The sequence below is a fragment of the Lentzea sp. NPDC036949 genome, assembly GCF_055608075.1.
Genome location: NZ_JBVJRA010000005.1, coordinates 448,309 through 504,384, shown reverse-complemented (window position 1 = coordinate 504,384; position 56,076 = coordinate 448,309). Strand labels below are relative to the sequence as shown.

The following is a 56,076-nucleotide window of genomic DNA, read 5'->3' as shown; positions in this document are numbered from 1 at the left end:
CCAAGAGGGACAACCGATCGGCCGACTCCTCGTCGGTGCGCGGCTTCGGGGTGTCCCAGTAGGTCGCCAGCGCGACGAGGTCCTGTTCGAACATCCGGACGAGGTCGAAGTCGTCGGCGATCGCACCGATCGCGACGCAGATCGGCCGCAGCGCCCGCCAGGGCAGCACCAGCTGCCGGCGTGCCAGCTCGTAGCCCATCCGGAGCTGCGCACCGGACGGTCTCCTGTGCAGCTCCTTCATCATCTCCCGCAGGATCAGCCCGCGGCGCAACGCCAGCTCGGCCAGCGACCGTGCCTCCTGGCGCTCCGGCTCGTAGTAGGCGTCCCTGGTCTCGCCGATCGACAGGCGGGCGCGCCGGGCCTGCCCGGCGGCCAGGGTCGCGAAAACGCCGACACCGGCCCAGTCCCGCCCGCTCAAGGCCAGCCGCAGGTGCTTGACGAACGCCTCCTCGGCCGCCACGTGGTCCTCCTGGCCGGCGTCGGCGGGAACCCCGAGCAGGTGGGCCGGTGACCGGAAACCGAGGCGTGCGTTGACGTAGTGGAGGTCCCACTGGTGCAGCCATTCGGTCAGCGCGTCCGGATCGGCCATCCACGCCGTGATCTCCTCGGCACTCGGTGTGTCCCTGAGTCCGGTGCGCTCGCAGTGCCGCTGGTGGGCCTGCTGGGTCAGGGCGGAGTGCAACGACCGGCGCTCCTCCAGCAGCAGCTGGACGTCGCCGGCGCCGGCCGCGTGCAGGTAGAGCAGCTCGCTCGCCCGGTCCCAGGCCGGGCCGTAGTCCTGTTCCGACTTCGTCTTGGCGGCCAGCAACGCGAGGTTGAGCGCCACCGGGACGCGGAACCTGTCGATCGAGCCTGCCTCCTGCCACAACAACCTGGCCTCGTCGAACCGTTCGGCCGCCCACGCCTTGCGCGCGTGCCCGTCCAGCACGGCCAGCCTCAGCTCGTCGAAGCCGTCGGAGTCCCGAAGCGCCCGCGGGTAGGTGTCCAGCAGTGCGAGCGCCTCGACGGCAGAGCTGTGGTGGTCCGGTCCGTACCGGTCCAGATGCAGGCAGCACACCAGTTCCAGTGGCAGCGTGCCGTTCTCGACGTGCTCGGCCGCCGTCGTGACGAACGCCGCCGGACCGCCCGCCTCGGCGAGGTCCAGTGCCGCGGCGAGCATCCTGACCGCCGGGTGGTCCGAGTGCCCGGCCATGACGGGCTTGGCGAACTCCCGGACCGAACGCGGTTTCTGGCCGTTCGCCAGCAGCAACGCGCACGCGGTGGCGTACTCGCCGACCTCACCGGCTTCGCCCACGCGCAGCAGTCCCGCCTGCAGGAGGGCGGAAAGCTGGCTCGCCTGCGTCTTGCCACGGGTGATCTGCTCGTGCAGCGCGACCCGCCAGGCGGCCGGCGCGCCCTGCACGCCGCGGTTGGGGGTGGGACGGCGGGACTTCCGGTCACCGCCGGGGGTGCCCTGGTCCTCCAGCCACGAGTCCACCTCGGCGACGGCGGCCTTCAGGTCCTGCGGGCTGCCGCTGTTCAGGCCCGCGAGCACCCGGTCGCCGAGCTCACGGGTGTGCTTCCCGATGTCCAGCAGTGCCAGCGCGAGCAGCAGGTGCGCCCGGCGGCTGTTCGGTGCCAGGCGGATGGCGTGGCGGTACTCGGGCACTGCGGCCACCGCGCCGCCGGACCTGTGCAACAACCGACCGAGGTGCAGGAACAGCTTGGGGCAGAACGGGTCCTGCTCGATGGCGGCGCGCAGCCGGTCGATCGCCTCCGCCGGTTCGGTGTCCTCCGCGACGGCCAGTCGGAACTCGGCCTCTGCCAGCGCGATCCGCACGGCCGGTGTGGCGTCGCGGGCGCGCAGCGCCTCGATCGCCGCCAGCAGCGATGTCCTCGTGTTGCCGCCGGTGGCCGTGACCGTCACGTGAAGTCCTCGTACAGCTCGACGACACCGGGCCGGCAGACGGCGAGCAACCGGCCGTTCGCCGAGATGGTGGCGGTGGTCGCGTTGGGCCACAGTGCCTGCGGCTCCCCGTCGCGCCAGTAGGCGTACCCACCGTCCGGATCGGACACGATGAACCGGCCGGGCACCCCGCAGGTGCCGATCAGCGCGTGGCCCGCGGGGAAGACGTGGTCGCGCACCTGCCGGTCCGCCGCGTCGACCAGCCACGTCTCGGTTCCGGCCGCCGTCTCGACCAGCAGCGTGCACTGGCCGGCAGCCGAACCGGGCAACAGCCCGCGCGCACCGGGGCGCGGTTCGCCCACGCCGATCGAGCCGTCCAGCCGCAGACTCGTCAGCGCCTCACCGGTGAGCAGGACCAGCCGGGTGCCCGCGTAGGCGAGATCGGTCACGAAGCCGACCGCCGGCATGTTGGCGACGCGGCGGTTGTCGGAGTAGATGGCGAGCCCGCCGGACAGGTCGGCGACGGCGAACCGGTCACGGGCGTCGGCCGCCGCGATGCGGTGCACCCCGGCCTTGACCTCGAGCAGCTCGTGGCGCCGGCCGTCCGGCGCGAACAGCCACAGGTGCTGCTTCCACGACCCCGCGACCAGGTTGTCACCGACGAAGCACAGGTCGCCGACCGCGCCGTCCATCCGCGCGGTGACCACGGGAGCCCCGTCGGCGAAGCAGCGCACCGCTCCGTCCCAGCCGCCGACGGCCAGCCGCCCGTCCGGTCCGCGGGCCACCCGGCGCACCACGACCGCACAGCTGTCCCGCCAGACCGTGTGCTCGCCCTCCCGGACGACCAGGGTGTCGGTGCCGCGTTCCCACACCACCAGCCGGCCGTCGCCGAGGGGCCAGGCCGCCCGGCTCTCGATCCGGCACGTCTCCACCAGCTGCGTGGCCCGGCCGTCCCGCCGCGGGGCCGTTCGCGTCGAGCCGCGGAAACGCCGGTACACCGAACCGAGGCTGTCCTCGGACGGCAGGTCGCGGCACGCGTCGCGGAGGATCCGGCAGGCCCGCACCGCGGTCGTGCAGGACGCCAGCCGCTCGGCGAGCGGACCGTCCACCAGTGCGGCGAGCGCGCTCAGGTCCTCGGCCCTGGTCGTGGTCCTCGGCCGGCCCGGACACAGCGCCACGGTGCCCAGCGCACCGACGACCACGTTGGCGAGCACGACATCACCGTGCACGACCGGCGGATCCGCCTCGTGCAGTCCGCGCAGCACCTCCGCGACGCCCAGCGCCAGCTCGCAGGCGGCGCGGGGTGGCAGCTCCCGCACGTGCTCGACCAGGTTCGCGGCCCAGACACCGTCGATCGCGGGCATCGCGAGGTAGTGCAGCCGGCGACCGGCGATCACGAGGTCGCCGCCGTCGTCGGGCGCCAGGACGCCGCCCCGCCGCCCGTTCGCGAACCGGGCGACGTGCTGGCGGAAGGCGCGTTCGTCGGCCGGTGGCGGTTCGACGAGGACGACCGTCATCGGCTTGTCGCGGCTCGTGTCGTGCGCGCCGTAGAGCGGTCCGAGCGTGGTGCGCCCCAGCGCGGGGCCGCGCAGCAGGTAGTCGGTGCCGGGCAACCGCCGGGTTCCGTCCTCACCGGCGGGCAGGACGTCCCAGGCCGCCACCTGTTCGTCCGGCCGGTGCCAGTCGGGGAACACCCACTGCGTCAGCATCGCCAGTGTCTTGAGCGGGGACTCGATCGTCTCCGCCGTCACGGCCGGCCCGTCGACGTAGCCGGGTACGACCTGCCGTCCGTAGCCCTCCATGGTCGCCAGCGCGTCCCGGATCTCGGCCGGCAGGCTCCGCCGCATCATCAGCCGGTCGGTGATCCAGCCGAACTCCGCGTGCCCTGGAATTTCGCCGACTTCCTGGCGGTACAAATACTGGCACAGTTCACGATAGGCCCGGTACGCCTCGAACAACGCTCGTTCCGGTTGGTCGACGTGACCGAACGGGGTGGCACATATTTGGCCGAGCGCGTCTTTCCCCGGACTCGTCGGCTCCACCCTCCGGCGAATTCGTCTGGTGACGAGCAGGTACTGCTGGTCGTAGTCGTGGCGCCGGTTGGTCAGGTCGCAGATGGTCAGCTGGCTCAGGTACGACGGCACCTTCATCGTCAACGGCCGGAAGATCGCCGGAATCGTTCGCACCTCCCGCGCGCCGGGATCTCGCGCGAGGCTGATGTGCAGCTCAGCCTTGGTCCAGTCGCGTCCGAGGTAGGCGTCGGACAGGCAGACGATCATGTGTGCCGACTGCGCGATCCCGTCCGCCAGCTGTTCCATGACGGGAACGCCGCCCGCCATCTGCTCGTAGTCGATCCAGACCTGGAACCCATCCCTTTTGAGAGCCGTGACAAAAGGTTTGACCAAGTCCTCGTCGGCGATCGCGTAACTGATGAACACGTCGAAAACGGGGGACAGGTCGTCCCGGTCAGCCAACTCGAAATCCTCCGTCCGCGACCTTGTCGGTCACCCCCCAGATTCCGGCAGGTTATCAGCGCGGGGCGCGGCGTCAGTGGCCAAAAAGAGGACAAATAGAGGCCAGAACGCGCAGTCGAAACCCGTGTTCGGCCTTGCCGGACAACCGGGACACCGACGCGTGTGCACGCTCTCGGCAGTTTCGGTGCGGCGAGAAGCGTTCGCGATCTTCGCCGCGGCCCGCTGGCTCACTCGAACGGCGCATCTCCACCGGCAAAGGCTCACTGCGGGCGTCGAGACCGCGCAGATCATGCACCGAAAGGGTGAGGGGAACGGCTCCAGCTGATCTCTTTAGTGTGAAGCAGCGCCCCTATATAGAGTACAAGAAACCCAGGTCACGGTACTGTCCCGCCATGTTCTGGCGACGGCGGCGTCACGCCGGTCGCGTGCTGCGGGCCCTGACAGCACGACCCGACCTCGAGCTCGACACGGCAGCACTTGCGGAGGCGGCTGCCCTCAGTCCGGCGCGGTTGTACCCCGTCCTGGTGCGCCTGCGCCGGCTGAACCAGGTCGCCACCCGCTGGGCCGCGACCCCCGGGCGCTCGGGGCGCCAGCTGCACCGGGCAACGGTCTACGGGCGGTGGGTCTCCGCCGAACACCGTCCGCGGTTCGTCCCCTCGTGGCCCGCCGATGGGAAGACCGCCGAGTGAACACCGTCTGGCTGCCGATCGCTGATGGCGGCTATGACAGAGCGGCTGCGCTCTACGCGGTGCTGATCGAAGGCGGCGACCACACGTCGCAGGTTCCCGCCGGCGCCGGCGCTGTGGCCGGCGTGGTCGCCGTGCTCTACGCGGTGCGCTACTGCCTTGTCGTCCGGTCGCTGTCGGTGCAGCCGCGTGAGGTGGCCTGGCTCCTCCTGATCGCACCGCTGCTGCCGCTCGGCGAGGCCCGCGCGTGGATCGCGGACTTCGAAGGACAGCTCGCTGATCTCCCGCCGCGGCAACGTGATGCGGTGCGTTCGCACATCGGGATGTCGTTCCTGGTGTTGCTGCGCGCGACATGGGCGGCATGGGTGGCGAAGAAGCTCGACGTCCTGCGCGAGCTGTCCAGCTGGCTCACCGCCGTGTGGATGTTGCCCCGCATCGGCCGGGTGAACGCGCTGCTGCGCTCCAGGATGCCGGTCTGGCCGAAGCACGAGGAGCAGCTCCACCAGCTCCAGAGGCAGCTGAGGAAGCTCCGGCTGTGGGGGTGGTTGCTGGCGCGCGGCGTGAGCGAGCGGCACCACCCGAAGATCGTCACCAACGCCGCGTGGCTGGCGAGGAGCTGCACCGGTCTGCTCGCGGAGCAGGAGCGGCCTGACCGGGCTCGCCCGCAGGACCGCCTGCCGTCCCCGCTGGAGGTCGCCTACCTGCTGGAGATCAACCACACGACGCTGGTGATCACGCAGCTCGTCGAGCGGCTGGCAACGTCACGGCGTGGCTGGAAGCGTGAGGTGGGCGGGGCGGCCTAGGGCCTGTGTCGAGGTCCCGTTCGATGAGAGTCGCGCCTGAGGTGGTTCCTGGCGGTGCGGGCGGACAGCCCGCATACCGGTGTTCTATGTGGGCTGTCCGCCCGTGCCCCCGGGGGCCGCCTCAGGCCCGGCTGTCGCGAACACGGACTTCGACACAGGCCCTAGCTCAGGCCGTTCGCGAGGCGTCCCTGCTGGAAGGACTGCGCGAAACCCTTCGTGGCCGCGGTGCGGAGCGCTTCACGGGCTTTCTCGGCGCCGTCCTCGGTGAGCTTGAAGTAGCGCCGCCGCGGCCGTTCTTCTTCGTGCGGGTCGACGTCCTCCCAGCGATCGGTGATCCAGCCTGCCGTGAGCAGGCGAACCAGGATCGGGTAGGTCGTGCCGGGCATCAGGTGGGTGCGGTCGGCGATCTCCAGGCCGTACAGCTCGGCGGTCGGATCAGCCAGAAGAGCGTGCAAAACGGCCTGCGTCTGGACGGTCATCCGCAGTGCTCCCACAACGAGGCACCCTATATCGAGTTGTGGAGCCGCCGCAGGGCCATGTGCGTGGAAACACCCTTACGTGCACTCGGACGGCGCGATCGGGCCATCAGACGTAGACGTCCATTCCCAGCGCGTCGTTGAGTGGTCACGCCGACCAGTACACGATCGGGTGGTTGAGGCGCCGACCCTATATAGAGATCATTATAGGGGTGTAGGTTCTGCCCATGACGCAGCTGCGGCGAGTCCGCACCGCCATCGCCGACCTGGCCGACAGGTCCATGCCCGCGTGCCCCCGTTCGTCCCGCGCGTTGTCCCGCTCAAGGCTTACCGCACACCCCTGACAATTGTGAGCGCCTTGCTGCGGCGGGCGCGCTGCGCATGCCCTGATCTGTTCTCCCCGGTCGGCTTTCACGTGAGGTACTTCGTTCAATGTCCCCGCAGCACCGTCCTCGGCGCACGCCTGTCCAGCGGGCCGGCCGCCGCAGGCGCGTCACCCCTGTGGCTGCAGTACTGGGTGGCGGAGGCTCTCTCGCGAGCGTCTTCCTCGCCTCCTGGATGTCCTGGTTAGTGGCCGGGCTCCTGTTCATCGCGCTGGTCGCGGTCAGCGGGGTGTTCCTGGCCGTGTTCTCCAAGAGGCACGAGCCCTTCGCCCGCGTGACCGAGCTGGCACGCCTGGCCAAAGGCGACGAGGAGCCGGGAGGCCTGCCGTCGGCGGTGCGGCGCTGTGAGGGGAAGCCCTGATGGAGTGGTGTCGCCTGATAACGAGAGCATCACGGGATGATCTCGGTGAGAATACCGGGGTGAGCTGGAGGGTGCGCCGCACTCCCGACAAACGGAGGAGTGCTTGAAAGAGCCGGGCGAGCGCTGCTTCTGGCTGGCGCTTCTCGCAGCGCTTCCACTCGGGACCACCCTGAGCCAGGTTCTCGAACTCTCGCTCCTGACCTCGCTGGTCGTGGGGTTGGGCGCCATGGTGATGTGGGGCGGCGCCGCGCTGGCCCTGTGGTCATGGCTCTACGTGCGCGACCTCCACGCCGAGACGCGTCACTGGGTGCTGACCTTCGTCGCGATCGGCATGCCGGAGCACTACGTGCCCGTGTGGCTCGAACAGATGCAGGCGCAGCTCAACGAGCTGAGCGGGCAGCGTCGCAAGACGTTCCTCACCGACCTGTTCCTCACGGCGCCGAAGAACTGGGTCGAGCTGAGCTGGACGCGCTTCCGGTACCTCCGCGCCAGTCGCTTCAGGGGCAACGAGCTGCGGTTGGCGCAGCACCTGGTCATGGTGCTGGCGCCCGACGGGAGGCGCAGCACGACCTTCGACCTCCTCCACGCCGTGGGGATCTCACGCCTGCAGAACCGCCGTGCCGCGCACAACGTGCCCGCCCTGGTGATGGCGCAGCGGCTGCTCGCGACGGAGAGCAAGCACTTCAGGGCCGCTCGTGAGCTCGCTGCCGAACTGCTCGACACCAGGGAACGGGTGTACCTGCTGAACCGTGACGTGCTTCGGATGCACCGCCGGGTGTGGCCGCGGCACGAACAGCCTCCGCACTCGCTCAGGTTCGAGGAGCTCGACCGGCTCCGGTCCCACGCGCTCGACCTGAGCCGGCGCCTGCGTGCCGCGCTCATGACGGGCATGGCCCGGGAGCTGGACGGCTAGCGCATGAAGATCACCCGGCAGCCGTAGGAGGTCAGCCGCCGGTGCACCTCGTCGGCCTCGGCCTCGTCCTGGGAGAGGTGCCAGGTGCTCGGCGTGATCACGGTGGTGATGTGCAGCTCCCACACGACGTCGAGCAGGACCCTGAACGCGTTGCGTTCCAGCGGGCTTCCGGGGCGCAGGTCGACGAAGATCGGGTGGTAGAGCGCGAAGCCGAGCTCCCTGGCGTGCGTCATGATCCGTTCTTGCAGCTGCGGCACGGAGACCCGCTTGCCTTCTCCCCTCCGCAGGTAGCCGCAGGCGATCGGGAGGTCGCCGACGGCCAACGGGTGGGGAGGACGTTCGGGCGACTCCGCGCGTTCGGTCATCTTCGTCCCACCGTGCTCTTGCTCCTGCGCAACGTGCTCACCGCTCGCTCTACGTCCTCTGTGTGGTTGTACGGCGTCGCCGGGGTGTGCGGTTCGATGTCCGCCATTCGGCCGGACGCGGAGCCACTCCTTCGGCTGAGTTGATCAACAGGATTTCAGTGCGGACGCAACGGCGTCATCCCGCTGGCGTGAGGACGTCACTCGTTCGGCCGCCTGCCGTTCGGTGCACGTCGGCTGCGCCGTTGAGCGGTGGCGCGTGGAGGGTCGACGAGTGGTGGCCGCTTCAGCCGAGCGGCCGCGAAGACCCCGCCTTGGCCAGCGCCGGCCGCGCGGCGAGCACACCGGTCTCGGTGAGCCGGTAGAACCGGCGCCTGGGTCGCCCCGCCGCGCGGGGATCGACGTTCTCCCAGCGGGTCTCGAGCCAGCCCAGCCGCACCAGGCGAGCCAGGATCGGATAAGCGGTGCCGGGCATCATGCCGGCCGACTTGGCGATCTCCAGCCCGAAGTGCTCCGCGGCCGGGTCGGACAGCAGCAGTCGCAACACGGCCTGGACGTGGACGGTCATCCTCGGCCGGGCGGTCATGAGGTTGCTCGGCAGCGTGCGGTGCGCCTGCCATTCGGGACTGCGAGACATGTTCGATCGCTTTCGCAGATGGGAACGCGAGTGGCATATCTTGGTGGTGATCCGCGGTGATCGAAGATCAGGCTATTGCGGGTGCGGAAATCCGTCGCCGATCTGGCGTGAACCTATCATCCAGGCGTTCCACCTGCGTCAACGTTCGGCGAATCGAATGGGTGAACTGGAGGTTCTTCACCTCATGTGGTTGTATTGCGGCCATTCCAATCAAGGGTGGCTCTGACCGTCTCCGGGGTTTGGCAGGGGAGGCGTGGCGATTCCGAAATTCGGTTCACGGCCTGGCGGCAGGCTCTGGACGGTGAGCGCTGCGGCGGCATCAATGCGCACGGCCATGGGGGCGTGCGGCTCAAGCACGAGCCGGTCGCGGTCATCGCCACAAAGGCTTCGAGGTCGTCGAAGTTGCCCGCGAGCCCGTTGCCGACACCCGCGCGGTCTCTGTGGGAGGTGGAGGTCTCTCACCTGCACCGGCGAGGTCGAGGGCGAGACGTGCTCCCATGCGCACTGTGATGGGGAACGTGCCCGGCCATTGAGATGTCTGATGCCGCAGGCGGTTTCAGGGGATGGGGTTCGGTATTGCGCGACTGCTCCAGACGGGCTATGCGGTTGCGGAGCGCGCAGAACGCTCATCGCTCGGTTCCCGAGCAATTCGGCCCAATGCTGAAGAAACTCGCCCTTTGGGCTGTTCGGGTGTATTCCACGGGACCACTATTTTTGTGAAGAAAACGCTCCCACGCCTGGGGTAGCCTCGGCGAAGATCCAACGTCGCCCGCGGCGTGCGGCGTCGTGCACGTCGGCGTGCCGTGGCGATCGAGCCACCGTGACGGGGGAACGGGAGCTTGACATGGGGCTTGGGCTGCTCGGGCCGGTCGAGTTGGTCCTGGACGGCCGGTCGGTGGAGCTGGGGGGTCCGCGGCAGCGGGTCGTGCTGGCGGTCCTCGGCCTCAACGCCAACCGGGTGGTGCCGGTCGAGCAGCTGATCGACGCCGTGTGGGGCACGGCTCCGCCGTCGACGGCGCGGGGACAGGTCCAGATCTCCATCTCGTTGCTGCGCAAGCTGTTCGCCGACGCCGGCCGGTCGGACGTGATCGTGACCCGCCCACCGGGGTACGTGCTGCGGCTCGGTGCCGGGGAGGTGGACAGCCTCCGGTTCGGTGAGCTCGTGGCGGCGTCGCGGGAGCTGGCCGAGAGCGGGAAACCCGTGGACGCGGCGGCGACGTTGCGCGAGGCACTGGGGTTGTGGCGGGGGCCCGCGCTGGCGGACCTGCCCAGCGACCTGGTGCAGCGCAGCGCCACCGTGCTGGAGGAGCAGCGGCTGGCCGCGATCGAGGCCCGCATCCGGCTCGACCTGGGGCTCGGGCGGCACCGCGAGGTGGTCGTCGAGCTGCGGGCGCTGGTGGACGGGCACCCGCTGCGGGAGGGGCTGTACGGGCTGCTGATGCTCGCGTTGTACCGGACCGGGCGCCAGGCCGAGGCGCTGGAGGTGGGACGGCGCGCCCGCGCGCTCCTCATCGAGGAGGTGGGGCTGGAACCCGGTCAGGAGCTGCGGGACCTGGAGCAGGCGATCCTGCGCGGGGACGCGGCACTCGGTGTGCCGGAGTCACCGCTGCCGCTCGGTCCGCCGGCCCCGCCCGCGCCCGCCGCCGGTGAACGGCCGGCCCTGGGCGTGGTGCCGCGGCAGCTGCCGGCCAGCATCGCGGACTTCACCGGCCGCGAGGAGCAGCTGGACGAGATCATGCGGTTGCTGGACGTGGACGAGGACAAGCGCTGGAGCATGCCGATCATCGCCATCTCCGGCAAGGGGGGCGTCGGGAAGTCCACGCTCGCGGCCCGCGCGGCCCACCAGCTGAGCAGCCGCTACCCGGACGGCCAGCTGTACGCCGACATGGGGGCGGCCGGCGACAACGACCACACGGCCAAGCTGCTCGCGCGGTTCCTGCGGGCGCTGGGCGTGGCCGGCTCGGCGGTGCCGGAGGACGTGGAGGAACGGACCGAGCTGTACCGCAGCAAGCTGTCCGGCAAGCGGGTGCTGCTCGTGCTGGACGGTGTGTCCGACGAGTCGCAGGTGCGGCCGCTGCTGCCGGGCAGCCCGTCGTGTGCGGTGATCGTGACGAGCCGGGTCCGCCTGAGCGGGCTGCCGGGGGTCCGGCAGCTCGACGTCGGCGTGTTCGGCGTGGCGAAGTCGCTGGAACTGCTGAACCGGATCATCGGCCCGGCGCGGGCCGGGGCCGAGCCGGACGCCGCGGTGGAGCTGGTCCGGTTGTGCGGCGGACTGCCGCTCGCCCTGCGCATCGCGGGCGCGCGGCTGGTGTCCCGGCCGCACTGGCGGTTGAGCGGGCTGGTCCGGCGGCTGCACGACGAGGCGCGGCGGTTGGACGAGTTCGCCCACCACGGGTTGGAGCTGCGGTCGACGTTCGAGATCACCCACCGGGTGCTGGGCGAGCAGGCCCGGCGGCTGTTCCGGCTGTGCTCGCTGGTCACGGCGCCCGACTTCCCGGGGTGGACGGCCGCCGCACTGCTGGACACCACCGCGGCGGAGGCCGAGGAGGTGCTGGAGAGCCTGGTCGACGCCCAGCTGGTGGACATCGTCCAGTACGGGGAGGCGTCACCGCGCTACCGGCTGCACGACCTGATCCGGGTCTACGCCGCCGAACGGTTGCAGCAGGACACCACGGAGGAGGAGCGGACCGACGCGCTCGGGCGGGTGCTGGGCGGCTGGCTGGCGCTGGCCGAGGAGGCGCACCGGCGCGAGTACGGCGGCGACTACACCGTCCTGCACGGCACCGCGCGCCGGTGGCACCCCGGCGCCGCCGAGCTCGACGACCACCTCGGCGAACCCGCGCACTGGTGGGAGGCGGAGCGCAGGGCCCTGGTGGCGGCGGTCCGGCAGGCCGCAGAGGCCGGGTTGGACGAGCTGTGCTGGGACCTCGCCCTGACCTCCGTCACGCTGTTCGAGGCCAAGGGGTACTTCGACGACTGGCTGGAGTGCTCCGGGCTCGCCCACGAGGCGGCTCGGCAGGCGGGCAACCGGCTCGGGATGGCCGCGACGCAGTACTCCCTCGGAACGCTCCACGTGTTCCAGGCCCGGCTCGACGACGCGGAGAGGTGCTTCACGGTCGCGCTGGAGCTGTTCGACGCGGTGGGGAACGAGCACGGCAGGGCGCTGGTGCTGCGGAACTACGCGCACGTCCACGGACTCCGCGGCGACACCGCCGCGATGATGGCCAAGTACCTCGAAGCGCTGGCGGTGCTGCGGGCGGTGGGCGACCGGATCGGCGAGGCGCACGTCCTGCGCAGCATCGCCAAGCACCGGGTCGACGAGGGGGACACCGAGAGCGCGGCCCGCCTGCTGGACCAGGCGCTGACGATCACCAGGGAGACCGGCTGCCTGCGGGTCGAGGCGCAGGTGGAGCACAGGTTCGCCGAGCTCCACCTGGCCACCGGTCAGCTCGACGCCGCCAGGGACGCGTTGCACCGCGTGCTGCGCATCGTGCGCGACAACGGTGACCGGATCGGCGAGGTCTACGCCGTGCACGGCCTGGGACTGCTCCGGCAGCGCGAGGGGCGGCTGGACAACGCCGACACGACGCTGGTGAACGCGCTGCAGCTGGCCCGGCGGGTGGGGGAGCGGTTGATCGAAGCCAGGTCCCGGTACTCGCTCGGTGAGATCGCGCTCGCCCGTGGCGACGTGGACGGGGGCGCGGCGCACCTGGAGGAGGCCCTGCGGCTCTTCGACGAGCTCGGATCGGCGCTGTGGCAGGCCAAGGCGCTCGCGTTGCTGGCGGAGCACTTCGACGGCGCGGAGTCGCGGGAGCGGGTCGAGCAGGCCCTCGTGCTCCTGTACGGCATCGAGTCCGCCGAGGCGGTCGAGCTCGTGGCGCGGTTGCGCGAGCGGCTGGCGTGCGGGTCCGTCGTGGGGTGAGCGGGCTTTCCGCGTGACGGCCCGGCGGCGGGTGCTGCCGGCCGGGCCGTTGCGTCGGTCGATCCGCTCACCAGTGCGTGTCGTCCACGCACATCTGCAGCTTGTCACTCCAGTGGGTGTCCGGCGGGCACTGCACGGCCGCCGTGGCCGTCGAGTCCGCGAGGACGGCCGCCGCAGGGCCCGCGATGACGGACACACCGACCACGACCGCGGTGAGCAGGGACTTCAGCACCGGATTCTCCTTCCGTCCGTGCCGTTCTGGCTCGGTGCGACCAGCAGACCCGCTCCCGCCTTCGACGCGCCTTCCCCGCGCTCACAGCACCTGGCCCGCAACCGATAGCGGGCGGAAAGCGCATCGACAGCGCCGCCCCGCACCGTTGTCCCCGTACCTGCTGCGGCGACCACGGAGGGCAGCGCACGTGAACTGTTCCCAGGTGGGCTCCAGGCGACACCTGGCGCCCGATCTCGTGGACGCCGTGGTCGAGCGGCTCATGACCGGTGCGGCCGTGACGGGTGCGCTGCGGTCGGCGGTAGCGCAGGAGCACCACACCGCGGTGCTCACCGCGCTGGCCGCCCGGTACCTGCTCGCACCCGGCGTGGTCACCGCGTCGGTGGTGGGCATGGGCCAGGCGGTGCGGGCTCAGCTGGAGTCGCTGACCCGCTCCGTGCCGGACCTGACCCACGTCGCGGTCCGCGTGCTCGACGGCGCGCCGCTGGACCGCGACCTGGTGGACGGGCTCCACCGGACCGGCATCGGGCTGCACGTGGCCGCCACGGCGGCTGAGGCGGTGTTCGGGGCGAACCTCGTGGTCGTCACCTCCGGCGCCGGCCTCGACACGTGGCCCACGCACCTGCCCCGCGGGGCGTTGCTGGTCAACGCCAGCGGCGGCGAGCTGCCCGCGGCGCTGACCGGCGCGGTGGACGGCCGGTTCGTCGACGACCTGGCGCTGCTGAGCGCGGCGTGCCCGCAGGGCCGTCCCGTCGAGGCGGACCTGCGGCAGGTCGTCACCGGCGAGCGCGCCGGCCGCACCGGTGCGGACCACGTGCTGCTCGTCGACCTGCTGACCGAACAACGGCAGCACGGACAAACCCAGGAGGAGGACCACGAGTGTCGATCGAGAACGAGGTCAAGCGGTTCATCGTGACCACCTTCGCCCCGGACGTCACACCCGACCAGCTCCCGTCCGACTACGACCTGCTGGACAACGGGGTGGTGGACAGCCTGGGCCTGCTCCGCCTCATCGCCTGGGTGGGCGAGCGCTACGAGATCCCGGTCGAGGAGCGCGACGTCTCCCCGGCCCAGTTCAGCTCGGTGGAGGCCATCACGGCCTTCATCGCGGACGCACACACCTACGTCTGAAAGACCGAGGAGAGGGAGGGCTCACGCACATGATCGTGCGCGACAAGGCCGGCATCGACGGCATCGACTGGGGGAACGGGCTCAGCTACCGGCTCTTGGTCCAGAAGGACAACATGGGCTTCACGATCGCTCACACCATCGTGAAGGCGGGGTCGAAGTCCCCGCTGGAGTACCGCAACCACCTGGAGGCGTGCTACTGCATCGCGGGGCGCGGACAGGTGATCGACGAGGACGGCACGACGCACGAGATCGAGCCGGGCGTGATGTACGCGCTGGACCGGCACGACCGGCACTTCCTGATCGCCTCCCCCGAACAGGACCTGGAGCTGATCAGCGTCTTCAACCCGCCGCTGCGCGGAGACGAGCGGCACAACTTCGACACGGACGAGTTCTCCCAGTACTGACCGGCGACCGGTGGCGTGGGAGCGCTCCCGCTTCCACGCCACCGGCCGACCCCAAGACACGACGCGAAGGAGTTCACGGTGTCCGCACGCGACGAGTTCTTCTCGGTGTCCGAGGAGGTCGCCGACGCGCTGGCCGAGGGCCGGCCGGTGGTGGCGCTGGAGTCTTCCGGTGTGGTGCAGGGCCTGCCGCACCCGCTGAACCTCCAGACCGCGCTCGACATGGACAAGGCCATCCGCGCCGAAGGCGCTGTGCCCGCCCGCACCGGCATCGTGTCCGGCCGGCTCGTGGTGGGCATGTCCGACGAGCAGGTGGAGCTGTTCGCCACCACGCCGACCGTGCCGAAGGTCGGGGCCCGCGACCTCGGTCCCGTGCTGGCCGGCGGTGGGCACGGCGGCACGACGGTCTCCGCGGCCCTGGTCGCCGCCGCCAGGGCCGGCATCGAGGTGTTCGCGGTCGCCGGCATCGGCGGTGTCCACTTCGGAGCGCAGCGCAGCTTCGACATCTCAGCGGACCTGGTGGAGTTCACCCGGCACCGGGTGGCCGTGGTCTGCGCGGGTGCCAAGTCGCTGCTGGACCCGGCGCTCACCCTGGAGTACCTGGAAACCCAGGGCGTTCCGGTGGTGGGCTACCGCTGCGACGACTTCCCGGCCTACTACAGCGTCTCCAGCGGCGAGCGCAACCCGCGCCGCGTGGACGACCTCGACGAGCTGGCGGCCGCGGTGCGCCTGCACTGGGCGGTGGGCAACACCGGTGGCTTCCTCGTCACCCACCCGATCCACGCCGAGGACGCCCTGCCCGCGGACGAGGTCTACGCGCTGGTGCGGGAGAAGCAGGCCGAGACCGAGGCGGCGGGCGTGCAGGGCAAGGACGTGACGCCGGCCATCCTCAGCGCGGTCGGCAAGGCCACCAGCGGCCGCACCGGCGAGGCCAACCGGTCGGTCCTGCTGTCCACCAGCGCCTTGGCCGCCGGGTTCGCCTCGGCGCTCAAGCGCAGCCGCCCGGAGGAGCAGGCGTGAGCACCGCCGTTCTGTTCGACGTCGACGGCACGCTGGTCGACACGCCGGCCGGGATGACGGCGGTGCTGCGCCAGGTGGTGACCGAGAACGGCGGCTCTGCGGACGAGGCGCGGCTGCGCGCCACCGTCGGCCGCCCGCTGGTCGCCTCCCTGGCGCTGCTGCTCGGCCTCCCGCCCGATCACCCCGGTGCCGAGCGCGCCGCCGACCGGGCCCGTGAGCTGTTCACCGAGGTGGTCATCCCGTCGGCGCGCGAGCTGGTCCTGCCCGGCGTGCCCGAGCTGCTCGACGGCCTGCGCGCGGACGGCCGTCCCGTCGCCGCGGTCACCAGCAAGGTGCACCGCAGCGCGGTGGAGCTGCTGGCGGCCACCGGTTTGCTGGTCCACTTCGACGTTCTCGTCTGCCACGGCATGGCCGACCGCGGCAAACCGCACCCCGACCTGGCCCTGCTGGCGGCCGACCGGCTCGGCGTCATCCCGGCCGACTGCGTCGTCGTCGGTGACGCGGTCGACGACATGGCCATGGCCCGTGCCGCGGGCATGACCGCCCTGGGCGTGGCCACCGGCGTCGCCACCGCCGACGAGCTGCTGGCCGCGGGGGCGAGTGCCGTGCACGCCGACGCGCTCGGGCTCGGCACCGTCCTCCTCCCGATCAGCACCCCTTCGAGGTGATCACCATGACCAGTACGGAAGACGCCACGGCACGCGGGCGCACCGCGAACGCGGCACTCGCGATCCTCGCCGTGGCGCAGTTCCTCATCGCACTCGACTACTCCATCGTCTACATCGCACTGCCCAGCGTCGGCGCGGACCTGGCGCTGACCGAGAGCTCCCTGCAGTGGGTGGTCAGCGGCTACGCGGTGTTCTTCGCCGGGTTCCTCGTCGTCGGCGGCCGGGTGTCGGACCGGTTCGGCCCGCGCCGCCTGTTCATCGCAGGCACCCTGCTGTTCGGCGTGGCCTCGCTGCTGGGCGGCCTCGCGCCGAGCGCACCGCTGCTCCTGGTGGCCCGCGCCGCCCAGGGCGTCGCGGCCGCGGTGCTCCAGCCCGCGGTCATCGCCCTGATCAACACCTCGTTCCCCGCCGGACCCGCCCGCAACCGCGCCCTGGGCGTGTGGGGAACGGTCGGCGCGTCCGGGCTGGCCGCGGGCGTGGTCATCGGTGGCCTGCTGACCACGGTGTCTTGGCGGTGGGTGTTCCTGATCAACCTGCCACTGGCGGCGATCTGCGCGTTCGCCGCGCCGAAGCTCCTGCCCCGCAACGAGATCACCACCGCTGACCGCGGCGGTCTCAACGTGCCCAGCGCCGTGCTGTGCACCGGTGCCGTGCTGTCCGCGGCGCTGGCGCTGACGCTGACGGCGGGCGGCAGCTGGACGGACCCCGGTGCCCTGGCGGCGTTCGGCGCGGCCGCGGTGCTCCTCGCCTGGTTCGTGGTCCAGGAGCGGCGCAGCGAACGCCCGCTGGTCGATCCCGTGCTGCGGCGCACCCGTTCGCTGCTGGTCGGCTGCGGCACCACGGCGCTCTACATGGCCAGCGTCGGCAACCAGTTCTTCGTGGTGACGCTGCTGGTGCAGCAGCTGCGCGGCTACGACCCGCTGGCCGCGGGGCTGGCGTTCCTGCCGATGGCGGTGGCGATCGCGGTGGCGAACTCCGTGGCGGCGCGCATCGTGGCCGCGATCGGGGTGCGGGCCACGCTCGCGCTGGCGTTCGTCGCGGACGCGGCCGGCCTGCTGCTGCTCGCGTTCCAGGCGCACGGCGACAGCTACGTCGTGCACCTGTTGCCGGGTCTGCTGATCACCGGCTTCGCCCACGGCGTGACCTACGTGTCGATGTTCATCGCCGGCACGGCCGACGTCGAGGACCGCAACCAGGGCACCGGAAGCGCGCTGATGACGACCTCGCAGTACATGGCGGGCGCCCTCGGCGTGGCCGTGCTGGTGCTGGTGCTCGGTCGTGAGCCCGACGCCGGCGCGTTCGCCGCGGCGTTCGTGACCACCGCCGTGGCGGCTGCGGCAGGCGCGCTGCTGGCCTGGTTCGGGCCGGTCCGGCGTGAGGGGAGCCGGTCGTGAGGGCGCAGGCCTGGACCGCGCGGCTGGGGGTGCTGGTCGTGCACAACGACCCGGTGGTCGAGGCGGAGCTGTGGTCCATGGCGCCGCCGGGCGTCACCGTCCACACGGCCCGCTTCGAGAGCCCGACCAGCACCGGCGCCGAGTACACCAGCGAGTCCTGGGAACGCGTGGTGTCCAGCCCGGACGTGCGGCGCGGCCTGGTGCAGCTCGGCGAGCTGGGCGTCTCGGCGATCTGCCTGTGCTTCGGGTCGGCCAGCTTCTTCGGCGGCCTGGAGTTCGACACCGGGTTCACCGCCGCGGCCGCGGAGCTGACCGGCGGGACCCCGGTCTACACCGCCGGGCAGGCCATCCGCGCCGCGCTGACCACGCTCGGCGTGCGCCGTCCCATGGTGCTCGCGCCGCCGTGGTTCACCGCGCCGACGTTCGCCGCCGCGGAGTCCTACCTGACGGCCGCCGGGTTCGAACCCGCCGCGCTGGTGCCCTTCCGGCTGGGTGAGCGGTGGGACGGCGTCGAGCGCCACCGGCTCTTCGACCGCGGCGGGCGCTGGGACGTGCACCCCGCCGAGGTGTGCCGCCAGGCCGCGGCGGCCTTCCCCGCGCACGCCGACGGGCTGCTGCTGCCCGGCAGCGGCTTCCGCTCCTGGGAGGCCGTCGAGGAGCTGGAGCGCCGGCTCGGCGTGCCGGTCGTGACCTCCAACCAGGCGTGCCTGTGGCGACTGCTCGACCTCACCGGCCTGGACGCGCGGGTGCCCGGTGGCGGACTGCTGACCGCCGGCCGCTGAGCCGGCCCGACCTCGACTGGGGAACCACCATGCCCACCACATCGTTCGTGACCGCGTTCGCCGCGCAGGTGGACGCACGACCGCACGCCCCGGCGTTGTCCTGGGCCGGGGCCGCGGTGGACTACGCCTCCCTGGACCGGCTGGCGCGGGAGTCCGCGTCGCTGCTGCACGATGTCCCGGCCGACGCGCCGGTGTGCGTGCCCGCGCACAAGTCGCCGGAGACCATCGCACTGCTCATCGCGTGCTTCCGCGAGAACAGGCGGGTGCTGCTGCCCTCCGCGACGCTGGGCCACGACGCCCTGCTGCGGCTGTGCGAGCAGGTCGGCTGCTCGCACGTGCTCACCCCGCAGGGCGTGCGGACGACCGGCGCCGACGCCGCCGTGCTGCCCGGACCCGGTCTGCTGCTGACCACCTCCGGCTCCACCGGCACGCCCAAGGTCGTCGTGCTCGCCGAACGCGGTGTGGACGAGTTCCTCGCCTGGTCCGCCCGCACGTTCGGCATCGGCCCCGGCGTCGGGGTGCTCAACTACGCGCCGCTCAACTTCGACCTGTGCCTGCTGGACCTGTGGGCGGCACTGGCCGTCGGCGCCCGCACGGACCTGGTCGATCCCGAACGCGCGACCGACGGCGACCACCTGGCCGATCTGTGCGCCGAGTGGGCGCCCGCGGTGGTGCAGGCGGTGCCGCTGTTCTTCCGGCTGGTCACCGCGACCGGGCGGGTCCTCCCGGCCGTGCGGGAGGTCCTGCTCACCGGGGACGCCGCTCCGCCCGCACTGCTCACCGGCGTCGCGGCCGCCTTCCCGCAGGCCCGGCTGTGGAACGTCTACGGCTGCACCGAGACCAACGACAGCTTCGTGCACCGCATCGACCCGACCCGCACGCCGACGCCGATCGGCACCCCGATCGACGGTGTCGAGTTCCGCATCGTCGACGACGAGGACCGCGACGCCGACAGCGGCGAGCTGGTGGTGCGCACCCCGTTCCGCGCCGAGGGCTACCTCGACCCCGAGCTCACCCGCGACCGGTGGCACGACGGCTGGTTCCGCACCGGCGACCTGGTCCGCCGCGACGGGACCGGGCTCGTGCACCTCACCGGCCGCACCGACCACCAGGTGAAGGTGCGCGGCGTGCGCACCAACGTCCAGGAGGTCGAGAACGTCGTGCTCGCCCACCCCGAGGTGGTCGAGGCCGCCGTGGTCCCGCTCCCCGACGAGGAGGCCGGGACCGTGCTGCGCGCGGTGGTCCGCCGCGCGCCGGGCTCGCGGCTCAACGGACTGCACCTGCGGGCGCACTGCGCCGCCGCGCTGCCCAGGACCGCCATCCCCGGCGCGTTCGAGATCGGCGACGAGGCGCTGCCCCGCACCTCCACCGGCAAGGTCGACCGCACCACGCTGCGCACGCGGCGGACAGCGGTCGCGGAAGGGGTGTGACGTGATGATCGAGTGGAACGAGGACCAGCGCTCGTTGCGCGCGGCGGTCGAGGAGCTCGGCCCGGTGCTCGGCGAGGGCCACGTCGAGCGCGACGCCGGCGGCGAGTTCGCCGAGGGCGCCTGGAAGGTGCTGTGCGAGACGGGGCTGCTCGGCCTGCCGTTCGGCGAGCGGTGGGGCGGTCTCGGCCAAGACCTGCTGACCACCATGTACGTGCTGGAGGGCCTCGGCCACACCTGCCGCGACGGCGGGTTCAGCTTCTCGGTGTCCACGCACATGGTCAGCACCGGCGTGCCGCTGCAGCGCTTCGGCTCAGCGGAGCTGAAGGACCGCTACCTCACCGGGGTGTGCGACGGCTCGGTCATCGGCGCGCACGCCATCACCGAACCCGAGGGCGGGTCGGACGTCATGGCCATGCGCACCTCCGCGGTGCGCGACGGCGACCACTACGTCCTCAACGGCAGCAAGACGTTCATCAGCAACGGGCCGCTGGCCGACGTGGTCGTCGTCTACGCCCGCACCGGCAAGCGCGGCAGCCCCGCCGCCATCACCGCGTTCCTCGTCGACCGCGACACACCCGGTCTGACCGTGGGCAAACCGGTGGCCAAGATGGGGCTGCGCACCTCGCCCCTGAGCGAGCTGTACTTCGACGACTGCCGGGTGCCTGCGGCGAACGTCGTCGGCTCGCCCGGTGCGGGGTTCCTCATCCTCGACCACGTGATGAAGTGGGAGATCCTGTGCTCCTTCATCATCAACGTCGGCGAGATGCAGCACCGGCTGGAGCGCTGTGTGGACTACGCCCGCACGCGGGTCCAGTTCGGACAGAAGATCGGGTCGTTCCAGTCGGTGTCGAACCGGGTCGTGGAGATGCGCATCGCGGTGGAGACCGCGCGCAAGTGGCTCTACGACACCGCGGTGAAGCTCCAGAACGGCAAGAACGTCACCGCGGACCTGGCCATCGCCAAGCTCCAGGCCAGCGAGGCCAACGTCAGCACGGCCCTGTCCGCGGTGCAGCTCTTCGGAGGGTACGGCTACACCGCGGAGTACGGGCTGGAGAAGGACCTGCGCAACGCCGTCGCCGGGACGATCTACTCCGGAACCTCGGACATCCAGCGGCAGCGCATCGCTTCCATGATGGGTTTATGAGGAGAGTGACCGAAGATGTCTGTGCAAGCGGCCAACACCGGCCTGCTCCACCCGAACCTGGCCGTCACCGAGTTCCTCGACCACGACAGCGACGTCGTCCGCGACTTCGTGCACGGGGTGCTGCCCGGCGGTGGCGAGGGCATGACCGACGTCGAACGGGCCTGCGCCCTCTACTACGCGGTGCGCGACGGCATCCACTACGAGGTCTACGGCGCCGACCTGACCCGTGACGGCCTCAAGGCGAGCGCGATCATCCAGCGCGGCACGGGTTTCTGCGTCCACAAGTCCATCGTGTACGCCGCTGCCGTGCGGTCCGTGGGCATCCCGAGCCGCCTCTACTACGGCGACGTGCGCAACCACCTCGCGTCACCGCAGCTGGAAGAGCTGATGGGCGGCAACGTCTTCACCTACCACAGCCTCGCCACCGTCTTCCTCGACGGCAGGTGGGTGCGTGCCACCCCGGTGTTCAACAAGATGCTGTGCAAGCTGTACCGGATCAAGCCGCTGGAGTTCGACGGCCGCACCGACAGCATGTACCACCCGTACGACGAGAACGGCCGCCGGCACATGGAGTTCCTGCGCGAGCACGGCGAGTTCGACGACTTCCCGTACGACGTGGTGGTCGACGGCATCCGGGCCAACCACCCGAAGCTGTTCGCCTCCCGGCACACGACCGCGCGCGGCTCGCTGGTCGCCGACGCGGCCGCTCAAGGGGACCGGTCATGACAGCGCCCCCGGTGGTCCTGCCCCGGCAGCGCGCCGCCCACGACCCCCGGCTGCGCTCCACAGTGGACCTGGAGCTGGTGGTGCCCGCGTTCAACGAGGCAGGCCGGTTGCCCGCTACGCTCGCCGTGCTGACCGAGTTCCTGGCGGACCGGCCGTGGCGGTCGCGGGTCGTGGTGGTGGACAACGGCAGCACCGACGGCACCGCCACCGCCGTCGCCGGTCATCCCGACGTGGTGGTCATCGGCTGTGCCCGCCCCGGCAAGGGCGCGGCCGTGCGCCGCGGCCTGGAGAGCAGCACGTCCCGGTTCGTCGGTTTCCTCGACGCGGACCTGTCCACCCCGGTGCGGACGCTGACCCGCGCGGTGGCGGAGCTGGAAGCGGGCGCGGCGGCGGCGATCGGGTCGAGGCACGCTCCCGGTGCCGAGCTGGTGATCCCGCAGCCGTTGAGCCGCAGGGTCGGCGGCGCGGTGTTCCGCGCGCTGGCCCGCCGCCTGGTACCCGAGGTGCACGACACCCAGTGCGGGTTCAAGCTCTTCGAACGGGTGGCCGTGCAGCGGGCGCTGGCGGGGTGCCAGGTCGACGGGTTCGCGTTCGACGTGGAGCTGCTGCGGCGCATCCGGCTGGCCGGGGGGCGCATCGCCGAGGTGCCCGTGGCCTGGACCGACGACCAGCGGTCCACCTTCCGCCCCCTGCACGACGGCCGTGCGGCGTTCGCGGACCTGGTGCGCCTGTACCGGGCGAAGGCGGCGCTATGAGCACCCGGCGACAGGTGCTCGTGGTGTCCGGCTACGACCCGGCGGCGGAGGGCGAGCGGTACGTGCGCGAGGTCGTGCGGCGCTGGGCCGCCGGCGGAACGCGGGTCACGCTGGCGGTGACCGGCACGCCCGCCCACGAGGCCGTCACGGGGGTGGCGGTCCGGCGCTTCGCGCGGCCGGCCTCGCTGGTGGTGTGGGTGCTGCGGCACGCACACCGCTTCGACGCGGTGGTGGACGCGACCGACGGCGCGGTGGCCACGGCATGGCTGGCCGGGCGCGGGCGCATCCCCGTCGTGCGGCTGGAGCCGGGGTCGCACCGCGGTGGGCGCAAGCGGCTGCCGGTGCCGGTGCGCCTGGCGCGGTGGGCCGGCGACCGTCGCACAACGGTCGTGCTGTCCCCGTCGGCGCGCCACGAACTGCGGTGCCGCGTGGGTCTGCGCGGCCCCGTGCTCGTCGCACCGCCCGGTGCCGCGCCCGCGACCGGCAGCGGTGAGCGCGCCGACCACCCCGTGGTGGTGGCGCCCGCGCCCGAACGTCACCTGGACGCGCTGCTGCGGGGTCTTCCGCTCGTGCTGGCGCAGCACCCGCGGCTGCGGGTGGAGGTCCTCGGCGACGGGCCGGAACTGCCCAGGTTGGTGCGCATCGCGCACGACTTCGACGTCGCGCACGCGGTCGAGTTCCGCGGCCGGGTGTCCGCCGACGAGCGGGTGGCGGCGCTGCGCCGGGCGTGGCTGTTCGTCTCCGCGGCGGCCGGCGAACTGCCCGCGCAGGCGGTTCTGCAGGCCGCCGCCCACGGCGTGCCGTGCGTGGCGCTCGACGCCGTCGGCGCCCGTGACTTCGTGCGGGTCGGCGAGGTCGTCGGCTCGCCGGACGACCTCGCCCCCGCCGTCGCACGTCACCTCGCCCCGCAGGCGGACCCGCGGCACGCGCAGGAGCTCGCCCGGCGCTGCCGCGACTGGGCCGGCGGCTTCCGGTGGGACCGCACCGCCGGGCTGCTGGCCGCCGCGGTGGAGCACGAGGTGCGCGCGACCCGCCGCGACGGTCCACGCCGCCGTGCCCGGTTCGACATCGCCACCGTGGTGCGGCTGCCGGCGGGTGCCCGCGTGCCCGCGGGCGCGCTGCGCGTGACCGACGAGGTCGTCGAGGCCGGTGGGTCGGTCAGCCTCCTGCTCAACGGCTGCGACGAGTTCGACGCGGTCGGCGTCCTGGACCGCCTCGGGATCGAGGGAGCGCGCGTGCGGCTGGCCACCCACGACGACCTGATGCTCGGCCCCCGCCCAGATGCTCCGCCCCCGGCCACCGAACCCACGAGGAAGGTCGACGACCGTGTCCACTCGCGCTGACACCAGGACCAGGGTGCTCACCTGGTCCGCGGTTGCCATCACAGCGTTCGCCCTGGCGTTGACCGCCCAGGTCCTCTACACCCGTGACGCGCACTGGGGTGTGCGCTACATGGCCGACCTGTGGGTCTACATCGCCAGCGGGCAGGCGGTGCGCGACGGCCAGTCCCTGTACGACGTGGTGATCATGTCACCCCTGTACGGGCCGATGCCGTACCTGTACCCGCCGCTGACCGCCGTGCTGTTCTTCGTCCCCTTGACCTTCCTGTCGTTCGGCACCGCCGGGCTGCTGTGGAACACCGCGACGTTGATCGCGCTGGGCGCGATCGTGTGGATCACCCTCGGCGTCGCCGACGTCCGCGCCCCCAGGACGCGCCTGGTGCTGACCGTCGTCGGCCTCGCCCTGGTGTTCTGCCTGCTGCCGACCCGCATCCACCTGATCTTCGGCCAGATCAACGCGTTCCTGGTGCTGCTGGTGCTGCTGGACTTCCGCCGCGACGCGGGCCGGTGGCGCGGCGTGGGCATCGGCGTGGCGGCCGGGCTGAAGGTGACGCCGCTGATCTTCATCGCCTACCTGCTGGTCACCGGCCAGTGGAAGGCGGCGCGGACGGCGGTGCTGGCGTTCGCGGGCACGGTCGCGGCGGGCTTCGCGGTGGCACCGGCCGACTCCCTGGAGTACTGGGGCGGCCTGGTGTTCCAGTCGTCGCGGGCGGGCGCCGTGTTCAGCACCCCCAACCAGTCCCTGGCCGCGGCCATGGCCAGGGTGTCGCTCAGCGAGGTGTTCGCCGGCTGGTGGATCGTCGTGCTGGCCCTGGTCGGTGTGCTGGGACTCGCGGTGGCCAGGTACGTCCACCACCGGGGCTCCGACTTCCTGGGCTTCTGCGCCGCGGCGCTCACCGGGCTGCTGGTGTCGCCGGTGAGCTGGGAGCACCACTGGGTGTACGTGGTCCCCCTGCTGGTGTGGCTGGTGGTGCGGGCCTGGCAACGGCGCTCGGCCGGCCTGTCCGCCGTGGCCGTGCTGCTCGTGGCGGTGTTCACGCTGCGGGTGTTCTGGTGGGTGGGCGTGCCGGAGTTCCCGGCGAAGCCGATGGACATGACCGCGGGCCAGCAGCTGGCCTCCTCGATGATGCCGGTCGCGGCCCTGCTGCTGCTCCTGCTCGGGCCCCTGTGGGTCGGCCGGGAGTTCCGCGCTGCCTCGCAGGTCCGGTTGGGCAGCGGGTCCGGGGAACGCCGCGCGGGCCGGCCGGCACCGGTCGGTGTTGGGGCCGGCCCGGTCAGCGAACCGGAGGTGCGGTCGTCCTGATCTCGCGCCGGTGGCCGGGGCCGTTGCGGCCAGGAGGCGCGACGGTTCGCAGGGTGATTTTGCCGTCGTGACGATCAAGAGGGTTCTCGCAGGTCAGATACTGCGAGGACCCTCTTTCGATCCAGCTGCGCGCCCCGGCGTGGTTCGTTACCCTCTGCTCGCGTTGAGCAAGAGGTGACCCCGGGGGAAGCATGATCGACCTGAACAGCTGCTCAGCCAGGGTGTCGCCGTCGCCATGCTGACGGACGCGGGAGCCGGCGCGAAGAAGGTCGTCATCGACGGCGTCACGGGTCTGCCGAAGGACATCGGCCCCGCCATGGCCGAGGAGTTCCGCAAGGAAGGCGCGAAGATCGTCGACAACCGGGGCTGGAAGGACTGGCGCGAGCTGAAAGCAGACCAGGAGGAAGAGGAGCGGGGCGGGTGAACGCCCTTCGGCGCGTTCTCGTCGCCCTGGTCGTTCCGCTGCTGGGCTACCTGCTCGGTGCCACGATCTTCAACCACTTCTGGAACCAGGTGGAACCAGGCGATCTGGCGAAAGCCGATCTGGTGGCCACGGCGAAGTCCTGCGAACGCCGCGGCCCGGTGGCGTTGCGGGGGTTCGGCTTCTACTACGAGTGCCGGGCCGACGTCCGGGTCAGGTCCAGTGGGGAGACGTACACGTCAACCGTGACGGGGTGGCTCACGCCCGAGGACATCGGCGAGCAGTACGCCGTCCACACCGTGCGGCACGGCAGGCCTTTGCAGCCGGACGTGCGGTCGGAGGGCCAGGTCTTCCTGGGCTGGCTGTGCACCTTCGGCTTCGCGATCGCGTTCCTGTTCTTGAACGTCTGGATCGCACGTCACGTGTGGCCCGATGCTCCTCGGCGCAAGCGCCGCATGCCGATCAGGTACGAGCCGCCTCAGCCGTGAGCAGTCACGTCGGGTCAATCAGGACCCGACGTGACTGAGCAGCTGCCGGGGTGACCGGCCAGACCCGGCCGGTGCTGGAACCGCTCCCACCACCGGCCCGCACGGACGGTCGCCGAGGTGCGGCGGCACGGTCGGTGGAGGTGCGGATGCCGCCAAGCCTTACCCTGATCAGCTTGAACAGGCCCGAGGGAGAAGCGATGGACATCCGTCACCGGAACAACGTCACGGTCACCGGCGCGACCGGCGGCCCGACCGTGGTGCTGGCGCACGGCTTCGGCTGCGACCAGAACATGTGGCGGCTGATCGTCCCCGCGCTGTCGCAGCGGTACCGGGTGGTGTTGTTCGACTACGTGGGGTCGGGCGGCTCGGACCTGTCGGCGTGGAGCACCGAGCGGTATTCGAGCCTGGAGGGGTACGCCCAGGACGTCGTGGACGTCTGCGACGAGCTCGAGATCGAGCAGGCGGTGCTGGTGGGGCATTCGGTCAGCGCCATGGTCGGGGTGCTGGCCGCGCGGATGGCGCCGCGGCGGATCGGGTCGCTGGTGATGGTGGCGCCCTCGCCCTGCTACATCGACGACGCCGGCTACCGCGGTGGGTTCACCGCCGAGGACATCGACGAGCTGCTGGTCTCGCTGGAGTCGAACTACCTGGGCTGGTCCTCGGCGATGGCGCCGGTGATCATGGGCAACCCGGAGCGGCCGGAGCTCGGGCAGGAGCTCACCAACAGCTTCTGCGCCACCGACCCCGACATCGCCAGGGTGTTCGCCCGCACCACGTTCCTGACCGACAGCCGTGCCGACCTGGCCGGTGTCGCGGTGCCCACGCTGGTGCTGGAGTGCGCTGAGGACGTCATCGCGCCCCGTGAGGTCGGTGCGTTCGTCCACGCCGCCATCCCGTCCTCGCGCCTGGTCACCCTCGACGCCACCGGGCACTGCCCGCAGCTGAGCGCGCCCGAGGCCACCGCAGAGGCGATCCTGGACTTCCTCGGGACCCGCCCGTGATGTGCCGCGCGGACGGCGCGTCCGCCGAGGACGCGCCGGAGCCCGCCCACACCGGGAGCGGTGTGGACCCGGGTCAGACCGGCAGCACGGACGCGGCGTTCACCGCTCTGCTGGAGGACAGCGCGGAGGACCTGTACGACGCGGCGCCCTGCGGCTACCTGTCCACGATGATGGACGGCACCATCGCGAAGATCAACGCCACGTTGCTGGACTGGCTGGGCCTGACCCGTGAGGACGTGGTCGGCCGGAAGCGGTTCGCCGACCTGCTCACCGTCGGCGGCAAGCTGTACCACGAGACGCACTTCGCGCCGTTGCTGCGCATGCAGGGCGAGCTGCGGGGCATCGCCCTGGAGATGAAGGCGTCCGGTGGCAGGCGGTTGCCGGTGCTGGTCTCGTCGACGCTCAAGCGCGGTGACGGGGGAGAGCCGCTGCTGATCCGCACCACGGTGTTCGACGCCTCCGACCGCCGGGCCTACGAAGAGGAGCTCCTGCGTCGCCGGCAGGAAGCCGAACGGGCCTACGCCGCGGCCGAGCAGGCCCGGCTGCAGGCCGAGGCCGACCGGGAACGACTGGCCGCGACGCTGGCGGTGCTGCAGCAGACCCTGCTGCCGCCGTCACTGCCGGCGGTGCCCGGCGTGGAGCTGGCCGGGCACTACCACACCGCTTCTCCCGACCAGCTCGGCGGAGACTTCTACGACGTCTTCCCGCTGACGGACGACACGTGGGGTTTCTTCCTGGGCGACGTGTGCGGCAAGGGTGTCGAGGCCGCGGCGCTGACCTCACTGAGCCGCTACACCCTGCGGGCCGCCGCGCACCACGACCCCGACGACCCCGTCGCGGTGCTCAGCGCCCTCAACACGGCCCTGCTGCACGACCCGAGCGTGGGCATCCGGTTCTGCACCGTCCTGTACGGCACCCTCCGCCCGGCCCACGACGGTGGCGTGACCGTGCGGCTGGCAGGCGGCGGGCATCCTCCGGCGTTCCACCTCTCGGCAGGTGACGACGGCGGTGGCGACAGGGGGGTGCGGCCGGTCGAGCTGCCGGGAGCGATGCTGGTCGGCGCGCTGTCCGGTGCGCGTTTCGTCACGACCACCGTCGACCTCGAACCGGGTCAGGCCCTGCTGCTCTACACCGACGGCCTGACCGAGGCCCGGGACGCCGACGACCAGTTGCTCGACACCGAGGGTGTCGCCGCGATGCTGGCGGCGCGCACCGGCCCCTGCACCGCGGCTGCTGTCGTGGCCGACACCGTCGCCTTCCTCGCCGGACTGCCCAACGGCACCGATGACGACGTCGCTCTGCTCGCCCTCGGTGCCCCCGGTGCCGGCGCGGCGACCGCCGGGTCGTCCACCGCCGCCGTGTCGGTCACCGCGTCCGAGCCGAACCATGTGCCGATCGGGAGCACCGACCGTCCATGACCAGAGCTTTCCGCCTTGAAGTGCGGCACGCCGGTGCCGGCCACGCCCTGATCGCCGTCAGCGGCGAGCTCGACCCGCTCACCGCACCCCGCCTCCGCGAGCGAGGTCTGTCCCTGCTCGCTGAGGGAACTCCGCACCTGCTGCTCGACATGTCGGAAGTCGACTTCTGCGACTCGTCGGGCCTGAGCGTCGTCATCGCGCTGTGGGCACAGGCGAACGCCAGTGGCGGCAGCCTGGCGCTGGCCGCCGTTCCGGACCGCCTCAGCCGCCTGCTGCGCATGACGGCAACCGACACCCTCATCCCCGTCCGGCACGCCGACGACTTCGGCAGGTCTGAGCCGGAACCGAGCTGACGCCTCAGTTCTGCGCCGCGCGGCAGCTCAGCTCCGCCCACACGACCTTGCTCGTCGTGGTCACGACGCATCCCCACCCGCGGGACAGCTGCGTCACCAGGAGCAAGCCGCGGCCCCGGTCCTCGCCCAGCCGGGAGGAGCCAAGCCGGGGGAGGGTCGTCCGGTCGCCGTCCTCGACGTCGATGTGCAGTGTGGAGTCCGGCAGCTGGCACACGCGCAAGCCGATCGGCGGCCGACCGTGGTCGTAGGCGTTGCTGACCAGCTCCGTGACGAGCAGCTCGGCGTCCTCCACGCAGTCGGTTTCCAGGTGCGACAGTGCCTTCCGCAACGAGCGCCGCAGCTCGCCCAGCGGCGGTGTCGCGACTCCCGGCAGGTCCACGTCCAAGATCAGCTCTGGATGCCCGTCGGAAGCGCCTGTCATGGGTTCTCCCGGGAGGTGCGGTGTGCACGGGCGTCCCTCCGGTGTACCCGATCGGGGCACGTCAAAATCACCGCTGTCAGGTCGCCGGGAGACCGGGGCGCGACACCCGGCGACGGCTGCGACACCGCACGCCTCGGTGCACGCCCGGCCGGCTCAGGTGCCGTGGCGCACCGCCACCACCGCGATGTCGTCGGTCGCCGGCTGGTCGCCGACCATCGTGGCCATGGCCTGTGCGCACGCCGCTTCCGGGTCGACCGCGGAGATGACGCGGCACAGCCGCTCCAGGCCATCGTCGAGGTCCTCACCCCGGCGTTCGACGAGACCGTCGGTGTAGAAGATCATCAAGGCTCCCGGCGGCACCTCGACGTCGATGCTGCGCCGGCCTGTGCTCCCGAGGTCGAACCCGATGGGCGGGCCGATGTGGGCGGGCAGGAAGCAGGTCTCGTGACCGGGCGTCGCGAGGAGCGGAGGCAGGTGGCCGGCCACGGCGATGCGCATGTGGTCGGTCGCCGTGTCGATGACGGCGTAGGCGACGGTGGCCATGGTGCCGGTCTCGAAGTGGCTGGCTTTGCGGTCGAGCTTGCCGAGCACGTCCGCGGGGTCGGGGTAGTCCATCGCATAGGCGCGCAACGCGCTCCTGAGCCGCCCCATCACGACGGCGGCCCGCAGCCCGTTGCCGGCGACGTCGCCGATCACCACGCCGATGCGCGCGCCGGGCAGCTCGAACACGTCGTACCAGTCGCCGCTGACACCGCTGTCCGTGCCGGGGACGTAGCGGGCCGCCAGCTCCCAGCCCTCGGTGCTCGGCAGCCTCGACGGCAGCAGGCTCTCCTGCAGCATCGCGGCCGCGGCGCGTTCGGAGCGGGTCCGGTCCACGTAGACCCCGACGGCGAGCCGGTCGGCCACCAGCTGCAGCGCCTCGACCTCCTCGCCGGTGAACCGGCGGGGCGTGGTGCTGCCGACGTGCACGACCCCGGTCAGCTCGCCCTCGGCGATCATCGGCACGCCCAGCAGCGCCCGCAGCCCGTGCTCCCACAGCAGCGGGTTGACCACCGTCGACTCGTCGACGCGGTGGAGCTGAACAGGTTCCCGGCGCTGCGCCACGGTGCCGGCGAAACCCTTGCCGACCGGCACGCGCACCCCCTGGAACACTTCCTCCTCGAAGCCGGACGTGGCCCTGGCGACCAGCTGCGTGCCGCTGCGGTCCACCAGCAGGACGGTGACGGTGTCGACGGCGAGCAGCTCACGGGTGCGCTCCAGCAGGACCTCCATGAGCTTGCCGAGGTCGAGCTGCTTGAGAGGCGGGTCCGTGACCGCGTTGAGCGCCCGCAGCCGGATCAGCGGAACTCCGACCTCTGCCATCGTGCCTCCCATCGAGGCGGGTGCCTGCGCGACATTATGTCGTGCGGTCACCGCCTTTTCACGGCCGGCCGCGCCTGTGACCAGCCGAACGGTCCACGAGCACGGCCCGCGGGCGTCACCGCCGGGTTCACGGTGACCGCTTGAGCTGCGGTCGTCCGGTTCGTTGGGCAGCATGGCTGCATGACCCAGCGCAGTTCCACGCCAGCGCAAGGCGCTTCTCCGCTGACCGCCGACGCGAACGCGACAGCTCACCGCTTCGTCGACGTCGGGGGAATGCAGGTCTTCTACCGCGAAGCAGGCCCGAGTGACGCGCCTGTGCTGTTGCTCCCGCACGGCTATCCGTGTTCGTCTTACCAGTACCGGCGGCTCATGCCGGCACTGGCGGACCGGTGGCGCCTGGTGGCCCCGGACTACCCCGGCTTCGGCCTGAGCGACACGCCACCGGCTGATTCCTTCGGCTTCGACTTCGACGCTTACGCGGGCTTCCTCGAAGCCTTCTGTGATGAGCTGGGCCTTGACCGGTATGCCCTGTACCTGCACGACTACGGTTCGCAGATCGGCCTGCGGCTGGCCATCCGGCGTCCTGACCGCGTGACCGGCGTCATCATCCAGAACGGCGACATCTACGAGGACACGCTCGGACCCAAGTACGAGCAACTCCGGGAGTACTGGCGCGATCCGTCGGACAGCAACCGCGCGGCGCTCGAAGAAGCGGTGTGCGAAGAGGGTTTCCGCGACGAGTTCGTCGGCGAGGTTCCTGCTGACCAGGCCGCGCGGATACCACCGGAACTGTGGAAGCTCCACTGGCCGTTGATGAACACGCCGCAGCGGCGGGACATCATGCGGAAGCTGATGGAGGGCTTGAAGGACAACCTTGAATGGTTTCCGCGTTATCAGGCCTATTTGCGCGAACACCAGCCGCGGACGCTCATCGTCTGGGGGCCGAAGGACGGCTACATGCCCGAGGAATCCGCACGCGCCTACCTGCGCGACATCCCGGAGGCGGAGCTGGTGCTCACGGACGGCGGCCATTGGCTGCTCGAGACGCATTTCGAGCAGGCCGTCCCGGTGATCCGCCGCTTCCTGTGCCGTCTCGACGCGGTGTGACGGGGGACCGTTTCCGCGCGTGCGGGTCGGTGTCCGGTCACAGCTCGGCGCGGTGCCGCACCTCGTCGATCGTGGTCACCACCAGGCTGGTGGGCGCGACGGTGCGGATGCGGCGCCGCGGTTGGTGAGAAAGGTACTCGTCGTGAGCAAATCACACGTACTGGATCAGGGGGTATCGCTGTCCGTGACCACCGCTCTCACTTTGTGGTGCATGATCAGGACTGCCGTCGGGCACCACGGCGCGTGAAGGCGGTGGTGATGACGGCCGGTCGCGTGGTGATCAGCTCGCTGACCACCACGCGACCGGGAGGATCAGATGCCGCAGCTCGGTGCGGACCAGAAGCGGCTCGACTTGTGCGCGACGTGCACGTGGTCGTTGTGGCCGGTGTAGCCGGGGCCGAGGATCTCGTTGAAGCCGTGGTTGCGGGCCTGCTTGGCGAGGGCGCAGAAGCCCTGCGGGCCGGCGCCGAGGTCCACGGCGTCGCCGTAGAGGTGGCGGCTGCCCGAGGCGCCGCCGACGGCGTTGTTGCAGGAGACGCTGCGGAAGCCGCCGTTCACGTCGATGGGGCGGTCGCCCATGGCGTGGCGCATGGCCTGCAGCTTCCACATGGAGACCAGGGCGTTGGCCTTGGCGGTGGCCGCGGAGACGTTGCCGCCGGCCCAGGTGGAGTTGCAGTTGTTGAGCTCGTCGTAGGTGAAGTTGACCGGCGTGCAGTCGTTGTCCTGCAGGGCGTAGATCTTCGAGAAGGTGGCCGCGCCGGCGATGCCGTCGGCGCCGAGGCCGTAGGCCTGCTGGAAGCGGGTGACGGCGGCCTTGGTGGCGGGACCGAACTGGCCGTCGATGCCGAGCACGGCGCCGTAGCCGGGGTAGCCGGCGACCCTGATCTGCAGCTGGCGGACGTCCTCGCCCGACGCGCCCTGCGACAGGGTGCGGTTCCAGGTGTAGCAGGCGTCGGCCGCCTCCACGGGGGCCGCGGCCGCGACGGCGGGGGTGACGGCGCCGAGGAGCAGTGCGAGCAGCGGTAAGACCAAACGGAGTTTCATGGCAAGCGCTACCTTTCGATCACAGGGAGTGCAGCCTGTCGAGGGCCTGTCCGGTTTGTCAACGACCAACGAAGTGAACTCTTAGTTGGGTCAGGAGGAACCGCCGGACGGGCGGCAGCGCGTGCCGACGGGTGGGGGCGCTGTGCCGGGACCGCGCAAAGGCTCCACTGTGGAGGGCTGTCCCCCGTGCGAGCTACCCGCGGATGTCCACTGCGTGGTGACGATTTGCGGGGCTCGGGTCCCTAGCGTTCCCGGTAGCCGCGGCACGACGGCCGCGGACGGCTGGTGAGGGACGGGACATGCGACTGTTGGTGCAGTTCGGGGCGGTGGCGCTGGTCGCTTTCGCCGGGAGCGCGGTGGTCGGGCTGGCGGGGTGGAACGCGCCGTTGACGCTGGTGTTCGGGCTGGTGGCGGCCGGGGTGGCGCTGTGGGTGTACGCGCTGGTGGTGCGGCGGACCGAACACCGGGTGGCGGACGAGGTCGCGCTCGCCGGGTCGGCGGGGGCGCTGTGCAGGGGAGTGGCGATCGGGCTCGGGATGTTCGGGGCGGTCATCCTGAACATCGCCCTGCTCGGCGGGTACGAGGTGCGCGGGTTCGGGTCCGCGTCGGGTGCGGTGGCGCTGCTGGGGTTCACGGCGGTCGCGGTGGTCGTGGAGGAGCTGCTGTTCCGCGGGGTGCTGTTCCGCATTGTCGAGCAGCGGCTCGGGACGTGGCTCTCGCTGGTGCTGACCGGGGTGGTGTTCGGGGCGGCGCACCTGTTCAACGAGCACGCCACCGTGTGGGGTGCGGTGGCCATCGCCGTGGAGGCCGGGTTCATGCTGGCCGCGGTCTACGCCGCCACGCGCACCCTGTGGGTGCCGATCGGGGTGCACTTCGGCTGGAACTACGCGCAGGGCGGCATCTTCAGCACCAGCGTCTCCGGCACGGACGCGCCGAAGGGGCTGCTGGACGGCGTCACGTCCGGGCCGTACCTGCTCAGCGGCGGTGACTTCGGGCCGGAGGCGAGTGCGTACTCGGTGCTGGGCGGGGTCGTGGTGACCGTCGTGTTCCTGTGGCTCGCGAAGCGGCGCGGGAACCTCGTGGCCCGTCGCCGGCGCGCGGTCACCGCGACTACGCTCGCCGCGTGATCAGCCTCCGCCGGGTCCCGGACCTGTGGCGCCGCTGGGACGTCACGGTCAGGGACGCCCCGCTGGCACTGGCGCTGGTGCTCGCCTCCTTCGTGCCCGCGCTGCACAACCGCGGCACGCACCTGGGTGACCTGCCGACCCGGCCGATGGACGCGCTGGCGCTGGTCGTGATCGCGGTGGAGTGCCTGCCGCTGGTCGTGCGCAGGCGGTGGCCGGTCATCTGCCTCGCGCTGGTGTGCGTGGGATTCGCCGCCGACCAGCTCCTCGGCTACCACGCCGTCGCCGGCACGGCGCTGCCGATCGCGCTGCTGAGCACCGGGCTGCACCTGCGCCGGTTCCGGCGCACCACAGCGGTTCTGGTGTCGGTGGCGTACGTGCCGCTGGCGGTCGCGCTCGACCGGGACGGGTCGCAGGAGGGCGTCGCCGGATTCGTCACGTTCTACCTGGCGCTCGCCCTGGCGTGGGGGATCGGGGCGTGGCTGCGGCTGGCGCAGGACGCGGAGGAGGAACGGCGGCGGCACGTCGCGGCCGAGACGCGGGTCGCGGAACGCACGCGGATCGCACGCGAGCTGCACGACGTGGTGACCCACCACGTGACGGCGATGGTGGTGCAGGCGGAGGCGGCGCGGTACCTGACCGCCGCCCCCGAACGGCTGGAGCAGGCGCTGACCGCGATCACGGACACCGGCCGCCGGTCGATCGCGGACCTGCGGCAGCTGCTGGAGCTGCTGAACCCGGACCACGGCGGGGACGTGCGGGCGCCGTCGGTGGGCGACCTGGGCGCGCTCGTCGAGCAGACCCGGCAGGCCGGGCAGCCGGTGGAGTTCGTCGAGGAGGGCGCACCGGTGGCGGGCAGCGCGAAGGTGGTGGCGTACCGGGTGGTGCAGGAGGCGTTGACCAACGCCCTGAAGCACGCGCACGGCAACCGGACGACGGTGCACGTGCGGCACGGTGAGAGCGAGGTCGTGGTGGAGGTCGGAACGGACGGCGCGGGGCCGGCCGCCGCGGCACCGGGTGGCAGCGGGCGGGGGCTCGCCGGGCTGCGGGACCGGGTCGGCGTGCTCGGCGGCGAGTTCAGCGCGGGCCGCAGGGACGGCGGTTTCGTGGTGACCGCACGGATTCCGGTGGTGGTCCGCCCGTGACGCGCGTGCTGGTCTGCGACGACCAGGCGTTGATCCGCACCGGGTTCGCGACGATCATCGACGCGCAGCCCGACCTCGAGGTGGTCGGCGAGTGCGGGGACGGGCGGGCCGCGGTCGACCTGACCGCGCGGCTGAACCCGGACGTGGTCGTGATGGACGTCCGGATGCCCGTGCTCGACGGCATCGAGGCGACCCGGCTGCTCGCGGGCGCCGGCGTGGCCGGCCCGGCCAGGGTGCTGGTGGTGACGACGTTCAACCTCGACGAGTACGTCTACGAGGCGCTGCGGGCCGGCGCCAGCGGGTTCCTGCTCAAGGACGCCCCGCCGGCGCAGCTGCTGCACGGCATCCGCACGGTCGCGGCCGGTGCGGCGCTGCTCGCGCCCGAGGTGACCCGCCAGCTCGTCGGCCGCTACGCCGAACGGATCCGGCCGGTCGGCGGGCCCCGGGAGGTCCCGCTGACCGCGCGCGAGCTCGAGGTGCTGCGGCTGATCGCGGACGGCCTGTCGAACAGCGAGATCGCCGGCGCGCTGGTGATCAGCCACGAGACGGTCAAGACGTACGTGTCGCGCATCCTCACCAAGCTCGACCTCCGCGACCGGGTGCAGGCCGTGGTCTACGCGTTCCGGCACGGCCTGGTGGCGTAGCGCCTTTCCCGGGTGACTTTTCCACCGCCATGACCTGCACCGAGTCCGCTAATCACTGATCATCACGTAGTGTTTCCTTGTGATTTCGCAGAGTCATCGGTACGGTAAATGCTCTGGGAGCGCTCCCAATCCGCCGCCGCTGTTGATCGACCACCGGTTAATGGAGGCTCATACATGCGTACGCGCAGCACCTCCGGTTCCGTCACCCGACGGCGGGGCGCCATCGTGCTCATCGGCGTGCTGATCAGCACGTTCCTGTGGGCCCCGTCGGCTCAGGCGCACGGAACCATCATCAGTCCGGCCACTCGCGCCTACCAGTGCTGGCAGGCGTGGGGCAGCCAGCACACCAACCCCGCGATGCAGCAGCAGGACCCCATGTGCTGGCAGGCCTTCCAGGCCAACGCCGACACCATGTGGAACTGGATGAGCGCGCTGCGGGACGGGCTCGGAGGCAACTTCCAGGGCGCCACCCCGAACGGGCAGCTGTGCAGCAACGGGTTGGCACGCAACAACTCGCTGAACGTGCCCGGCCGCTGGCGGACCACCAACGTGAGCAGCAACTTCACGATGCACCTGTACGACCAGGCGAGCCACGGCGCCGACTACTTCCGCGTCTACGTGAGCAAGAACGGGTTCGACCCGACCACGCAGAGCCTGGGTTGGGGCAACCTCGACTTCATCACGCAGACCGGCCGGTTCGCCCCGGCGAAGGACATCAAGTTCAACGTCTCGACCTCCGGCTACCGGGGTCACCACGTCGTCTTCACCATCTGGCAGGCGTCCCACCTCGACCAGGCCTACATGTGGTGCAGTGACGTGAACTTCGGCTAGTCCGCAGCAGCGGGAGTGGAGGGGCCCGGCCCGGCGCGCGGTGCACGCCGGGGCCGCATCCGGGCCTTCCTCCGCCACCGCGCCGCTCAGCCGTTCGAGCAGCTGGAACCGTTGAGGGAGAACGAGGACGCCGCGGCGGCGTCACCGCTGTGGGTGGCCTGGAATCCGATCTCGACGGACCCGTTCGGTGCGATCACGGCGTTGTGGCTCACGTTGCGCGCCGTGACCTGGCCGCTCGTCGGCGAGTAGCCGGCGTTCCAGCCGCCGGCGATGTTCTGACCACCGGGCAGCGTGAAGGCGAGCGACCAGCCGTTGACCGCGGTGGTCCCGGTGTTGGTGATGGTGATCCGCTCGGTCAGGCCGTTGTTCCAGGCGGTGACGCTCGCCTTGACGGCACACGGTCCCGGCACCGGCGGGTTCGGGTCGCTGCCACCGGTGATGCCGAAGAACTCCAGCGCGACCGCGGCCATGCCGGCCGACGGCAGGCTGTGTCCCGCGTCCTGGATGCTGTACGCCTCGACCTTGTCCGAGAACCTGCTGCGGTTCCAGCCCGGTCGCGGCGTGTCGGTGGACGTCGGCGTCTGGCTCAGGCCGAACACGTTGGTCCACTGGTCGACCTCCTCCTGCAGCAACGAGTACGGCACGAGGTTGTCGGCGGTTCCGTGCCACAGCTGCATCTTCGGCCGCGGGCCGGTGTAGCCGGGGTAGGCCTGGCGGACGGCGTCACCCCACTGCTGCGGCGTGCGGTTCATGGTGCCGTTGGTGCACTTGCCGCCGGGCGGGTAGTCCGCGGCGTTGGCGAAGCAGTTGAACGGGACGCCCATGAACGCCGCGCCCGCCTTGAAGACGTCCGGGTACACCGCGAGCATGTGGTTGGTCATCATGCCGCCCGACGACGAACCGGTCGCGAACACCCGGTTCGGGTCCCCGCCGTAGCGCTGCTGGACGTAGGTCACCATCGACACGATCGACACCGGGTCGCTGCCGCCGCCGCGCCGCTTCGCCGCGTCCGACCAGGTGTCGAAGCACTTGCCGAACCCGGCTTCCTGCTGCGCGCTCGGGTAGATCACGACGTAGCCGTACCGGTCGGCGAGCGAGGCGAACTCGCTGCCGGAGTAGAAACCGGGACCCGAGCCGCCACAGCCGTGCATCGCGACGACGATCGCCGGTTTGGCCGGCCGGTTGTCCGGCACGTAGACGTGCATGCGCATCCCGCCGGGGTTGGCGCCGAAACCGGTCACCTCCACCAGTGACGCGGCGGACGCCGGGGACGCGAGCAGGAGCGCGGCTGTGGCGATCAGGGCGCTGACGAGCGCTGTGAACGTGGTGGCACGTGTGGTCATCGTCGACCTCCGGTCAGAGATTCGGGATCTCCCAGGAGGTTCCCGAAGGTATTCAGATCGGTGACGGTCGTCAAGATTGTGACCAACGAATGCGGTACGTCGTTCGACGAACAAGTCCGATGTGGACGATGTGGTGCTCAAGGGGTCGGACCGCTCCAGGAGTCGTGCCCCCGGATCACGCGTGCTGGCGCGGCACCCACACGACCAGGTTCGCGAACAGCGCCCCGAGGACCACGACCCCGAGCATGCCGCCCACCACCCAGTGCGCCTGGTCGTTGTCGGCCAGCGCGGCGCTGACGACCCGGCCGTCGCGCAGGTCGTAACGGACCGTCACGCGGTCGCCGGGGTTGCGGGCCGGGCCGTTCTCCGACAGCGTCGCGACCTGCCTCGTGCCGTCGGGCAACGGGTACTCGACCTTGACCGAGACGCTCTTGCCCGACTTCAGCCGTTCCTGGACGGTGCCCTCCGAGCCGGCCCACGACCGCTGCTCGGTCGCGGACTGGACGAGCAGCACCAGGCCCAGGACCGCACCGGCCAGCACGAGCCCGGACACCGTCCGGGCCGTGATCGACTTCTTCGCCACGACGCCTCCTTCCTCCACAAGATCGCCGGAGCGGCCCCGGACGTGACAGGCGGTCAGCGGTGCTCGCGGAACGGGTCGAGGCCTACCGCCCCGCGCTGACCGGCGAGCAGGCCGGGGTCGTCATCGACGTGCTCACCCGGACCGTGCTCAGCCACGCCGTGCAGCCCACCGGCGGCCCGGCGGCCACGGTCGACGGCCTGGCCTGGATGGCGTCGCGGGTGCTCGCCGAGCCCGCGCGCAAGCCGTTGCGCCACGGCTGACCGAACCGGACGGGCCCCGCGCACCGAACCACCACGGGACGGCAGCGGAGGAGGAACCGGTGAGCGGACTGCCCGGCGTGCTCGACAGCGCGATGGACCGGCTCGTGGTCCCCGGCTACTCGCGGTGGGGTTACCGGCTGCGCCGCGCCGGCTGGCCCGCGACCGACCCCGAACCCGGTGCGCTGCGCGGCGGGCTCGCCGTCGTGACCGGTGCGGGGACGGGACTGGGCAAGGCCACCGCGCTCGGGCTCGCCCGCCTCGGCGCCGCGGTCGTGCTCGTGGTGCGCGACGAGGTCAAGGGCAGGGCCGCGCGGGACGAGATCATCGCCGCCGTTCCCGGCGCCGTGGTCTTCGTGCGGCTGTGCGACGTGTCGAGCCTGGCCTCGGTGCGCCGGTTCGCGAGCGACCTGCTGGGCGAGTTCGACCGCGTGGACGTGCTGGTGCACAACGCCGGGACCATGCCGGCGAAGCGCGCCACCAGCGTCGACGGCCACGAGCTGACGCTCGCCACGCACGTCCTCGGGCCGTTGCTGCTGACCGAGCTGCTCCGCTCGCTGCTGGTGTCCTCACCGGACGCGCGGGTCGTGTTCGTGTCCTCCGGCGGCATGTACACCCAGCGGCTGCGCGCGGGTGACCCCGAGTACCGCGACGGCGAGTACCGCGGCGCCACCGCGTACGCCCGGACCAAGCGGATGCAGGTGGCGCTCGTCCCCGTGCTGGCCGAGCGGTACCGGGCCGACGGCATCGGCGTGCACGGCATGCACCCCGGCTGGGCCGACACACCGGGGGTCGCGAGCTCGCTGCCCGGTTTCCACCGGCTGACCCGGCCGTTGCTGCGCACCGCGGAGGAGGGCGCGGACACCGTCGTGTGGCTGGCCGCGACCAGCCCGGTCCCGCGCACCGGCCGGTTCTGGCACGACCGGCGCGAGCGGACCACGCACTACCTGCCGACCACGGCCGAACGGCGTGCCGACATCGCCGCGTTCTGGGCCTACTGCACGAACGCCGCCGGCCTCGTGCCGTGACGGCTCACCGGACCCCGGCCGGGCCGTTGCTCCCGCCGAGGTCGTCGCGCCGGCGCGGCACCGGACCCCGGCGCGGTCACGACCTGACCGCGCCTCGGGTGCGTCGGCGACAGTTCCAGCACGACCTGCGCGCGTCGGCCCCCTCGCGTGCGAGCCGGTCCACGACCTCGTCGAAGTACCGCGTGATCGCAGCCCGGAAGCCGGGGTGTGCCGCCGGGCGCTCTCAGCCCCGCGCCCGTGCGACGAAGTCGCGGTACCAGTGGAAGCTGGCGCGCGGGGTCCGCTGCTGGGTCGCGTAGTCGACGTGGACCAGGCCGAACCGGTGCTTGTAGCCGTGCGCCCACTCGAAGTTGTCGAGCAGCGACCAGCAGAAGTAGCCGCGCAGGTCCACGCCGGCGGCCAGTGCCGCGGCGATGTGGCCCTCCAGGAACGCGATCCGGTCGGTGTCCTGGAGGTCCTCGGTGTCCGGGTAGACGCAGCCGTTCTCCGTCACGTAGATCGGCGGCAGCTGCGGGTGCCGGGCGCTGAGGTCGCTCAGCGCGGTCGTGATCCCGACCGGTTCGACCGGCCAGCCCATGCCGGTGCGCGGCACGTCCGGCAGCCGGGTCGTGTCGACGCCGATGTCGTGCGCGGTGCGCTTGGCCGGGTCGGGCTCGCGGTGCGGTGCGTCGGCGACGTGCAGCCGGTAGTAGTAGTTCAGGCCCACGTAGTCCAGCGGCTGCCCGATGACCGCCAGGTCGCCGTCGTGGCGGAACGAGAAGTCCGTGAGCTCGCCGTACATCGCCGTCATCTCCTCGGGGTAGGTGCCGCCGAAGAGCGGGTCGGTGAACTGGCGGCGCAGCAGCACGTCCTGCCGGGTGGCCGCGGCCACGTCGGCGGGCGAGTCGCTCACCGGCACGGTCGGCGACTGGTTGAGGACGATGCCGAACTCCTGGCCGGGCACGCCGTTGGTGCGCATGGCCTCCACCGCCAGACCGTGCCCCACCAGCAGGTGGTGGGCGGCGGCGAGGGCGCCGTGGCCCTCGCGGGCACCGGGTGCGTGCCGGCCCTCCGCGTAGCCCACGACCGACGAGCAGTACGGCTCGTTCAGCGTGGTCCACTTGCTGACGACGTCCGCGAGCGCGTCGTGCACGATCGCCGAGTAGTCGGCGAACCGCAGGGCCGTGTCGCGGACCCGCCAGCCGCCGCGGTCCTCCAGCGCCTGCGGCAGGTCCCAGTGGTAGAGCGTGACGAACGGCTCGATGCCGTTGTCCCGCAACGTGTCCACGAGCCTGCGGTAGAAGTCGAGGCCGCGCTGCTCGACGCGGCCGCGGCCCTCGGGCAGGATTCGCGACCACGACACCGAGAAGCGGTACGCGTCGACGCCGAGGTCGACGAGCAGGCGGACGTCCTCTGCCCACCGGTGGTAGTGGTCGGCGGCCACGTCACCGGTGTCACCGTTCGCGACGGCACCGGGTACCGCGGCGAAGGTGTCCCAGATGGACGGACCGCGGCCGTCGAGGGCCGCCGCTCCCTCGATCTGGTAGGCCGAGGTCGCCACGCCCCAGCGGAAGCCGGCCGGAAAGTTCACTGCTTGTCTCCTCTGCGAGGGGTCAGCCCTTGACGGCGCCCGACATGATGCCGCCGACGATCTGGCGGCCGAACAACAGGAACACGGCCAGCACGGGGACCGTGCCGATCGTGGCGGCGGTCAGCACGAGCGTGTAGTCCGTGGTGTAGCCACTGGCCAAGGTGGACAGCGCGGTCTGCACCGTCGGGTTCTCCGGCACCAGCACCACCAGCGGCCAGAAGAAGTCGTTCCACGCCTGCATGAACGTGAACAGCCCCAGCACCGCCGCCGCCGGGCGGGCCGCGGGCAGCGCGACGTGCCAGAACAGCCGCAGCGAGTGGCAGCCGTCCATCCGGCCGGCCTCCAGCAGCTCGTTCGGGATCGCGCGCTCGAAGTACTGGCGCATGAAGAACACGCCGAACGCGGTCACCAGGCCCGGCACGATCACCGCGTGGATCTCGCCCGCCCAGCCGAACTCGGCCATCATCATGTACAGCGGGATGATGCCGAGCTCGGTCGGGATCGCCTGGGTGGCGATGATGAGCAGCAGCAGCACGTTGCGGCCGCGGAACTTCAGCTTGGCGAACGCGAACCCGGCCAGCGTGGAGAACAGCACCACCGACACCGTGACCGTGCCGGCGACGATGATCGAGTTCATCAGCGCCAGCGCGAAGTCGGTGGTGTCGAAGACGCGGGCGATGTTCTCGAAGAGGTGGCCGCCGGGCACCAGGACCGGGGGCACGCTGTCGATCGCGTCCGGTGTCTGCGAGGACACCACGAACGACCAGTACACGGGGAAGGCCGATCCGGCGAGCACGGCGATCAGCGCGGCGTAGGTCCAGGGACCGGCCACGCGCCGGGCCAGCCGGCGGGCCCGCGCCGACGGCCCGGTGGGGCGCGCCGGTGCGGGACGCTCCAGCACAGCGGTCATGGGGTCACTCCGTCCGGATCCGCTTGGTCACCAGGTAACCGATCCCGGCGACGATGATCGTGGCGATGGCCAGCACGACCGCGATCGCCGAGCTGTAGCCGAAGTCGTAGTTCGTGAAACCCTGCTCGTACAGGTACAGCGCCGCGGTCTGGAACTGCCGGTCCGAGCCGCCGGTCGCGGCCGCCGCACCGGGGTTGAACAGCAGCGGCTCGGCGAGCAGGCGCATGTTGCCGGTGGTCGCGATGATCGTCGAGAAGATGATCTGCGGCCGCAGCAGCGGCACCGTGATCCGCCAGAACTGCTGCCGGCCGCTCGCGCCGTCCAGCGTGGCCGCCTCGTACAGCGACGACGGGATCGCCTGCATCGACGCCAGGAAGATCAGCGCGTGGTAGCCGGTCCACCGCCACACCACCATCACCGCGATCGCGATGTGCGAGGTGGCGGTGCCCGCCTGCCAGTCGACCTGACCGGCGCCCAGCAGCCCCAGCACCCAGTTGACCAGGCCGAAGTCCCGGCCGAACAGCTGCGCGAAGATGATCGTCACCGCCGCCACCGAGGTGATGTTCGGCAGGATCACGCCCATCCGGAACAGCGTGCGGGTGCGGACCTTGCGGTTGAGCAGCTGGGCGATGAACAACGCGAACAGGATCTGCGGCACGGTCGTGAGCAGCCACAGGCTGAGCGTGTTGCCCATGGAGTTCCAGAAGTACGGGTCGGCGAGCAGCTTGCCGTAGTTGTCGAACCAGACGACGTACGCGCCGCCCTCGTCGAGCAGGTTGCGGTGCTGCATCGACACCCAGACGGTGTAGAGCAGGGGGAACAGCCCGAAGACACCGAAGATCAGGAAGTACGGCGCCACGTACCCGTAGGGCGCGAACTTCGTGTCCCACCGGTGCCTTCTGGCCGTCCGGTCCATCGAGGTCATGGGTCAGCCCGTCACTTCTGGACGTCGCCGACGAACTGGCGCCAGGACTCCTCGCCGTTCTGCTTGCCCTGCTCGACGCGTTGCATCGCGTTGCCGATGGCAGTCTGGATGTCACCGGCCTTCGGGCCCTGGTACTGCGGGTTCAGCTTCTTCGCGGCGTCGGTGAAGAGCTTGCCGATCGGCGCGTCGTTGAAGTACGGGTTCTTGAAGTCGACGATCGACGGGTCGTCGTAGAGCTTCGGGATCGACGGCAGCAGCCCGGCGCTCTTGAACACCTTCGCCTGCTGCTCGGGCGCGGTCAGCCACGCGGCCAGCTCGACGGCCTTGTCGACGTTCTTGCCCGACTTCGGCACCGTGAGGTACGAGCCGCCCCAGTTGCCGCCACCGCCGGGAACGGACGTGACGTCCCACTTGCCCGCGGCCTCGGGACCGGCCTGGTCCTTGATCTTGGCCATCTGCCACGCGGGGCAGGTCACGGTCGCGAACTGGCCCTGCTTGAACCCGGTGTTCCAGACGGGGGTGGAGAAGAGCAGCTTCGAGGACAGACCCGAGTTCACGCCGTCGACGACGAGGTCCCAGGCGTCCTTGATTTCTTTGTTCTCACCCACGACGATCTTGTCGGACTTGTCGTAGTAGCCCACCGACGCCTGGCCGACGATCGCGTTGAGCACGGTCGGCCCGCCGTCGAACCACTTCACGCCCTCAGGCGCCTTCTCCTGGAACCTCTTGCCCGCGGCCATGAAGTCCTGCCAGGTCGGCCACAGCGCGGCGACCTGGTCGCGGTCGGCGGGAAGCCCGGCGTTCTGCAGCAGGTCGCGGCGGTAGCAGATCGCGAGGCCGCCGACGTCGGTGCCGTAGCCGATCTGCTTGCCGTCCTTGGACAGCGAGCCCTCCCACTTCCACGGCAGCCAGCGGTCCTTCAGCTGGTCACCGCCCTTGGTGTTGAGGTCGACGAACTTGTCCGGCGTGGCCTTGAACTGGTTGATGTAACCCGTGTCCACGGCCTCGATGTCCGCGGTGCCACTGCTGGTGGCGAGGTGCGCGGCGAGGTTCTTGTGGTGGTCGGAGTAGGACGCCGTCCGGTCGGTGATCTCCACGTCCGGGTGCGCTGCCGCGTACTCCTTGAGCAGCTCGGCGTAACCGAAGTTGCCGAACAACCCGATGGACAGCTTGGTCTTGCCACCGCCCGCGGTGCTGCTGCCGCAACCGCTGAGCACCACGGCGGTCGCCAGCACGGCACAGCCGAGGGCGAGTGCTTTGGGGCGCATGTACAGGCCTCCGTCGAATTTTGGGCGCGCTGAAGAGAAAAGTGGTTCCGGTGCGGATGGGCCGACGATTGAGCGGAACTGCCGGCCGAAGAGGTGTGGCGCCTATGACAACGGGGTTACGCGGTGTACGTCAAGTAACGAGATGATAAACAGATCAACTCCCGCACCCGTTTGACTAGGAGAAGTGCTGCTCGTACGGTGATGTAACCGCTTACGGTGAAACGGAGGCCGACGATGCCGACCGGGCGTGAGATCGCCCAGCTCTGCGGTGTGTCCGTGGCGACGGTGTCGCGCGTCTTCAACCAGCCGGGAACGGTCAACGAGGACACGCGTGAACGCGTGCTGCGGGTCGCGAAGGAGCTCGGGTACCAGCCCAACGAGTCCGCGCGGGCGTTGTCGACGAAGCAGTCCACGATGATCGGGCTGGTCTGGGACACCGACCACCGCAGGCCCGGCTGGCGGCACCCGTACCTGCAGGACCTGCTGATCGGGCTGAAGTCGGCGCTCAGCGCGCACGGCTACCACCTGCTGATGCTCGCGACCAGCGGTGACGCCCGCGAGGTCGGCGCGTCGCTCGCGGACCCGGTGGGCTACGTGAACATGACCCGCCGCCACCACCTCGGCGGGCTGGTCCTGATCGACAGCGGGTCCGACGCCGAGGCGTTCGCCGCCTTCGCGCAGTCGGGTGTTCCGTGCGTGGCGCTGGACGTGGCCGTCGACGGTCCCAGGGCGACCTACGTGACGTCGGACAACGCGGGTGGCGCGCGGATGGCGACCGGTCACCTCGCCGGGCTCGGCCACACCCGGATCGCCACGATCACCGGTCCGCCCGGCAACCAGCCCTCGCGGGACCGGGTCGCGGGCTACCGCACGGCGTTGCAGGACGCCGGTCTGCCGGCGCGCGACGAGTACGTGGTCGCCGGCGACTTCTACCGCACCAGCGGAACGGTTGCGATGCAACGACTTCTGGCGCTCGACGACCCGCCGACGGCGGTGTTCGCGGCCAGTGACGAGATGGCGGTCGGCGCACTGCTCGCCGCCCGCGCCGCCGGTCTGCGGGTGCCGCACGACCTGGCGATCGTCGGGTTCGACGACATCGAGGTCGCCGCGCTGGTCGAACCGGCGCTGACGACGGTCGCCCAGGACAAGCCGGGGTTCGGCGTCGCGGCGGCCAAGGCGATCCTCGCGATGATCACCGGCTCCGGCCGGGAGGACCCCGTGGTGCTGCCGACCCGCCTGGTGGTCAGGGAGTCCTGCGGTTCCTGAGGTCGTGCCCGCCGCGGCTCCCGCGGCGGGCACCACCCCGGCCTACCTCGCGCCGACGTGCAGCGCGAGCGCCGTGCCCGCACCGAGGGTGTGGGTGAACCGGCCGTTCGAGTCGACCGTCACGCGCACGCAGCCGGTCTCCTGCACGTTGCAGTAGCTCCCGGCGGGCAGGGCGGTCTGGAACGTCCTGGTGACCGCGAAGGTCTCCCGGTTGATCGCGACGAAGCCCTTGCTGCCCCGCCCGAACGCGATCAGGTCGTACCCGTTGTCCTGCCAGTTGTTCACGTCGGTGCCGGCCACGGTGTTGCGGAACGCCACCATGTTCGCGATCTGCGTCCACGCGTGCTGGCACTTCCAGCCGCCGTTGTAGCAGGCCCAGTCACCGGGCGGGCCCGCGTCCTTGTCGCTGAACTCGTAGCCGGAGTAGACCTGCGGGGCACCGTAGTTCCACGCCAGCATGAACACGTTCGCCAGCGTGTAGGTCGAGTTGTCCTTGTAGGTCAACGTGGACCCGTTGCGCTCGGTGTCCCAGTTGTCCACGAACGGCCGGGCCTGGCCGCTGGGCAGGAAGCCCCACGACTGGCCGAACGTGCGCAGGTAGGCCAGGTTCTCGTTGGTGAAGATCCGCTTCAGGTCGTAGGCGTAGCGGAACTCGTCCACGTCACCGGACCCGGTGTACTCGCCCGGCTGCACCGCCTCACCGGCGCCGTAGATGACCTCGTGCACCCAGAACACGTTCGGGTTGGTCAGCTTCGACTTGATCGCGGACAGGTCGGCGGCCGCGATGTGCTTGGCCGCGTCGATGCGGAACCCGTCCACGCCCATCGCGATGAGCCGGTTGAGGTACCCGGCAATGGCGCCGCGCACGTAGTCGCTGCCGGTGTTCAGGTCGGACAGTCCGACCAGCTCGCAGTTCTGGACGTTGGAGCGGTCCTGGTAGTTGCTGATCGGCGAGCGGCACGAGTGGAAGTCCCAGTCGCTGTACACGCCGGGGTAGTTGTACTTCGAGTAGCCGGTGCCGCCGGTGCCGGTGCCGGAGCCCGCGCTCATGTGGTTGACCACCGCGTCGGCGATGACCTTGACGCCCGCGCTGTGGCAGGCCGAGATCATGTTCCTGAACGCGTTCTCGTCGCCGAGCCGTCCGGCGATGCGGTAGCTGACCGGCTGGTAGGTGGTCCACCACTGGGGACCCTGGACGTGCTCGGTGGCGGGGGACACCTCCACGTACCCGTAGCCCTTGGGGCCCAGCACGGTCGTGCACTCCGAGGCCACGCGGGCGAACGGCCACTGGAACAGGGTGACGGTGACGTCCCTGTTGCCCGGCGGTGCCGCAAAACTTTGCACCGGTGCGAACAGCGTCACGGCCAGCACGGCCGTGACCAGGACGCGAAGAGCCGAGGAAACCACGTTGTCTCCTAGGTTGCAGGGGTTCCCCATGGTCGTACCAGGCCGACCCGTGCACCGGGAAGCGTTGCAAGAACTTTCTCCGCGAATTCGTCCGCGAAGCGCACGGACTAGTCCTGTGTGGTCGAAGTGGCCGCCGCGATCAGGGCGATCAGCTGGCGGCGGAAGTGCTCGTAGTCGTCGACCGCGCCGAGCAGCGCGTCGGACTCGCGTTCCTCCCGGCGGGCGGCGGCCAGCGCGCGGCGACCGGCGGGGGTGATCTTCACCGACGTGCGCCTGCGGTCGGTGGGGTCCTGGCTGCGCACGACGTGGCCGCCGCGGTCGAGGTGCTCGATCGTGCGGCTCATCGTCTGGTCGGTGACCCGGCACAGCACGGCCAGCTCGCGCTGCGAGCGCGGCCCGTCGGCGAGGTGGTGCAGCGTGATCATCCCGGCGTGGGTGAGGCCGCGGCCGGCGAGGAAGTCGTCGAACCGCTTCTCGACGACGCGGGCCGCGACCGAGAGGAGCCTGCCGGTCGGCCAGGAGGCGACGTCCGCGCCCACCTGGTCCGGGCGGTGCGCCACCGCCAGCTCGTCTCCCTCGGCCACGACCCCATCATCCCAGACCCGCCCGATCACCCCACGTCGGTCCCGAACGGCATGCCGGCGACCGGGCCACCGGCCGCGAGCGCCGCGGAGACGGCCGCGGCCGCCGGCGGGTAGGCCAGCTCGCCCAGACCGCCCAGCGGGGCGTTCGACTGCACGATCGTGACGTCGACGTCGGGTGTCTGCCCGATGCGCGCCCACCGGTAGTCGCTGAACGACGACTCCACGACGCGTCCTTCCCGGACGGTGATCTGCGCACCGAGCACAGTGGACACCGCGTCGACCACGCACCCCTCGACCTGTGCCCGCACACCGGACGGGTGCAGGGCCACGCCGACGTCGACCGCGGCGTGCACGCGCAGCACCCGGCGCGACCCCGGTTCGGCCACGGCGACCACCGCGATCGCCGAGCCGTAGTCCTCGTGGCAGGCGACACCGCGGGCCGTGCCCGGTGCGGGTGACTTCGCCCAGCGGGACCTCTCGGCGACGGTGTCGAGCAGCCGGTGCAACCGAGACCCCGCCGGCAGCAGCGCCCTGCGCAGGGCGATCTGGTCGAGACCGGCCCGCGCGCCGAGCTCGCTGAGGAAGTTCTCCTCGGCGTAGAGGAACTGCCCGGCGTAGACCGCGCGCCAGAACCCGGTCCGCAGCGGAGCCGGCCGCACGCCGACCACGACGTCTCCGGGCACGGTGTACGGGAAGTGGTCGCCGCTCGCCTTGATCAACGCCGGGTTGGCGAACATCGGCAGGACGGTCAACGGCCAGGTGACGACCTCGTGCGAGCGCCGGGTGGGCAGGCCGTCGGGTCCGACGAGCGCGGTCATCCGGTGCACCGACATCGGCCGGTAGGAGTCGTTGCGCATGTCGTCGGCGCGGGTCCACAGCACCTGCACGGCCGCACCCACCTTCCGCGAGCAGGCCACGGCCTCCAGCACGGGGTCGGGTTCGATGCGCCGCCCGAACGCGCCGCCGGACGCCGTCGCCTCCACCCGCACGGACGTCGCGGGGATCGCGAGCTGGCGGGCCAGCTGCGTGCGGAGGCCGCCGGGGTCCTGCGTCGGTGCCCACACCGTCAGCCCGTCCGGGCGGACGTGCGCGGTGGCGTTCATCGGTTCCATCGGCGCGTGCGCGAGCAACGGCATCCGGTAGACGCGCTGCACGCCGTCGATCGGGCTTTGCGCGGGGAGGGCGGCCTCCAGGTCGGCGAGCCACGCGCGGCTGTCCGCCGCGGGGGTGCCGCCGCGCCACGTGACCCGCAGCGCGTCCCGGCCGCGCAACGCCTGGTGGGTCGACTTCGCCACGACCGCCACACCGCCCTGGCCCTCGGCGGGTGCGGTCAGCGTCAGCACGTCGACCACGCCCGGCAGCGCGCGGGCCGCGGTGTCGTCGACCGCGTCCGGCACCGCGCCGAGCCACGGCGGGCGCAGCACGACCGCGACGAACCCGCCGGCCGGCCGGGCGTCGATGCCGTACCGGGTGCGACCGGTGACGATGTCGCGGGCGTCCACGCGGCCACCGCGGGTCTTGCCCAGCAGCCGCCACTCCTCCGGCGGCGTGAGCTCGACCGGCACCGTGGCGGGGTCGAGTGCGGCGGCGGCGCGGACGAGGGCCCGGTAGGCGAGCCGGCCCCGGCGTGGATGGCGCACGGTGCCGTCCTTCGCCGTGCACTCGGCGACCGGCACCTTCCAGCGCTGCGCCGCGGCCGTGACCAGCAGGCAGCGCGCGGTCGCGGCGGCCGTGCGGATCGGCGTGGCGAGCTGGCGCACCGACGACGAGTTCGCCACGGCCTGCGAGCCGAACCGTTCCGTGTCGCCGTGCGCCTGCTCCAACGTGATGTCGTCGGCGTCGACCGCGAGCTCTTCGGCGACCATCAGCGCGACGACCGTGCGTACGCCTTGGCCCGTGTCCGGCCGTGGCACCGTGGCCGTGATCCGGCCTTTGTCGTCCAGCCGCACGAAGACGGTGGGCACCAGGCCCGTGGCGCCTTCGGAGCTCTCCTGCGCGAGTGCCGGCACCGGCACCGCCACGACGAGTGCTCCCGCTCCCGCACCGCGCAGGAGGGTCCGCCTGCTGATCACCGGTCCTCCTCGCGGATGAGCCGGCTCGCCCGGCGCACCGCCGCGCGGATGCGCGGGTAGCTGCCGCAGCGGCAGACGTTGTCGCGCAAGGCCTCCTCGATCGCCGCGTCGTCCGGGTCGGGGTTCTTCGCGAGCAGTGCCGCCGCGGCCATCACCTGACCCGGCTGGCAGTAGCCGCACTGGGCGACGTCGAGCTCGCGCCACGCCCGTTGCACGGGGTGGTCGCCGTCGCGCGAAAGCCCTTCGATGGTGGTGATCCGCGTTCTCGTGCTGTCGGCGGTCGTGCGCACGCACGGCCGTGCCGCCTCACCGTCCACATGGGACGTGCAGGCGCCGCACAGACCGACCCCGCACCCGTACTTGACCCCTGTCAACCCCAGTTCGTCGCGCAACACCCACAGCAGGGGAGTGTCACCCTCGACGTCGACCTCGTGCCGTTCACCGTTGACGCGCAACAGATATCGGGCCACCGCGCTGCCTCCCGAGTTGCTCAGTGCGCTGAACATATCACGACGAACCGTGCATAATGCTCAGCATGCTGAACGATGTGCGGCGCTCCTCCCGAGGGGTGCTGGTGTGGGGCGTGGCGGCGAGTGCGCTGCTCACGGGCCTGGTGTGGCTGCTGGGTCAGCGGCTGCACGGGGTCGAGCTGCTGCCCGACCGGGGTGCGTCCTGGTACTACTGGAAGCTGCCCGACCCCACCTCCTGGACCAGGGCGTCCGCCTGGCTGGGCTACGCGGCGCACCAGCTGGTGTCGTGGTGGCTCATCCACTTCGCGCAGACCAGGGTGCGGCGCTACACCGACGGCCTGCACCGGATCAACGTCATCGCACTGGCCGCGAACGGCGGGTTCATCGCGCTGCACACGGTGCAGACGCAGCTGTTCTACGACGGCCTGGCGCAGGACGTGTCGATCTTCAGCTCGCAGGGTTCCGTCGTGCTGCTGCTGGTCTGGGTGCTGCTGATGGAGAACCGCCGCCGCGGCCTGGTGCTGACCTGTTCGGCGCCGATCTCCGCGCAGGTGGTGTCGTTCGCCCGCCGCTACCACGGCTACCTGTTCAGCTGGGCCGCGATCTACACCTTCTGGTACCACCCGATGGAGTCGACCAGCGGGCACCTCATCGGCTTCTTCTACATGTTCCTGCTGCTGGTGCAGAGCAGCCTGATGTTCAGCCGCGCTCACACGAACCGGTGGTGGACGCTCACCCTCGAACTGATGGTCGCGATCCACGGCACACTGGTCGCGGTGATGAACTCGGGGCCGGACGGGGTGTGGCCGATGTTCCTGTTCGGGTTCGTGGCGATCTTCGTGCTCACCCAGATGCACGGCGTCGGGTTGAGCGCCCGCACCCGCTGGTGGATCGGCGGGACGTTCGTGGTGGCGGCGCTCGCGGTGTACTCGTGGCGCGGGCTCGACCGGATCGACGAGGTGGTGCGGATTCCGTTGATCGAGTACCTGCTGGTGGGGGTGCTGGCGCTGCTGATCTGGGCCGGCGTCCGCGCGGCCGCGCTGGTCCGGTCGTGACCTGGGCGCGGCGGCTGGCCGGGACCGCCTGCCTGGTGGTGCCGCTGGTGCTCCTGGTCGCGGGCTGGGGTCCGCTGACGGCGGGGCACCCGGCGCAGCCGGTGCTGCTCGGCGCGGTGGCCGTGGTGGGCGGCGGGCTCGCGCTGTGGCGGAAGGTACCGTCGTGGCTCGTGGTGGTGCTCGCCGTGGTGCTGGTCGCGCCCGCCGTGTACCTGCAGCCGTTCGCGGCCACGCGGGTGGAGGACGACGCCGCGGTGCTGCGGCCGGACGGTGCCGTGCGCGCCGGGCTGGTGTTCCACCCCGGTGCCCGCGTCGACTACCGCGCCTACCTGCCGTTGCTCAAACGCGTTGCGGCACAGGGGTTCCTCGTGGTGGTCGTGCGCGAGCCGCTGAACATGGCGTTGCTGGCCGGTGACACGGCACCGGTGCGCGCCGCCCACCCCGAGGTGCCGGTGTGGGCGGTCGGCGGGCACTCGCTGGGCGGTGTGGCCGCCGGACGGGACGTGCTCGCCGACAGCTCGGTGCGCGGCCTGGTGCTGTGGGCGTCGTACCCGGTCGGCGACCTGTCCGGGCGGGCAGGGCTGACGGCGTGGTCGATCTCGGGGGAGCGGGACGGGTTCACCACCCCGCAGGACGTCGCCGACTCGCGGCGGCGGCTGCCGGCGGACACCCGGTTCGAGGTCGTGCCGGGCGCCGTGCACGCGTTCTTCGGCGACTACGGCGACCAGCCCGGCGACGGGACGCCGACGGTGCCGAGGGACCAGGCGCAGGACCGGATCGTCGCGGCCACGGTGGCTGCGCTCGCCGCCATGTGAGCTCCGGCCGGCCGGGGCAATGGTGCGGGTCCACGGCGGACGGCGGCACGAGGTGGTGGCCGCGCACGTGGTGCGCTCGTCCTGCCGGGTCTTCACTGGGGTCGTCATGTCCCTGCCTGCACCGACGGAGGCGAACACATGCGACTCGGGAACGTGTTCCTGGCACTCGCGGCGGCCACCGGCCTGGCCGCCGCGTCCCTGTCGATCTCGCTGGCGGCGGTCCCCGCGCCGCAACCGGGCACCCTCGCCCGCTACGACGTCACCGGCACGTACGTCAGCGGGTTGTCGTCCGGCGGTTTCATGGCCAACCAGCTGCACGTGGCCTACTCCGGGGTGTTCCAGGGCGCGGGCATCTTCTCCGCGGGCCCCTACGACTGCGCCCAGAACAACCTCACCACCGCGCTGAACGCGTGCATGGACACCTACCAGCCGCGCAAGACGCCCGCCGAGCTGGAACAGCTGACCAGGACCCGTGCGTCGGCGGGCACGGTCGACCCGCCCGCGAACCTGTCCGGCGACCCGGTGTGGCTGTTCCACGGCAGCGCCGACCAGACCGTCGCCCGCGCGGTGAACGACGACCTGGCCACCTACTACCGCGATTTCGGTGCGAGGGTGGCGTACGACAACACCTCCGCCGCCGGGCACGCGTGGGTCAGCCCGATCGGACCGAACAGCTGCGGCTCGACGGCCTCGCCGTACGTCAACAACTGCGGCACCGCGGACCCGGTGCGCGAGATGCTCGGACACCTGTTCGGGTCGGTGGCCGCGCCCGCGTCGTCGCTGACCGGCAAGCTCGTGCAGTTCGACCAGGGCCGGTACGCGCCCGGCGGGAACGCGGCGGCGATCAGCCTGGGCCGTGACGGGTTCGCGTACGTGCCGCGGGCGTGCGAAACGGGGCCGTGCAAGCTGATGGTCACCCTGCACGGCTGCTACCAGTACCACGGGCTCGTCGGGAACGCGTTGATGGACAAGGGCTACCTCAACGAGTACGCCGACACCAACCGCATGATCGTGCTGTACCCGCAGGCCACCACGATGACCGGCAACCCGCGGGGGTGCTGGGACTGGTGGGGCTACCAGTCCGCGTCGTACCCGCTGAAGTCCGGTCCGCAGATGGCCGCCGTCGTGGCGATGGTGAAGGCGCTGACCAGCGGGCAGACGCCGACCACGACCACCACCACGTCACCCGGGTCGGAGTGCGTCACCGCGAGCAACTACGCGCACACCACCGCCGGCCGCGCTTACGCGAACCTGGGACAGACCTACGCGCTGGGCTCCAACCAGGCGCTCGGGCTGTGGAACACGTTCGTCACCAGCAGCGTCCGGCAGAGCGAGCCGAACTACTGGGTGAAGTGCTGACACGTCGCCGTGAAGGGTGGAAAGCGCTTACCGAAAGAAGCCGTTCGCGCGGTGCGTTGGCCCGTTTCCGCCCTTGACCCCTCTCCGGTCCGGTGCTGTCATGAAGCACGGCAGGTTTCTGGGAGCGCTCCCAGAAAACGGACTTCGAGGGAGAAGACGTGCTCAGCAGCGTTGGTGTGCGCGTGGGTGCCGTGGCGGCGGCTCTCGGTGTGGTGGCAGGGGGTGTCGCGGCGGCGGGACTGGCCGTGGCGGCACCCGGCTGCAAAGTCGACTACGTGGTGCAGAACCGGTGGCAGGGCGGGTTCTCGGCGAACGTGACGATCACGAACCTGGGCGACCCGGTGACCGGGTGGAGCCTGGCGTGGACGTTCCCCGGTTCCGAGCGGTACGGCGAAGGCTGGAACGCGCGGTTCACGGCGTCCGGCGCGAGCGTGACGGCGTCCGATGTGGACTGGAACGGTGCCGTGCCCACCGGTGGCACGGCGTCGTTCGGGTTCAACGGCACGGTGTCCGGCTCGGAGGTGGGCACGCCGGAGTCGTTCTCCTTGAACGGCGTGGTGTGCACGGGCGGCGTGGGGCCGACGACGACCACGACGACGACCACGACCACCACTCCCGCACCCGAGCCCGGTGACCCCACCGGCCGCAAGCAGGTCGAGCGGCTGGACCGCGGTGTCGTGAGCGTCCGTTCGGGCAGCGGCAACCTGGTCAGCTGGCGGCTGCTCGCCGGCGACGCGCGCGACACGGGGTTCCACGTGTACCGCGGTGGCACCAGGCTCACCTCGGCACCGGTCACGGCGTCCACGAACTACCTCGACGCCGGTGGCCCGGCGGGCGCGTCCTACACCGTGCGCGCGGTCGCCGGCGGCGTGGAGCAACCCGCGTCCCCGGCGTCGCTGTCGTTCGCCCAGGGCTACCTCGACGTGCCGATCTCCGCGCCGGCCGGCGGGTACAGCGCGAACGACGCCAGCGTGGGCGACGCCGACGGCGACGGCCGGTACGAGATCTTCCTGAAGTGGTACCCGGACAACGCGAAGGACAACTCGCAGGCCGGCGTCACCGGGAACACGTTCATCGACGCCTACCGCCTCGACGGCACCCGGTTGTGGCGCATCGACCTGGGCCGCAACATCCGTTCCGGCGCGCACTACACCCAGTTCCAGGTGTACGACTACGACGGCGACGGCCGTGCCGAGATCGCGATGAAGACCGCGGACGGCACCCGTGACGGCCGCGGCACGGTCATCGGCAACGCCTCCGCCGACTACCGCAACAGCGACGGCTACGTGCTGAGCGGGCCCGAGTTCCTGACGATGTTCAACGGTCTCACCGGTGCCGCGGTGTCCACCGTGAGCTACGACCCGCCGCGCGGCACCGTGTCCTCGTGGGGCGACAGCTACGGCAACCGCGTCGACCGCTTCCTCGCGGGCACCGCCTACCTCGACGGTGCGCGGCCGTCGTTGATCATGGCCCGCGGCTACTACACCCGTTCGGTGATCGCCGCCTGGGACTTCCGCGGCGGCCAGCTCGTGAAGCGCTGGACGTTCGACTCGAACAGCAACACCGCCTACGCGGGCCAGGGCAACCACTCGCTGACCATCGGCGACGTGGACGCCGACGGCCGCGACGAGATCGTCTACGGCGCGGCGGTCGTGGACGACACCGGCCGCGGCCTCTGGAACACCCGCTTCGGCCACGGCGACGCCGCCCACCTCGGCGACCTCGACCCGTCCCGCCCGGGCCTCGAGTACTACAAGGTCTCCGAGGACGCCAGCAAACCCGCGTCCTGGTTCGCCGACGCCCGCACCGGCCAGGTCCTCTGGCAGACCCCGGCCGCCGGCGACAACGGCCGCGGCGTCTCCGGCGACATCCACCCCGGCAGCCCCGGTGCCGAGTCCTGGTCCAGCGCCGACAGCCAGCTCCGCGACACCAGGGGCCAGGCCGTCGGCCGCAAACCGTCCTCGGCGAACTTCCTGCTGTGGTGGGACGGTGACCCCACCCGCGAGCTCCTCGACGGCACGCACGTCGACAAGTACGGCACCTCCGCCGACACCCGCCTGCTCACCGCGGCCGACGTGCACTCCAACAACGGCACCAAGTCCACCCCGTCGCTCTCCGGCGACATCCTCGGTGACTGGCGCGAAGAGGTCATCTGGCCCACGACCGACAACCGCGCGCTCCGCATCTACAGCACGCCGGCGCAAACCGACCGCCGCATCCCGACGCTGATGCACGACCCGATGTACCGCGTCGCCATCGCGTGGCAGAACACGGCTTACAACCAGCCCCCGCACCCGAGCTTCCACATCGGTGCCGGCATGGCCACCCCGCCGTGGCCGGACGTGCACTACGCGGGCTGAAGGGGTTTGAGCACAAGGCATTCCCACGACGTCGCACCCTGAGTGGTGCGCGTGGAGTCCACGACCCGGCGCTCCCGCCGGACCGCACCGAGGATGGCGCGGGACCGGCGGGAGCCCAGGAACATGGACACGATCACCACGCCGTCGGGCGTGAGCGCCCGCTCGTACCGTTCGAGCGCCACCAGCGGATCGGTGAGGTAGTACAGGCTCTCGTTGAACA

At 71.3% G+C, this 56,076-nt stretch carries 55 protein-coding genes (2 of these 55 cut by a window edge); 35 read left to right on the top strand and 20 right to left on the bottom strand.

Annotation, left to right across the window (positions count from 1 at the left end; genetic code table 11):
• Positions 1–1,906, bottom strand: the 5' portion of a protein-coding gene (locus ACZ7CD_RS17880) for a hypothetical protein (RefSeq protein ID WP_470379268.1). It extends 719 nt beyond the left edge of the window; 1,906 of the gene's 2,625 nt are visible here — the first part of the coding sequence; its start codon is at positions 1,904–1,906; its stop codon lies off the left edge, out of view.
• Positions 1,903–4,359, bottom strand: a complete 2,457-nt coding sequence (locus ACZ7CD_RS17875) for a TIR domain-containing protein (protein ID WP_470379267.1) — start codon at positions 4,357–4,359, stop codon at positions 1,903–1,905. The genes ACZ7CD_RS17880 and ACZ7CD_RS17875 overlap by 4 nt, the downstream gene beginning before the upstream one ends.
• Positions 4,360–4,751: 392 nt before the next feature.
• Between ACZ7CD_RS17875 and ACZ7CD_RS17870 the strand changes: the two genes are divergently transcribed.
• Both ACZ7CD_RS17870 and ACZ7CD_RS17865 read left to right on the top strand, forming a co-directional pair.
• Complete coding sequence (locus ACZ7CD_RS17870; RefSeq protein ID WP_360402174.1) at positions 4,752–5,048, top strand: hypothetical protein; 297 nt, start codon at positions 4,752–4,754, stop codon at positions 5,046–5,048.
• Positions 5,045–5,848: a hypothetical protein gene (locus ACZ7CD_RS17865; protein WP_458433519.1), complete on the top strand. Its 804-nt coding sequence runs from the start codon at positions 5,045–5,047 to the stop codon at positions 5,846–5,848. Before ACZ7CD_RS17870 ends, ACZ7CD_RS17865 begins: the two co-directional genes overlap by 4 nt.
• Before the next feature lie 161 nt (positions 5,849–6,009).
• Here ACZ7CD_RS17865 and ACZ7CD_RS17860 read toward each other — a convergent pair whose 3' ends face one another.
• Complete coding sequence (locus ACZ7CD_RS17860) at positions 6,010–6,327, bottom strand: PadR family transcriptional regulator (protein WP_360402150.1); 318 nt, start codon at positions 6,325–6,327, stop codon at positions 6,010–6,012.
• Between the two features lie 555 nt (positions 6,328–6,882).
• On the opposite strand from ACZ7CD_RS17860, the gene ACZ7CD_RS17855 reads away from it, so the two are divergent.
• Positions 6,883–7,068 (top strand): hypothetical protein, encoded by a 186-nt coding sequence (locus ACZ7CD_RS17855; protein WP_470379266.1) that lies wholly within the window; start codon positions 6,883–6,885, stop codon positions 7,066–7,068.
• Between the two features lie 103 nt (positions 7,069–7,171).
• Entirely contained in the window at positions 7,172–7,981 is an 810-nt protein-coding gene (locus ACZ7CD_RS17850) for a hypothetical protein (RefSeq protein ID WP_360402144.1), read from the top strand.
• Here the strand turns inward: ACZ7CD_RS17850 and ACZ7CD_RS17845 are convergent.
• Both ACZ7CD_RS17845 and ACZ7CD_RS17840 read right to left on the bottom strand, forming a co-directional pair.
• The gene (locus ACZ7CD_RS17845) at positions 7,978–8,346 is read right to left on the bottom strand and encodes a hypothetical protein (RefSeq protein ID WP_360402141.1); all 369 of its coding nucleotides are present in this window, start codon (positions 8,344–8,346) and stop codon (positions 7,978–7,980) included. The genes ACZ7CD_RS17850 and ACZ7CD_RS17845 overlap by 4 nt on opposite strands.
• 283 nt (positions 8,347–8,629) lie before the next feature.
• A complete protein-coding gene (locus ACZ7CD_RS17840) occupies positions 8,630–8,980 on the bottom strand; it encodes a PadR family transcriptional regulator (RefSeq protein WP_470368726.1) in 351 nt (116 codons plus the stop codon).
• Positions 8,981–9,824: 844 nt separating this feature from the next.
• Here ACZ7CD_RS17840 and ACZ7CD_RS17835 point away from each other — a divergent pair.
• Complete coding sequence (locus ACZ7CD_RS17835) at positions 9,825–12,902, top strand: AfsR/SARP family transcriptional regulator (protein WP_470379265.1); 3,078 nt, start codon at positions 9,825–9,827, stop codon at positions 12,900–12,902.
• A 67-nt stretch (positions 12,903–12,969) separates the two neighbouring features.
• Here the strand turns inward: ACZ7CD_RS17835 and ACZ7CD_RS17830 are convergent, their stop codons facing one another.
• Positions 12,970–13,134: a hypothetical protein gene (locus tag ACZ7CD_RS17830; RefSeq protein ID WP_360402132.1), complete on the bottom strand. Its 165-nt coding sequence runs from the start codon at positions 13,132–13,134 to the stop codon at positions 12,970–12,972.
• Between the two features lie 202 nt (positions 13,135–13,336).
• Here ACZ7CD_RS17830 and ACZ7CD_RS17825 point away from each other — a divergent pair, with 202 nt between their 5' ends.
• From ACZ7CD_RS17825 to ACZ7CD_RS17740, 18 genes are all read left to right on the top strand, one after another.
• Positions 13,337–14,047: a hypothetical protein gene (locus ACZ7CD_RS17825; protein ID WP_470379264.1), complete on the top strand. Its 711-nt coding sequence runs from the start codon at positions 13,337–13,339 to the stop codon at positions 14,045–14,047.
• Entirely contained in the window at positions 14,011–14,262 is a 252-nt protein-coding gene (locus tag ACZ7CD_RS17820) for an acyl carrier protein (protein WP_458433515.1), read from the top strand. The genes ACZ7CD_RS17825 and ACZ7CD_RS17820 overlap by 37 nt, the downstream gene beginning before the upstream one ends.
• Positions 14,263–14,291: 29 nt before the next feature.
• Positions 14,292–14,666, top strand: coding sequence for an ectoine synthase (locus tag ACZ7CD_RS17815; protein ID WP_470379263.1), 375 nt, complete (start codon positions 14,292–14,294; stop codon positions 14,664–14,666).
• Positions 14,667–14,744: 78 nt separating this feature from the next.
• On the top strand, positions 14,745–15,683 hold the full coding sequence (locus tag ACZ7CD_RS17810) for a pseudouridine-5'-phosphate glycosidase (protein ID WP_360402120.1): 939 nt from the start codon (positions 14,745–14,747) through the stop codon (positions 15,681–15,683).
• The gene (locus ACZ7CD_RS17805; RefSeq protein WP_470379262.1) at positions 15,680–16,351 is read left to right on the top strand and encodes an HAD family hydrolase; all 672 of its coding nucleotides are present in this window, start codon (positions 15,680–15,682) and stop codon (positions 16,349–16,351) included. Before ACZ7CD_RS17810 ends, ACZ7CD_RS17805 begins: the two co-directional genes overlap by 4 nt.
• 5 nt (positions 16,352–16,356) lie before the next feature.
• The gene (locus ACZ7CD_RS17800; protein ID WP_360402114.1) at positions 16,357–17,745 is read left to right on the top strand and encodes an MFS transporter; all 1,389 of its coding nucleotides are present in this window, start codon (positions 16,357–16,359) and stop codon (positions 17,743–17,745) included.
• On the top strand, positions 17,742–18,527 hold the full coding sequence (locus tag ACZ7CD_RS17795) for a maleate cis-trans isomerase family protein (protein ID WP_458433512.1): 786 nt from the start codon (positions 17,742–17,744) through the stop codon (positions 18,525–18,527). The genes ACZ7CD_RS17800 and ACZ7CD_RS17795 overlap by 4 nt, the downstream gene beginning before the upstream one ends.
• 29 nt (positions 18,528–18,556) lie before the next feature.
• Entirely contained in the window at positions 18,557–19,957 is a 1,401-nt protein-coding gene (locus ACZ7CD_RS17790; protein ID WP_470379261.1) for an AMP-binding protein, read from the top strand.
• A gap of 4 nt (positions 19,958–19,961) precedes the next feature.
• Entirely contained in the window at positions 19,962–21,101 is a 1,140-nt protein-coding gene (locus ACZ7CD_RS17785) for an acyl-CoA dehydrogenase family protein (protein WP_360402105.1), read from the top strand.
• A gap of 15 nt (positions 21,102–21,116) precedes the next feature.
• Positions 21,117–21,827: a transglutaminase-like domain-containing protein gene (locus tag ACZ7CD_RS17780; RefSeq protein ID WP_360402102.1), complete on the top strand. Its 711-nt coding sequence runs from the start codon at positions 21,117–21,119 to the stop codon at positions 21,825–21,827.
• Positions 21,824–22,582, top strand: coding sequence for a glycosyltransferase (locus ACZ7CD_RS17775; protein ID WP_360402099.1), 759 nt, complete (start codon positions 21,824–21,826; stop codon positions 22,580–22,582). The genes ACZ7CD_RS17780 and ACZ7CD_RS17775 overlap by 4 nt, the downstream gene beginning before the upstream one ends.
• The gene (locus ACZ7CD_RS17770) at positions 22,579–23,925 is read left to right on the top strand and encodes a glycosyltransferase family 4 protein (protein WP_470368723.1); all 1,347 of its coding nucleotides are present in this window, start codon (positions 22,579–22,581) and stop codon (positions 23,923–23,925) included. The genes ACZ7CD_RS17775 and ACZ7CD_RS17770 overlap by 4 nt, the downstream gene beginning before the upstream one ends.
• Positions 23,909–25,225: a glycosyltransferase 87 family protein gene (locus ACZ7CD_RS17765; protein ID WP_470379260.1), complete on the top strand. Its 1,317-nt coding sequence runs from the start codon at positions 23,909–23,911 to the stop codon at positions 25,223–25,225. The genes ACZ7CD_RS17770 and ACZ7CD_RS17765 overlap by 17 nt, the downstream gene beginning before the upstream one ends.
• Before the next feature lie 235 nt (positions 25,226–25,460).
• Positions 25,461–25,649, top strand: a complete 189-nt coding sequence (locus tag ACZ7CD_RS17760; protein WP_470379259.1) for a hypothetical protein — start codon at positions 25,461–25,463, stop codon at positions 25,647–25,649.
• The gene (locus ACZ7CD_RS17755) at positions 25,646–26,134 is read left to right on the top strand and encodes a DUF6346 domain-containing protein (protein WP_470373217.1); all 489 of its coding nucleotides are present in this window, start codon (positions 25,646–25,648) and stop codon (positions 26,132–26,134) included. The genes ACZ7CD_RS17760 and ACZ7CD_RS17755 overlap by 4 nt, the downstream gene beginning before the upstream one ends.
• A gap of 197 nt (positions 26,135–26,331) precedes the next feature.
• Entirely contained in the window at positions 26,332–27,135 is an 804-nt protein-coding gene (locus ACZ7CD_RS17750; protein ID WP_360402050.1) for an alpha/beta fold hydrolase, read from the top strand.
• Positions 27,135–28,553, top strand: coding sequence for a PP2C family protein-serine/threonine phosphatase (locus ACZ7CD_RS17745; protein ID WP_360402056.1), 1,419 nt, complete (start codon positions 27,135–27,137; stop codon positions 28,551–28,553). The genes ACZ7CD_RS17750 and ACZ7CD_RS17745 overlap by 1 nt, the downstream gene beginning before the upstream one ends.
• Positions 28,550–28,906, top strand: coding sequence for an STAS domain-containing protein (locus ACZ7CD_RS17740; protein WP_360402047.1), 357 nt, complete (start codon positions 28,550–28,552; stop codon positions 28,904–28,906). The genes ACZ7CD_RS17745 and ACZ7CD_RS17740 overlap by 4 nt, the downstream gene beginning before the upstream one ends.
• A 4-nt stretch (positions 28,907–28,910) precedes the next feature.
• On the opposite strand, the gene ACZ7CD_RS17735 is transcribed toward ACZ7CD_RS17740, so the two are convergent.
• Positions 28,911–29,327 carry an ATP-binding protein gene (locus ACZ7CD_RS17735; protein ID WP_360402044.1) on the bottom strand — a complete coding sequence of 139 codons (417 nt, stop codon included), beginning with the start codon at positions 29,325–29,327 and terminating at the stop codon, positions 28,911–28,913.
• Positions 29,328–29,480: 153 nt separating this feature from the next.
• On the bottom strand, positions 29,481–30,689 hold the full coding sequence (locus tag ACZ7CD_RS17730) for a PP2C family protein-serine/threonine phosphatase (protein ID WP_470373219.1): 1,209 nt from the start codon (positions 30,687–30,689) through the stop codon (positions 29,481–29,483).
• Between the two features lie 180 nt (positions 30,690–30,869).
• Between ACZ7CD_RS17730 and ACZ7CD_RS17725 the strand changes: the two genes are divergently transcribed.
• Entirely contained in the window at positions 30,870–31,796 is a 927-nt protein-coding gene (locus ACZ7CD_RS17725) for an alpha/beta fold hydrolase (protein WP_470379258.1), read from the top strand.
• A gap of 312 nt (positions 31,797–32,108) precedes the next feature.
• On the opposite strand, the gene ACZ7CD_RS17720 is transcribed toward ACZ7CD_RS17725, so the two are convergent.
• A complete protein-coding gene (locus tag ACZ7CD_RS17720) occupies positions 32,109–32,840 on the bottom strand; it encodes a D-Ala-D-Ala carboxypeptidase family metallohydrolase (protein ID WP_360402035.1) in 732 nt (243 codons plus the stop codon).
• 299 nt (positions 32,841–33,139) lie between these two features.
• Here ACZ7CD_RS17720 and ACZ7CD_RS17715 point away from each other — a divergent pair, with 299 nt between their 5' ends.
• The 4 genes from ACZ7CD_RS17715 to ACZ7CD_RS17700 all read left to right on the top strand — a co-directional run bounded on the left by ACZ7CD_RS17715 (position 33,140) and on the right by ACZ7CD_RS17700 (position 36,584).
• Entirely contained in the window at positions 33,140–33,967 is an 828-nt protein-coding gene (locus ACZ7CD_RS17715) for a lysostaphin resistance A-like protein (RefSeq protein WP_470379257.1), read from the top strand.
• Positions 33,964–35,109, top strand: a complete 1,146-nt coding sequence (locus ACZ7CD_RS17710) for a sensor histidine kinase (protein WP_470379256.1) — start codon at positions 33,964–33,966, stop codon at positions 35,107–35,109. Before ACZ7CD_RS17715 ends, ACZ7CD_RS17710 begins: the two co-directional genes overlap by 4 nt.
• Complete coding sequence (locus tag ACZ7CD_RS17705) at positions 35,106–35,753, top strand: response regulator (RefSeq protein WP_470379255.1); 648 nt, start codon at positions 35,106–35,108, stop codon at positions 35,751–35,753. Before ACZ7CD_RS17710 ends, ACZ7CD_RS17705 begins: the two co-directional genes overlap by 4 nt.
• A gap of 174 nt (positions 35,754–35,927) precedes the next feature.
• The gene (locus ACZ7CD_RS17700) at positions 35,928–36,584 is read left to right on the top strand and encodes a lytic polysaccharide monooxygenase auxiliary activity family 9 protein (protein WP_360402023.1); all 657 of its coding nucleotides are present in this window, start codon (positions 35,928–35,930) and stop codon (positions 36,582–36,584) included.
• Between the two features lie 86 nt (positions 36,585–36,670).
• On the opposite strand, the gene ACZ7CD_RS17695 is transcribed toward ACZ7CD_RS17700, so the two are convergent.
• Positions 36,671–37,927 (bottom strand): extracellular catalytic domain type 1 short-chain-length polyhydroxyalkanoate depolymerase, encoded by a 1,257-nt coding sequence (locus ACZ7CD_RS17695; RefSeq protein ID WP_470379254.1) that lies wholly within the window; start codon positions 37,925–37,927, stop codon positions 36,671–36,673.
• Positions 37,928–38,102: 175 nt separating this feature from the next.
• Positions 38,103–38,510, bottom strand: coding sequence for a hypothetical protein (locus tag ACZ7CD_RS17690; protein WP_470379253.1), 408 nt, complete (start codon positions 38,508–38,510; stop codon positions 38,103–38,105).
• Positions 38,511–38,569: 59 nt separating this feature from the next.
• On the opposite strand from ACZ7CD_RS17690, the gene ACZ7CD_RS17685 reads away from it, so the two are divergent.
• Both ACZ7CD_RS17685 and ACZ7CD_RS17680 read left to right on the top strand, forming a co-directional pair.
• Positions 38,570–38,770, top strand: a complete 201-nt coding sequence (locus ACZ7CD_RS17685) for a hypothetical protein (protein ID WP_360402014.1) — start codon at positions 38,570–38,572, stop codon at positions 38,768–38,770.
• Between the two features lie 59 nt (positions 38,771–38,829).
• Positions 38,830–39,795 (top strand): SDR family NAD(P)-dependent oxidoreductase, encoded by a 966-nt coding sequence (locus tag ACZ7CD_RS17680; protein ID WP_470379252.1) that lies wholly within the window; start codon positions 38,830–38,832, stop codon positions 39,793–39,795.
• Between the two features lie 223 nt (positions 39,796–40,018).
• Here ACZ7CD_RS17680 and ACZ7CD_RS17675 read toward each other — a convergent pair whose 3' ends face one another.
• From ACZ7CD_RS17675 to ACZ7CD_RS17660, 4 genes are read right to left on the bottom strand one after another with little or no spacing between them, the layout of a single operon-like run.
• On the bottom strand, positions 40,019–41,365 hold the full coding sequence (locus ACZ7CD_RS17675) for a GH1 family beta-glucosidase (protein WP_470379251.1): 1,347 nt from the start codon (positions 41,363–41,365) through the stop codon (positions 40,019–40,021).
• 22 nt (positions 41,366–41,387) lie between these two features.
• Complete coding sequence (locus ACZ7CD_RS17670) at positions 41,388–42,275, bottom strand: carbohydrate ABC transporter permease (RefSeq protein WP_360402005.1); 888 nt, start codon at positions 42,273–42,275, stop codon at positions 41,388–41,390.
• A 4-nt stretch (positions 42,276–42,279) separates the two neighbouring features.
• Positions 42,280–43,200 carry a carbohydrate ABC transporter permease gene (locus ACZ7CD_RS17665; RefSeq protein WP_360402002.1) on the bottom strand — a complete coding sequence of 307 codons (921 nt, stop codon included), beginning with the start codon at positions 43,198–43,200 and terminating at the stop codon, positions 42,280–42,282.
• A gap of 11 nt (positions 43,201–43,211) precedes the next feature.
• Positions 43,212–44,468, bottom strand: a complete 1,257-nt coding sequence (locus tag ACZ7CD_RS17660; RefSeq protein WP_360401999.1) for an ABC transporter substrate-binding protein — start codon at positions 44,466–44,468, stop codon at positions 43,212–43,214.
• 234 nt (positions 44,469–44,702) lie between these two features.
• Here ACZ7CD_RS17660 and ACZ7CD_RS17655 point away from each other — a divergent pair, with 234 nt between their 5' ends.
• Positions 44,703–45,734 carry a LacI family DNA-binding transcriptional regulator gene (locus ACZ7CD_RS17655; RefSeq protein ID WP_360401996.1) on the top strand — a complete coding sequence of 344 codons (1,032 nt, stop codon included), beginning with the start codon at positions 44,703–44,705 and terminating at the stop codon, positions 45,732–45,734.
• Positions 45,735–45,776: 42 nt separating this feature from the next.
• Here the strand turns inward: ACZ7CD_RS17655 and ACZ7CD_RS17650 are convergent, their stop codons facing one another.
• The 4 genes from ACZ7CD_RS17650 to ACZ7CD_RS17635 form a co-directional block, all read right to left on the bottom strand.
• A complete protein-coding gene (locus ACZ7CD_RS17650; protein ID WP_470368713.1) occupies positions 45,777–47,141 on the bottom strand; it encodes an alpha-amylase in 1,365 nt (454 codons plus the stop codon).
• A gap of 107 nt (positions 47,142–47,248) precedes the next feature.
• Positions 47,249–47,725, bottom strand: coding sequence for a MarR family winged helix-turn-helix transcriptional regulator (locus tag ACZ7CD_RS17645; RefSeq protein ID WP_470379250.1), 477 nt, complete (start codon positions 47,723–47,725; stop codon positions 47,249–47,251).
• Between the two features lie 26 nt (positions 47,726–47,751).
• Positions 47,752–49,797, bottom strand: a complete 2,046-nt coding sequence (locus ACZ7CD_RS17640; protein WP_470379249.1) for a xanthine dehydrogenase family protein molybdopterin-binding subunit — start codon at positions 49,795–49,797, stop codon at positions 47,752–47,754.
• Positions 49,794–50,267, bottom strand: a complete 474-nt coding sequence (locus ACZ7CD_RS17635; protein ID WP_360401579.1) for a (2Fe-2S)-binding protein — start codon at positions 50,265–50,267, stop codon at positions 49,794–49,796. The genes ACZ7CD_RS17640 and ACZ7CD_RS17635 overlap by 4 nt, the downstream gene beginning before the upstream one ends.
• A gap of 65 nt (positions 50,268–50,332) precedes the next feature.
• On the opposite strand from ACZ7CD_RS17635, the gene ACZ7CD_RS17630 reads away from it, so the two are divergent.
• The 4 genes from ACZ7CD_RS17630 to ACZ7CD_RS17615 all read left to right on the top strand — a co-directional run bounded on the left by ACZ7CD_RS17630 (position 50,333) and on the right by ACZ7CD_RS17615 (position 55,856).
• On the top strand, positions 50,333–51,322 hold the full coding sequence (locus ACZ7CD_RS17630; RefSeq protein ID WP_470379248.1) for a hypothetical protein: 990 nt from the start codon (positions 50,333–50,335) through the stop codon (positions 51,320–51,322).
• On the top strand, positions 51,319–52,137 hold the full coding sequence (locus ACZ7CD_RS17625; protein WP_470373226.1) for an alpha/beta hydrolase: 819 nt from the start codon (positions 51,319–51,321) through the stop codon (positions 52,135–52,137). Before ACZ7CD_RS17630 ends, ACZ7CD_RS17625 begins: the two co-directional genes overlap by 4 nt.
• A 138-nt stretch (positions 52,138–52,275) precedes the next feature.
• A complete protein-coding gene (locus ACZ7CD_RS17620) occupies positions 52,276–53,496 on the top strand; it encodes an extracellular catalytic domain type 2 short-chain-length polyhydroxyalkanoate depolymerase (RefSeq protein WP_470379247.1) in 1,221 nt (406 codons plus the stop codon).
• A gap of 158 nt (positions 53,497–53,654) precedes the next feature.
• Positions 53,655–55,856, top strand: a complete 2,202-nt coding sequence (locus ACZ7CD_RS17615) for a rhamnogalacturonan lyase family protein (RefSeq protein ID WP_470368710.1) — start codon at positions 53,655–53,657, stop codon at positions 55,854–55,856.
• Here the strand turns inward: ACZ7CD_RS17615 and ACZ7CD_RS17610 are convergent.
• Positions 55,844–56,076 carry the final stretch of a class I SAM-dependent methyltransferase gene (locus tag ACZ7CD_RS17610; protein WP_470379246.1) on the bottom strand. The gene runs 448 nt beyond the window's last position, so only the last 233 of its 681 coding nucleotides appear in the window; its start codon lies beyond the right edge, outside the window; it ends in the stop codon at positions 55,844–55,846. The genes ACZ7CD_RS17615 and ACZ7CD_RS17610 overlap by 13 nt on opposite strands.

Excerpts from the sequence above, each read along its gene's own strand:
- ACZ7CD_RS17855 (WP_470379266.1), top strand. The coding sequence starts at position 6,883 with ATGTCCTGGTTAGTGGCCGGGCTCCTGTTCATCGCGCTGGTCGCGGTC.
- ACZ7CD_RS17725 (WP_470379258.1), top strand. The coding sequence starts at position 30,870 with ATGACCCAGCGCAGTTCCACGCCAGCGCAAGGCGCTTCTCCGCTGACC.
- ACZ7CD_RS17785 (WP_360402105.1), top strand. The coding sequence starts at position 19,962 with ATGATCGAGTGGAACGAGGACCAGCGCTCGTTGCGCGCGGCGGTCGAG.
- ACZ7CD_RS17720 (WP_360402035.1), bottom strand. The coding sequence starts at position 32,840 with ATGAAACTCCGTTTGGTCTTACCGCTGCTCGCACTGCTCCTCGGCGCC.
- ACZ7CD_RS17715 (WP_470379257.1), top strand. The coding sequence starts at position 33,140 with ATGCGACTGTTGGTGCAGTTCGGGGCGGTGGCGCTGGTCGCTTTCGCC.
- ACZ7CD_RS17665 (WP_360402002.1), bottom strand. The coding sequence starts at position 43,200 with ATGACCTCGATGGACCGGACGGCCAGAAGGCACCGGTGGGACACGAAG.
- ACZ7CD_RS17695 (WP_470379254.1), bottom strand. The coding sequence starts at position 37,927 with ATGACCACACGTGCCACCACGTTCACAGCGCTCGTCAGCGCCCTGATC.
- ACZ7CD_RS17670 (WP_360402005.1), bottom strand. The coding sequence starts at position 42,275 with ATGACCGCTGTGCTGGAGCGTCCCGCACCGGCGCGCCCCACCGGGCCG.
- ACZ7CD_RS17840 (WP_470368726.1), bottom strand. The coding sequence starts at position 8,980 with ATGTCTCGCAGTCCCGAATGGCAGGCGCACCGCACGCTGCCGAGCAAC.
- ACZ7CD_RS17760 (WP_470379259.1), top strand. The coding sequence starts at position 25,461 with ATGCTGACGGACGCGGGAGCCGGCGCGAAGAAGGTCGTCATCGACGGC.
- ACZ7CD_RS17750 (WP_360402050.1), top strand. The coding sequence starts at position 26,332 with ATGGACATCCGTCACCGGAACAACGTCACGGTCACCGGCGCGACCGGC.
- ACZ7CD_RS17740 (WP_360402047.1), top strand. The coding sequence starts at position 28,550 with ATGACCAGAGCTTTCCGCCTTGAAGTGCGGCACGCCGGTGCCGGCCAC.
- ACZ7CD_RS17655 (WP_360401996.1), top strand. The coding sequence starts at position 44,703 with ATGCCGACCGGGCGTGAGATCGCCCAGCTCTGCGGTGTGTCCGTGGCG.
- ACZ7CD_RS17630 (WP_470379248.1), top strand. The coding sequence starts at position 50,333 with ATGCTGAACGATGTGCGGCGCTCCTCCCGAGGGGTGCTGGTGTGGGGC.
- ACZ7CD_RS17770 (WP_470368723.1), top strand. The coding sequence starts at position 22,579 with ATGAGCACCCGGCGACAGGTGCTCGTGGTGTCCGGCTACGACCCGGCG.
- ACZ7CD_RS17700 (WP_360402023.1), top strand. The coding sequence starts at position 35,928 with ATGCGTACGCGCAGCACCTCCGGTTCCGTCACCCGACGGCGGGGCGCC.
- ACZ7CD_RS17815 (WP_470379263.1), top strand. The coding sequence starts at position 14,292 with ATGATCGTGCGCGACAAGGCCGGCATCGACGGCATCGACTGGGGGAAC.
- ACZ7CD_RS17790 (WP_470379261.1), top strand. The coding sequence starts at position 18,557 with ATGCCCACCACATCGTTCGTGACCGCGTTCGCCGCGCAGGTGGACGCA.
- ACZ7CD_RS17845 (WP_360402141.1), bottom strand. The coding sequence starts at position 8,346 with ATGACCGAACGCGCGGAGTCGCCCGAACGTCCTCCCCACCCGTTGGCC.
- ACZ7CD_RS17730 (WP_470373219.1), bottom strand. The coding sequence starts at position 30,689 with ATGGCAGAGGTCGGAGTTCCGCTGATCCGGCTGCGGGCGCTCAACGCG.
- ACZ7CD_RS17860 (WP_360402150.1), bottom strand. The coding sequence starts at position 6,327 with ATGACCGTCCAGACGCAGGCCGTTTTGCACGCTCTTCTGGCTGATCCG.
- ACZ7CD_RS17780 (WP_360402102.1), top strand. The coding sequence starts at position 21,117 with ATGTCTGTGCAAGCGGCCAACACCGGCCTGCTCCACCCGAACCTGGCC.
- ACZ7CD_RS17870 (WP_360402174.1), top strand. The coding sequence starts at position 4,752 with ATGTTCTGGCGACGGCGGCGTCACGCCGGTCGCGTGCTGCGGGCCCTG.
- ACZ7CD_RS17620 (WP_470379247.1), top strand. The coding sequence starts at position 52,276 with ATGCGACTCGGGAACGTGTTCCTGGCACTCGCGGCGGCCACCGGCCTG.
- ACZ7CD_RS17745 (WP_360402056.1), top strand. The coding sequence starts at position 27,135 with ATGTGCCGCGCGGACGGCGCGTCCGCCGAGGACGCGCCGGAGCCCGCC.
- ACZ7CD_RS17735 (WP_360402044.1), bottom strand. The coding sequence starts at position 29,327 with ATGACAGGCGCTTCCGACGGGCATCCAGAGCTGATCTTGGACGTGGAC.
- ACZ7CD_RS17775 (WP_360402099.1), top strand. The coding sequence starts at position 21,824 with ATGACAGCGCCCCCGGTGGTCCTGCCCCGGCAGCGCGCCGCCCACGAC.
- ACZ7CD_RS17835 (WP_470379265.1), top strand. The coding sequence starts at position 9,825 with ATGGGGCTTGGGCTGCTCGGGCCGGTCGAGTTGGTCCTGGACGGCCGG.
- ACZ7CD_RS17800 (WP_360402114.1), top strand. The coding sequence starts at position 16,357 with ATGACCAGTACGGAAGACGCCACGGCACGCGGGCGCACCGCGAACGCG.
- ACZ7CD_RS17660 (WP_360401999.1), bottom strand. The coding sequence starts at position 44,468 with ATGCGCCCCAAAGCACTCGCCCTCGGCTGTGCCGTGCTGGCGACCGCC.